Below are 57671 nucleotides of genomic sequence, written 5' to 3'. Positions count from 1 at the left end.
CCCGCAGGTCTGGGCGCTCTACAAAGAAGTGCAGGACTACTACGACCACGGCATGAACGTTCCGGACGACGTCACGCTGCTGTTCGCGGACGACAACTGGGGGCAGATCCGCCGCCTGCCGACCTCCAACCTCGATCGCAAGGGCGGCTATGGCGTTTATTATCACTTCGACTACGTAGGTGCGCCTCGCAACTACAAGTGGCTCAACACGGTCCAGATCGAAAAGACCTGGCAGCAGATGGATCTTGCGTACGCACGTGGCGCCAGAACGCTGTGGATCGTCAACGTGGGCGATATCAAGCCCATGGAATTCCCGCTCAGTTTCTTCATGGACCACGCGTGGAACCCTGAAGCGATGACGCTGGACGCACTGGAGCGCTATCCCAGGGATTGGGCCCGCGCAACGTTCGGCGCGTCACAAGCAGATGCGATCGCGGATCTGATCACACGTTACAGTAAATACGCTGCGCGCCGAAAACCCGAGTTCATCGACGCCAGTAGTTTCCGGCTCGGAGAAGGCGTTGGCGACACGCTGAACGGCGGCGAGTTTGGCGCACTGGTCGCCGAATTGCACGACCTCGAACTGGACATGATGAAAGTGAAGGCGGCGCTGCCAAAGGATCAACGAGCCGCGTATCTACAGCTGGTAGAGCACCCGATCGCGGCGCTGTCGAACCTGTATCAGCTCTATTACGCGGTTGCTTGGAACCGACGGCTGGCGGCGGCCGGAGACGCACGAGCCAACGCCTTCGCCGATCAAGCGCTCGAGAAATTTCATCGCGACCAAGCGCTGACGGATAACTATCATCGCGTCAACGGCGGCAAGTGGGACGGCATGATGTCGCAGACTCACATCGGCTACACCAACTGGCAGTCACCACCGACGCAAGTGATGCCCGAGGTGACGCGCATTCCGGCGCAGTCAGTGGCGAAGCCGATCGTTTTTGCATCCGGGCCTGTTCACGACGAAGCGAGCGACGTCATCGCTATCGAAGCGCCTCATTACACCAGGGCCGTCAACGGCAGCGGCCTTGAGTGGCGGACCATTCCGAATCTCGGTCGCACGCTTGGCGGTATCACGGCTTTTCCGCAAGGTCGCGGTCCGACGACGCAGCAGGATGCGGTTCGAGTCGAATTCGACATAGAGGTTCGTCGTGCGGGCGACCTGACGGTGCAGCTCTACTTGTCACCAACGCTGGACACGACCGACAGAGGCAGCCTTCGAATCGGCGTCTCGATCGATGATCGCCCCATGCAGACATTGATCGACAAGTTGCTTCCGTCTCCGACTGCAACCACGCTGCAAGAGCAGCGCGATTGGAACCGGGCGGTCGAAGACAACGCCCGGATCCTGCAGGCCGCATTTCCTGACATCGGTGCGGGAAAGCACACTTTGAAGATCTGGCGTCTGGATGACAATGTCGTGATCGAGAAAGTCGTCGCAAGCACCGGGCCGATTCCGTTGACCTACCTCGGTCCCTCACCCCGTGAACCGAGGCCTAGCGCGGCCCTTCGTCCTTAGTGGACGAAGACAGGCGCAGCAATCCTGCGGCGGCTTCGCTGCTGAGGCAGCACCTGCGTTGGCGTGAATGCGGCGCCGATCTTCGCGTCGCTCCTGGCCCGCCTCCTCACCAGTTGCGTGCGCCGTTGCTGCCGCTTCCCGCGAAGATGCACGGCGTTGGGCACGAAGCAGTGCCGAGAGGTTCTCCGTGGGAGTCCAGAGCAACTGACCGCGCCACGCGGGTTCGTGTGGCTGGTGTGGATCACAGCGATATGAAACAATCGTTGAAACGTTTCAATATCACACATCACGGCGCGATACTTCGCAAGTTGTAAGGGGAATGGAACTGTTGCATATAGTACGCCACGGTGAGCCATGATCCTGGTCGCAGGTTCCGCCAATCTGGACTTCGTGGTACGCGCGTCGCACATCCCAGCGGCGGGCGAAACCGTGCTTGGCTATGACTTCCAGACGTATTCAGGCGGCAAAGGCGCCAACCAGGCGGTCGCCTGCGCCCGTGCCGGCAACGCAGCCACATCCATGCTGCTCGCTCTCGGCGAAGATGCGTTTGCGGCGCCGATCGAAGCGTCGCTCAGCAATGCCGGCGTTCGCACGTACATTGTCCGTACTCGCGATCGCTCGACGGGTACGGCATTCATCTGTGTGTCAGCGGTCGCGGAGAACGCCATCACGGTGGCTCCTGGCGCGAACGAAATATTGGATGCGTCCCACCTTCCGCCATTGCATGGCTACACTCACCTGCTACTGCAGCTCGAGATTCCCCTGCAAACCGTCATTGCCTACGCCCGCGCCGCGAAGATGCAGGGACTCACAGTGGTGCTCAATGCCGCGCCCGCCCAGTCGTTGCCCCTCGATCTGCTCGCGGCAGTCGATGTTCTGATCGTCAATGAAGTGGAGCTCACGGCAATCTCCGGGCGCGATGGCGATATTGCGCACCGTCTCGAACGTATTGATGTGCCTTGCGTGATCGTCACGCTCGGTGCGCGAGGCTGCTGGGCCCGCCTGGCGGGCGAACTGATGATGCAGCAAGGCTTTCCGGTGACACCCGTCGACACGACGGGCGCGGGTGATACGTTTTGCGGCGTACTCACCGCAGCGCTCAGCAAAGGACTGCCCATGGCGGAAGCCTTGCGCATGGCGAATGCAGCGGGCGCCCTCGCCTGCACGCGACCTGGGGCGCAATCGAGCATTCCCACTCATGCGGAGCTGCAGGAGTTTATGCTCGCTCAGCGCGCGCATTCGGACAGTCCTCTCGGTCAATGACTGTGCTTCACGAGCGTGGCAGCGGTTGGCAATCCAGGCGCCAAAGGCTGGAAACGCGATTGGATCGAGGCGATTGCGCGCACTGATGTCTGCTAACGCTTTGCGGGCCGCTGTACCGAGCCACGCTGCACCAGAGCGGTATCGAACACGATCTTCCGGCGCAAGTCGGCTTGTTCATCGGTTCTGCGCAGCAGGGCGGCGACCGCCTCTGCCGCCATCTCCCCCAAGGGCATGTCGATCGTGGTCAGCGCGGGAGAGGTCATCTGCGCCCACGGCACATCGTCAAATCCGATGACCGACAGCTGGGCAGGCACTTTGAGCTTGATGGATTGCGCGTACTGCATGACGCCGAGCGCGATAAGGTCGGCGCCGACGAACACCGCCGTCGCCGCGCGAGAACGAATGGCCTCTTTGACCTTAGGTTCCAGATCCGTCGAAAACGCGTTCACGACCCGATACGCAAGTTTGCCATGCTGCTGGATGTAACTGGCGGCGGCATCGCACCGCTGACGCATGCTCAAGACGTCGGTCGGACCGGAGATGATGCCGATCGAGGTGTGGCCGGCCTGCACCAGATGCTCCGCCGCCAGCCGCCCGCCGCCCGCGTAATCGGCCTGTATCGACTCGAAACCGGGGATGGTGCGGTCGATCACCACCGTGGGGACGCCGCTCAGCAGGGTTCCTGCGGTATTTCTGTCACCCACGGGAAACCAGACGATGCCGTCGACGCCGTGCTCGACCAGCAGCCGGATCGAAGCGATCTCCAGTTCCTCCGAACCTTCGGTATCCGTGACGAAGACGCTGTAGGAGCGTTGCCGCGCGGTCTGAATGACTGATTGCGCAAGCGTGGGAAAGAACGGATTGGTAAGATCGGGCAGCACCAGGCCGAGAGCTCCGGTCTTACCGGTACGCATCGCGCGCGCGCTGAGATTCTGGCGGTAGCCGAGCTTGTCGGCCACCTGCAGGATGTGATCCCGCGTCGCCTCGCCCAGCGAGCCGGTGCCATTGAGCGCATAGGACGCGCTTGCCAGCGACACCCCGGCGGTCTTCGCCACTTCTTTGAGCGTCGCCCGCTTCTGAGCCGGCTTCTGCGGGGGGCCGAGTGAAGTTTTTTTCGAGCTACGCTGCATGGATTGGACTTCTTCCCTTGAAGGCACGCATGGTGCGGGGAGCGGCCGAGCCAATCAAGCCCGCGCGGCGCCATGAAGAGAGTGAAACGTTTAAGTTCGTCTGGTAGGATCATGGCACACACGGCGCCACTACACCACGGCGATTAATAGGAGACAGCAGCGCATGTTCCGCGTCGATCTGCATACGTCGCCGGGGCCTAGGGGGCGCCTTGGCTGGTACTGAAATCGCACGCGCGGCGCTTGGTATCGGCATATTCGTGGCAGTCGCCTGGCTGGCCTCCGAGCAACGGCGGCGCTTCCCGCTCAAACCGATCGTCATCGGCCTGGCGAGTCAATTCGTGCTGGCCCTGTTTCTGACACGGGTGCCGGCAGTCACGACCTTCTTCGGGTTCATCGCCAGAGCCGTGGATCGCATCCAGGCATCCTCGGTCGCCGGCGCCAAGTTCGTGTTCGGCTATCTGAGCGGCGGCCCACAGCCATTCGTGCTGGCCGAGCCGGCGGTCTCCAGCGCCGTGTTCGCGTTCCAGTCGCTGCCAGCGATCATATTCGTCAGCGCCTTGTCGGCGCTGCTGTGGCACTGGAAGGTGCTGCGCTGGTTCGTACGTGGCGCCGCCTGGCTGTTCGGCCGACTGTTCGGCGTGAGCGGTCCGGTGGGTGTTTCCACGTCGGCCTGCATCTTCGTAGGCATGATCGAGGCGCCGCTGCTGATCCGGCCGCTGCTGCCTCGGCTCAGTCGTGGCGAGATTTTCATCATCATGGTGGATGGCATGTCGGTGCTGGCCGGGTCCATGATGATCATGCTGGGCGCCATGCTGGCGCAGCGCGTTCCGGACGCGTTCAGTCACTTGCTGATCGCCTCCTTCATCAGCACTCCCATGGCGATCGGACTGGCGCGCGCAATCATTCCAACCGAGGCGCCCGCGGCCGATGAGCGGCTGACGCTCGAGAATCACTACCGCAGTAGTTTGGATGCACTCGCGCACGGCGCGCTCGTGGCCGTCAAGATGGCTGCAAGCATCGCGGCGCTGCTCATTGTATTCATCGGCCTGATCGCGCTGTTGGATCAGATTCTCGCGTTGTTCCCGCACGAGGGCGCACCCCTCACCCTGGCAGGGATTCTCGGCGAGTTGCTCGCCCCTGTCGCCTGGCTGATGGGCGTGCCGACCTCGGATCTGAATACCGTCGGAGCGTTGCTCGGAACCAAGGTCGCACTCAACGAAGTCGTCGCCTACGGGCAGTTGCTGGCGCTCGAGCCGGGCGCGTTGAGCGCCAAGGGTGAGCTGATCGCCACCTACGCACTTTCCAGCTTCGGCAACATCGGCAGCGTGGCGATCCTGATCGGCACGCTGAGCGCCATGGCGCCGGAAAAAAGCGGCGAGATCGTGCAACTGGGTTTCAAGGCCTTATTGGCCGCCACTCTGACCACCTGCCTCACGGGTACCACCGTGGGGATGCTCAGTTCCATATTTATCTAAGTGACCTCCGGAGCATTCGTGCCTTTAGAGTTGCCCGCCTTCATTGCATTCACCGGCGTCGATCGGCTCGACGTTCGCGACGCGCTCGGCGCCTTGTCGGCACGCTACCCGATCGAATGGGGCATCCTGGTCGATGACGAGCGCCAGGGGGATGCACTATTTCCCGATGCGAGGACACGCGCGTCGCTGCTCGCAGGATCTCCACTACGCTGGGCGGCACATGTCTGCGGAACACAAGCGCAACGGATCGCGAACACACCCGAACAAGCTCAGGTGGATCTGGCGGGGTTTCAGCGTGTACAGGTCAACCATAGCTTTTCCGGCAGCAGCGAGATCCACGTAGCAAGCAGTTGCAGCTTCGCACGTCGCCGAGGTCTCCGGCCCGTTTTGCAATGCTCGGGAACGTTTCCGATGGACTGTCGCGTCGACTGGTTGTTCGATACCTCTTTCGGCAAGGGTTCCCGTCCGAGCGCCTGGCCGATGCTGCCGATCGCGGGGCCGTTCTGCGGATTCTCCGGCGGCCTCAATCCGGACAACGTGCGCGATACCATCGAGAGGATCGCGGCGCCACCCGGAGCGCTCTATTGGATAGACATGGAGTCCGGTGTGCGCACCGACGGATGGCTGGATGTGAGCAAGTGCGAGGCCGTGTGCCGAGCGGTTTATGGATAAGCACCAGATCCTGATCGATACGGATCCGGGCGTCGACGACGCCATGGCGCTGCTCTTCCTGCGCGCGCTGCCGACGGTCCGGATTGCGGCGATCACCACGGTCTTCGGCAACGCTGACATCGGCACGACGACGCACAACGCTTGTTATCTGGCCGAACGATTCGCCATCGAGGCGCCGGTCATCGCGGGCGCCGCCCAACCTTTGTATGTGGATCGGAGCGCCGCTCCAGTGCACGTCCACGGGCGTAATGGACTGGGCGATGCCGATCTGCGCCTCGAAGGCCGACGCGCAATCGATCCGGGCCCTGCCCACGAACGGATTGTGGAGTTGATTCGCGCTCGTCCGCATGAGCTCACGATCCTGGCCATCGGCCCGCTTACCAACCTCGCGCTTGCGCTGCGCCTCGATCCGGGCATCGCCTCGCTCGTGTCACAGGTCGTGGTCATGGGCGGCGCGTTCGGTTGGAATGGCCGTCGCGGCAACGTCTCACCGGTTGCGGAAGCCAACATGCGTCATGATCCGCACGCGGCGGACGAAGTCCTGGCAGCATCGTGGCCGGTGACCATGGTCGGCCTCGATGTGACTTCACGCTGCGTTTTCACCACCGAGGAAGCGTGCCGGCTGGCGGCGCAAGGCGGTGAGGCCGGACAATTCCTATGGGACATTTCGCGAGGCTACGAAGCGATGTATCGCACCCATGATGGAGTCGAAGGTTTTTGTCTTCACGATGTGGCCGCCGCCGCCTACGTGATCGCTCCTGAGATCTTCGCAACAAGCCGCGGTCCCATCCGGGTCGTAACCGAAGGGATCGCGATCGGCCAGACCATTCAGCCCGCTCCGGGCCATTCGTTTCCGGCCGGCGCGTGGGATCACGTGCCCGCGCAACGAGCCTGCAAAGATGTGGACGCGCCCCGGCTGCTGGGACTCTATGCGGACACGCTGATTTCTCATGCGCACTCCGCCTCGCTCGATCGTCGTCCCAGCCCGGCAAGTCAAAGCGGCGCCTTGCCCTGAGGCGGCGCGTGCGCATCTTTCCCGGACTCATTGCCTGCTGCGCTCTCAGCGCCACCTTCGCAGCAGCCGGCGCCGAACAGTGTGCAGCGACTTTACGCTTGATCGACGTGTACTCCATCCCCGCCGGGACTCGGGTGAATGGCGATCTTCTCGGCGGCATCTCGGGCATCGACTACGACGCTCGTACACGCGAGTGGCTGCTGCTGAGCGACGATCGTTCCGAACACGGGCCGCCGCGGTTCTTCCGGGCGCAGCTGCAGTTCGATTCGCACCAACTCACGAACGTCGCCCTGCTGGGCGCGCAGCATTTGAAGCATGCCACGGCCTCCAACGAGGACTGGATCGATCCGGAGAGCATCCGCCTCGACCCGCGTCGTAACGAATTGCTCATCGCCTCCGAAGGCGACGCGCAGCGACGCACTGGACCGTGGGTACGTCGCGCCGATAGAACGGGCCGTTGGCTTGGAGAAATTCCGTTGCCGCCAACGCTCGATGCGCTGACAGCTTTCGGTGAACGCGGTCCGCGACCGAATCGCGCAATCGAAGGGCTCGCCTTCGCTCCGAACTATCGAACGCTTTGGATCGGGCTCGAAGCACCGCTCCTGCAGGATGGCGAGCCCCCCAATATGCATCATGGCGCCGATATTCGCTTTACCCGCATGGCATGGCCGAGGGGCGCAATCAAACAGTATGTGTACGCGGCGGAGCCAGCACGTCGTCATCAGCCAGACGAGTCGGCGGACAATGGCATCAGCGAGATCCTCGCATTGGAGCAAAACGAGTTGCTCGTGCTGGAGCGCTCAGGGATCAAACTCGCTGCCGGTGGATTCCGTTTTCACACTCGTCTGTACTGCGCCAGCGTGGCGGATGCGACCGACGTAGCCTCGTTCGATTCCCTCGCCGGCGGCACGTACACCAGGATGAACAAACGTCTGCTGCTCGATTTCGACGACCTGCCGGACGTGACCGCAGACAATCTGGAAGCGATGGGCTGGGGGCCGAAGCTTGCGAACGGCAGTCGCTCGCTGGTTCTCGCCAGCGACAACAACTTCTTCGCGAACGTTGCTACACAACTGTGGATCTTCGAGGTTCGTCCCTGAACACGCATGGCGCGGCCCGGGCGTTCCCGGGCCGCGACACGCTCAGAATCTCGCGCGCACCGAGAAGGTGACGGTCCGCGGCGCCCCGATGAAATAGCGATCGAGCGTGCGCACCGTCGGCCCGGTGAGCAATCCGAATTCCGGTTGGGTGGCCGTCGCGCTCGACACGGCGCCGAGGTATTCCTCGTCCAGTAGATTGTCGACGTTCAATTGCAGCCGCAACTCTGAGAGCCAGCCGACCGGAAGGTCGTAGCTCACATTGGCGCCGAGCAAGGTGTAGCTGGGCAGCTGTTCGACCCCGGCCGGTATGAAGGTGGTGGGCGCAATGATGTGACCGCCGACACGCTCGCCGACGTAGCGGCCGTTCAGCTGGAAGCTCACGCCCTTGAACGGTCCGATTCCAATCTGGCCGTAGAAGCTGTGCGTTGGAATGTCACGTACGCGCTCGCCGCCGATGACGCCAACGGCAGCAAGATTAGCGCGCGCCTGCGAGCCCGCCGGCGGATCGTCGTGCTTGGCATCCTGGTACGAGTAGGCGCCATAAACATCGAACCAGTCGAAATCGGCGATCGCCGTGAGCTCGAGGCCGAGCGTCTCCAGCCCATCGATGTTTGCTGCCCGAGTCGCGACGTTACCACGCACGATTTCGTCCGGATCGACCACTGTCGGGTCGCGCGGCACGATGCCGATGTTGTTCTTCAGCTCGACCGAGTAGCCCTGTAAAGACAAGACGTAGTTGCCGCCGGTGTAACGCACGCCCAGATCGAAGTTCTCGGTTTCGATCGGATCCAGGTCGCCAGGATTGATGACCGCGGTCGAGCCGAGGAAAGCATCTTCCGGAATGCCGGCAAAGTTCTGCGCATAGCCGCCAAAGATCTCCAGCCCCACCACGGGCTGCCAGCTCAACGCAACTTTGGGATTGAGGTTCGATTCCTGCGAGAAGCTCACCGCCGCCGCGTATTCCAGCGGCGACTTGGCACGATACTTCACATCGAACCAGGTCACCCCAAGGTCCGCGCGCAGCGTGTCGGGCAGCAACTCGATCGAGTCCTGAGCGTAGAACATCGTGGTCTCGAGCGTGGTCGAGCGCTGATACTCGACATAGTTCAGGCGGCCACGATCGAAATCGATGCTTCGTGCGGAATCGATCAGCGGATAGAAGTTGCGATCTTCAGTCGAGTCGCCGCCTTCCCACCAGAATCCCAGCCGCACGGTATGGCGTGAAGCGATCTCGCTGAAACGGGCCTCGCCGGTCACGCCGTAGCGCTCGCGGTCACGCGGCGTGACACGCATGTCCGCCGGCCCACCCAAGGCGTTGCTGTTGCGATTGACAATGACCGCTGGGCGAATCGCACCGCCGGTCGGAGTGTAGCCCGTCACCGCCCGAGGATCGCCACCGGCCAGTTGCCGAGATCGATCCTGATAGCGGAAGGATTCGCCGTCCAATGTTTGATAGTAAGGATTGAGGGTCAGCTGCGTGTTGTCGCCGACCTGCCAGAGCCCGTTGACGTACGCGAGAAAGTCCTCGCGCGTACCACCAAGGGCGCCGCCGAAATCGACATCTCGTGCCGGGATGCCGGCCAGCGTGTCGCTCGCTCGATCGTTGTCCGGATCGGCGCGAAACTCATCGAGCGTGATGATGTTGAAGTCATTGTCGCTCTGATCGTTGTAGCTGGCGCGTGCTTTCAGGAACGAGCCGTCCTGCCATCGCTTCACGACCTTGAGCTCGCCGTGATCGCGCTCCGAGGAACGATTTTTCGGACCCGCCCAGATGTCGTTCTCCTGATAGGAGTAGGAAGCCATGGCCGACCAGCCGTTGCTCGACTCGCCGGTATCGGCCCGCAAGTAGCCGCGGTAGAAATCATCCGAGCCCGTGCCGAGCTCCGTAGTAAGGCCTGCATCCCTCGCGGGATCGTCGGTCTTGAAGTCGACGAATCCGCCGAGCGCGAAACGTGACGGCGCGCCGATGTCGCCGGCGCTCTGCGAAACCTCGATCGAGGCGATATTGCTCGAGTCCATGAACCGCTGCGGCGGTGAGCCGCCGTTGAAACGCGCATCGCCGGTCGGAATGCCGTCGATGGTCAAGCCGATCTGTTCCTTGTTCAGTCCGCGCAGGTACAGCTCGAATGAAAAGCTGCCGCCACGCGCATCGCCCGTCGAAACCTGCACGCCCGGAACCTTCGCCAGGCTTTGCGTGACATCCGCACCGAGCGGACGCTCGGCGATGTCCTGCCCGGCGAGCACGAACGTGGCGCGGGTTTGACCCGAACCGATCTTCGTGGCCAGCACTTCGATGACCTCGATCTGCTGCGGGACCGGACCGGTGTCCGCCGCGTTGCCGACCCCCGCGGCCAGCGTGGCCAATGCCGTCAGGCCGGTTCTTGTTGGATACGCCTTCGTCATGCTCCCCTCACTCTCACTCGATGCCAGAGGACGCCAGTGTGCACCGATCGTGTTACTGAAACGTTTCAGTTATGATTCACGTTATACGGCCACGACTCGGTCGGAATCAAGCGGAGTGCATTTGCGCAAGCTGGCTGTCGTTTCTGGCTACGCCACGGTGGACTACCCGGTCCGGCTGGCTGCGCCACTCTCGGGCGCACAGACGGCCACCGTAGAAGCATTGGGGCGCGATGGCTGGCCACGTCCCGGTGGCGCCGCGTTGTACGCGTCACTCCGCCTTGCAGCTGCAGGGCACCGGGCGAAGGCGTTCGTCGGATTGGGAGATGACGCGAACGGTGCTTTGTATCTGAGTGCTTGCGGGGCGGGGAACGTGGAAGTCGAGGCTTTCGCATGCGATTCGCAGACACACACGCCGTGGTGCATGCTGCTCTATCACGATGATGGCAGCTACACGTGCCTGCTGGATCGAGGCGAGATGGATGGCGGCTCGCTTACACAGGCACAACGGCAAGTGCTGGCGCACACAGACCTTGTCTGCATCGCGGCCGGACCGGCGACGCGCACGGCCGCGCTCCTCGATAACATATCTGCCAGATCCATCGTTGCCTGGATCGCCAAGCGAGACTCCGTCTCCTATCCGCAGTGGCTCAATGAGCGGCTTGCCCAGCGCGCCGACCTGATTTTTTGCAACACCTCCGAGCGAGCCATGGTCGACTCGGCCCGGCTCGGCGATACGCGAGCCGGACAGTGGATCATCGAAACGCGCGGTGCCGATGGAGTGGTGCTAGAAGGAAACAGTAGCAGAATCGAGTTGTCATCCGCTGCGGTCCGCGTCCGAGACGCTACCGGCGCCGGCGATACATTCGCCGGAGAGGTGCTCGCGGCATTGCTGGCGGGGAGCTCGGACATCGAAGCCGCAGCTCGTCGTGGAATCGATGCCGCGCGAGCATTGCTCCTGACTCGCGCTTATTGATGAAGGCCAGTCTGCTCACAGTAGCGCTCGATGTCCTGCAGATGCAGGGCGACACTGGTCCTGCCGCGTTTTGAGCACGGACATGCCCTGGTAATAGATCGACAGGAAATCGTCCAGGCGCTTGAAGCGATACGCCGCTCGCACCTCCTCGACCGACCGAAGCGGCAACGCGACCGGTTGCGCGCCGCCAGCTCGAACAGCATCGCTGGCTCCAGCGAACCTTCCAGATGCAAGTGCAACTCCGCCTTGGGCAGGCCCCGAATCCAGGCGTGCCGCTCGCCGTGGCTGCTGGGCATGGCTAGTCCTCGCTGCAGATCCGTTTAACTCAGTGAAACGTTTAACGCACTGCGCTATATCGCGTCAACCTCCGCAACAGCCATGACTGTGGACAGCACGCAGGACGTGGACTATTTCAGTTATACCGCGCAATTCGGTCAGGACGTATTCGTGCGCATGGCCGATGCGTTCGGCCCCAACGAGTGGACGCTGGAGTAGTTCACAGGCAGTTTCTGGGCGCCGATCGGGGCGAACCCGGACTCCATGATCTCCAATCTGCCGACGCCCGCCACGATTTATCTGCGTGTTTCGCCGACTGCTTCGGCGCCGCTGAACACAGCGCACACATACCGGCTCGTGGTCGGCTTGTTTGTTCGCGCGTCGGACATGGTGAATGTGTCGAGACCGGAGAGTGTCGTGGCCGTGCCGCTCGGCGCCACGCCGCTCGGACTCTGCGCAAGCTTAGAACGGAAACTTTGGCACGGAGAAGCGCGCCGCAGCGTTCGCTTCGATCTGATCCATCATGGCCCATCCTCCCATGCCATAGAGTTTTCGGAGGTTCGAAGGGTCTTTAGCGTTGTTGTATTTTCCGCTGGGGCCGTGGTCGAGCAGATATTTGCGCAGGTCCACCACTTCGGCGAAATTCTTCGTGGGAACGTCGAAGCGGCCAATGCCGTTGCTGAAGCCATTGGTGCCGCGGTCCAGCGCGATCATGCGGCTGGTGGTCTCTGCCACGGCATTCGCGGCCGACGTGAGCTCGGCAAGCGCGAGTTGCAACGTGGCCCGTTCCTCATCGGAAAGCGCGTCGCTCCCCTCCAGAACAACGAGCTCACCGTTGGATACAGAAAATCCCCAGTCCTTCTGCAAAAGTTCGGGTGACAAGCCGGCAGTCGCAGTGTCGTACGCGCTGCGCAGCCCGGCGGACACCGCGGGCAGTTCCTTGAGCCGCAGTTGCAGCGATGCGATGAGCATCCGCTGGTCTTCATCCGGCTTCGAGTCCCAGCTGTAGGCCTTGATGTCTCCCCGCCCGGCGAGATCCGAGGTGCTACCCGGCTGCGAAGGATGGTAGATCGCGGCGGGACGGGGAGCGCTGGTGGCGGCTGTGGACTGTGCGACCTTTGTCTCCCGACTCAACCGGGAGCCCGCGGACTCGGCGGCGCCGAAATGAATAGTCGAGTTCGCCATACTGTTCAATCCGTGAATCGTCATCTCGGCCCGTCCTGAGAAACTGGCTTATTCCTCAGACGGCAGTCCGCACGATTTCTTGAGACCGTGCTCCACAATTCAGGTCAATCACACCATCCGGCGCGATCTGCTCGCTGCCGAATTCGCTCAAGGACTTGGTCACGAGCACACTCACTCGCGCCAGAACCGCTCCGACTTCCAGGATCCAGTGTGCCGGTTGAATCGATGACAGCTCCCACGGGTAGAGATACGGTTCCGCAGCTTCTCCAGGCACGAACCCGCGGACGCGTGACTCGAGGAGTGGGTCCGCCGATCCGAAGAATTGGCTCCGGCCTCAGAACATCATGCGGAAGCCGAAGTTCGCGCGCAGGCCATCCCTTTCTCCCTCGGTTGCCTTCTGATATCGCATATCGAGATGCAGTTCGACACCCGAGAGCACGTTGCCCGTGAAGCCGACGCTGACGTCGCCTGTAGTATCAGGGATCTCGTCGTTGAGCGTGGTACCACCGATCGTCACGGCGCTCGCGCGGCGGAAGTCGTGTTGGACGCCCAGGCCGATGTAGGGCGAGGCATTGCTCATGCCGAGCCAATCGCTTGGAGCGCGCAGCAAGCGCAGATCCGCACGCGCACGAACACCGTCGTCGTCTGCTCCGTCGACGCCGGAGACACCATCATGGAACGCATCGAGCTCGAGTCGTTGATAGGCAACTTGCGCTCCCGGCTCCAGCAACCAGCCCGTGGCACCGAGCGCATACGTATCACCGATCTCGGCTGCAACCGTTCCGCCCCACCCGCTTTGATCTGCATCCGTGAGCGTTTGATCACGGTAACGATTCGTGTAGTGCAGCGCCTGCGCCGATAGATCGATATAGGCGCCGTTAGCAGCGTAGTGCGTCCAATACATGCCGACGCCCTTCGCATCCGTCTCCATGTCGCCCGCGAGTGTGGAGAGTCCGGCGATGGCGCGCGCTCTATCAAGCAGCGTAGCGCGGCTTTCGCCCACGCTCGCCATCAAGCCGAAATGTGTGCTCGCATCACCCGAACCACTCGCGTAGATGTCCGTGCCGAACTGCACCGTCGTCATCTGCAGGTCCTGTGCTTCGAAGCGAGTACCGCCCACGTCAAGCTCATCCGCGTATACGCGCATCCAGGCATCTGATGTTCGCTCGCGAGCCTGGCCTTCTATCATGCGCCCTTGATCGCCAACGCGCCCCCGCAGATTGCCGAGCGCGGTGAAACCGTACTCGAGATTCGCTTGATGTCCGAGCACGTAGCCAGGCACGCCCGCACGGAACGCGGGCGTCGGTGGCTCCTCCCCATCATCAGGCGGATTGCTGGGATCGATCAGCTCGGAGCGCAGATACCAGTCGTTCGCATCGGAGCTGCCGCCCTGGTAGAGCAGATACTCGTATGCGCCGGCTTGCACCGCCTGGCCGAGCTGGAAACTGTCGGCCGAGCTCGTGCCGTCCACCTGGATGACTTCGATGCCGTCGCCTTGCGTCATCGCGCCATCGCCGCTCCAGCGGTTGACGAGCACCGTGCTCGTGCCGCTCACGTTGCCCTGGATGACCAGTCGACCGGTGTCGGAAGTCTCGTTGCCGAGTACGGTGTTGACACGTACTGTGCCGCCGCCGCTGTAGTCGCCCGCGATCGTGAGCGTGCCGAACGGCAGGTTGGCGGTGCCCGGTGCGACAACGCCACCCGCAGGCGCGTTCACGGAGCCGACAGTGCCGATGCCGGAAAGTGTCGCGCCCGGGTTGATCGCGATCGCGCTCGGCAGCAAGCCGTTCACTTCCAGCGTACCCGCCGCAATCTGTGTGTTGCCGCTGAACGTGTGCGTACCGCTCATGATGAGCGTGCCGGTGTTCTCTTTGATCAGCGTGCCGTTGCCGGAAATCACTCCAGCGTAGGTGCCTTCGGCGGCCTGATCGAAGACCACCGTCGCCGCGTTCTCTATGTTGCCGCCGAAGTTCTCGCTGTCTCCGATCAGGGTACCTTCCGCCACCGTCCAATCGTTGCTGCCCGCGCCGGTCAGCCGCCACGCCCCCGTGCCTTCCTTTCGGAACTCATCGAAGTTCTGGAACACCGTGCCGATCAGGCCCAAATCGAAGCTGTCCTCACCGGTGCCGGCGAGCACGAAGCGATCGTTGCTGGCCGCGTTCGCATCGAACACGCCGGTGAATGTCACATCGGCGCCCGTGTTCACGGTGAGCACATCATCACCTTCGAGCAGATCGACCGCACCGCTACCAGCGAGCGTGCCGGAGAGCGTAAACGAGTCTGCATCGGCGGTGCCGTGATAAGTCCCGTCGATGGTCATCGTCGCGCCCGCATCGACTGTCGTCGTCTGCGGATCAACGAGTGCGCCGGCCGTGATCTCGAGCTCGCCTTCGCGCACGTGCACGGTGTCGAACATGGAGTCGGCGGGGCCGGCGATAGTAAACACGCCGACACCTTGCTTGATCAGCGTCTCAAAGCCGGTGGCGCCGCCAAGCGTCGCTTGGCTGGCAATGTCCGCGGTCAGCGTGTCAGTGCCGGCGCCGCCGTCGAGCGCCGTGGCGAGCCCGCTCAGGTCAGCGCCGTCACGCAAGGTGAGCTCATCGTCGCCGTCGAGCATGTCGATTGCGCCGAGACCAGCAACAATGCCTGCCACCGTGAAGGAGTCGCCGCCGGCGGTGAACAGGAAGTCGCCCGCGAGGTTCAATGTCGCGCCCTCGCTCACCGACCCGGTGCTCGCTCCGATCGTGGCGCCGGAGGCGACATCGAGCACGCCCTCTTCAACGAGCACCGTATCGAACGTGGCGCTCGAACCGACATTCAGGGTTCCGAGGCCGGCTTTCGTGAGGTTCTCGAAGCTGTTCACGCCGCCCAGCGTGGCGCTCGTTGCGATGTTTGCGATCAGTGTATCGTTGCCCGTGCCGCCATCGAGCGGACTGGCCAGACCGCTCAGGTCCGCGCCGTCCGTTAGCGTCAGCTGATCATCACCGTCGAGCATGTTGATCGAGGTTGCCCCTGTGATCGTGCCTGCAACAGCAAACGTGTCACCGCCGGCGGTGAAGTCAAATGCACCGTCGACGTTCAAGATTGCACCGGCGCCCACGGTAGCGCTTGTGATGCCCGTGATGCCCCCACCCGCTGCGATATCGAGCGTGCCGCCGAGCACGTCCACCTCGGCCAGATCCGAGGTGCCGGGGCCGCTGATGTTCAGCACGCCGGAGCCCGTCTTCGTCAGGCCCTCAAAGTTCGTGAGCGCACCAAGCGTGGCGGTGGTATCGATGTCGTAGACGCGAGTGTCGAGACCGTCGCCGCCGTCAACCGTGCCGGTAACCACCGTGCCATCGTGCACGACGAACGTGTCGTCACCCGCGCCGAGGAAGAACGTACCGCTGCCCGTATCGAATGTGCCGGCCACGTCGAGCACATCATTGCCGTCGCCGAGGTCGCCGGTTGCACGCAGTATGCTGCCCGCGTTCACGAACACTGAGTTGACCCCGTTCGCGCCGGTGATCGCAGTTTGCGTGCCGCCGGACGCCTGTACCGTGCCATCGATGTTCAGCGTGCCATCGTCCGCGAGTGTCATCGTGGCGGTCTCGAGCGTGCCGTCCACATCGAGCGTGCCGCTACCGATCGCCGTGCTGTCATACGCGTGTGCGCCCGCGAGAGTTGCCGTGCCGGTGTTCTGCTTCACCAGCTGCTCGAATCCGGCGACGTTTGCACCATCGAAGGTGAAGTCGGAGGCGTTGTCGAGCACCACGCGATCGCCGCCAACCGCATTCCCGCCGTTCACCGCTATATTCAAGACAGCGCCATCCTGCAGGGTCAGCACGTCATCGCCGTCGGCAAGGTCGATGCTGCCCGCCCCGCCGACCGTACCTGCAACAGTGAAGGTGTCGTCGCCGGCGCTGCCAGCGTACGTGCCGTCGACGTTCAACGTCGCGCCCGCGTCGACAGTCGTCGTCCGCACCCCTGTCACGCTCGCCGCCAATGCGATGTTCAGCGTGCCACCTTCGACCGCGACTTCAAGCAGATCCGTTGGGGCCGGGCCGTTGATGTTGAGCGTGCCGGAATTGCGCTTGGTCAGGCCCTCGAACTCCTGCAACGCACCGACGTTCGCGACCGTCGTGATGTCGTACACGCGCGTGTCGTTACCCGCGCCGCCCACGACCGTGCCATTGACTGTCGTGTTATCGCGAATGATGAACGTGTCATCGCCCGCGCCCAGGTTGAAAGCACCGCCGCCCGCATCCAGCGTGCCGCCGACATCGAGCACGTCGCTGCCGTCACCGAGATCGCCCGTCGCCGCCACCATTGCACCCGCCGACACCGTCACCGTGTTCACGCCCGTGCTGCCGGTGATCACTGCTTGCGCGCCACTGGCACCTTGCATCGTGCCGTCAACATTCAGGATCGTGTTGTCGGCGAGCGCGGCTGTATCGGTTGCAAGCATGTCGATGACATCGAGCGTGCCGCCAGCGACGGTTGTGCTGTCGTAAGTATGTGTGCCCGTCAGAATCGCCGTGCCGGTGTTTTGCTTTTCCAGATGCTCGAATCCGGCCACGTTCGCTGCGTCGAAGTCGAGTGCAGCGGCGTTGTCGAGCACGACGCGATCGCCGCCCACGTCGTTCCCCGCATCGATCACCATGCCGAGCGAAGCGCCATCCCGAATCGTCAGAAGGTCATCTCCGTCGCCTAGATGGGTAGTACCTGCGCCGGTGAGCGTGCCCGCCAGAGTGAAGGTGTCATTCCCCGCGCTCCCGGCGTAGCTGCCGTCGACGTTCAATGTCGCACCAGCGGCCACCGTCGTCGCGGAAACGTCTGTGACGTTTGCACCGACGGCAACATCAACCGAGCCACTCTGCACGTCCACTGTTCCGAACGAAGTGCCAGCGGGACCTGCAATTGCGAGCGTGCCAGCGCCTTGCTTTGTCAGCGTCTCGAAGCCGACCACGCCACCGAGCGTGGCTGACGTCGTGATATTCGCGGTGAGCGTGTCGTTGCCCGCGCCGCCATCGAGCGAGGTGGTGAGTCCACTTAGATCTGCACCGTCGAGGACGGTTAGCTGATCGTCACCATCGAGCATGCTGATGGTGCCAGCGCCCGTTACGGTACCCGCAACGGTAAGCACATCGGCGCCTGTGGTGAACCCGAAGCCGCCATCGACGTTCAAGGTTGCGCCGGCGCTCACGGTCGCAGTCTGCGTCTGGATGCTGCCGCCCACGTTGATGTCGAGCAGGCCCGCCTGCACCTGCACGTCCACGAAGTCGGACGCGCCGTTGATCTCGAGCGCGCCGAGGCCCGATTTGCCGAGGGACTCGAAACCGGTAGTGCTGCCGAGCGGCACGAGGCTGCCCGAATCCACGTTCACGTTCAGCAGGTCGTTGCCGTCGCCCGCGTCCAGCGTGCCGATGACTTGCGTCGTGTTGTGTACGACGAACGTGTCATCGCCTGCGCCCAGCGAAAACGTGCCGCCGCCCGTGTCGAGCGTGCCTGCCACGTCAAGCACGTCATTGCCATCGCCGAGATTGCCCGAAGCGAGCAGCGTGGCGCCGTCATTCACTATGACCGTGTCGACCCCGCTGCTGCCAGTGATGGCGGTCTGTGCGCCGCCAGTCGCCTGGACGGTGCCGTCGACGTTCAGCGTCGTACCGTGAGCCAGGCTGATAGCGTCAGTGTTGAGGGTCCCGTCGACATCGAGCATGCCGCCGGAGATCGTTGTGCTGTCGTATGTGTGCGTACCTGCCAGCGTCGCGGTGCCTGAGTTCTGTTTTTCCAGGGCTTCAAAGCCTGTGACATTCGTGCCATCGAACGTGAGCGCCGACGCATTGTCGAGCACCACGCGATCGCCGGTCGTGGCAGCACCCGCATCGATGTCGATGTTGACGGCCGCACCGTCTTGCAGCGTCAGCACATCATCGCCTGCGCCGAGATCCACGCTGCCACCGCCGCTCACGGTACCTGCCACCGTGAAGGTGTCGTTGCCCGCGCTACCGTTGTAGACGCCTTGTACGTCCAGTGTTGCGCCGTTTGCGACGGTGGTCGAAACGGCATCGATGATCGACGCTCCGGAGGCCACATTCAGCCTGCCAGCCAGCACCTCGACCTCGGCGAGACTCGATCCCAGCCCATTCAGGTTGATCGTGCCGGTGCCAGTCTTCGTCAGTCCCTCGAAGCCAAGCAGCGAACCTACGTCCGCGGTGCCGTTGATGTTGTACTCGCGCGTGTCGAGCCCCGCTCCGCCATCGATCGTTCCGACGACGTTCGTACCGTCATGGACGATGAAAGTGTCGTCCCCATCGCCGAGCGACAGCGTACCTGCGCCTGTATCGAGCGTGCCGATGACATCGAGCACATCGGCGCCCGCGCCCAGATCGCCCGTTGCCAGCAACGTCGCGCCATCGTTCACCACGACGGTATTGGCGCCGGTGCTGCCGGAGATTGTGGTCTGTGTCGCGCCGGCAGCTTGCACGGTGCCATCGACATTCAGCGTCGTGCCGTCGGCCAGGGCAACTGTCGCTGTGCTCAACGTGCCGTCGATGTCCAGCGTACCGCTGTCGATGGCCGTGCCAACAAACGTTTGTGCGCCCGTCATGGTGGCGATGCCGGTGTTTTGCTTGATGAGCTGCTCGAAGCCGGTCGTGGCACCACCGCCGAACGTGAGCGCCGATGCGTTGTTGAGGACCAGCCGATCGTTGGTGCCGGCCGCCGCATCCACGCCGGCGCCAGCGATCGATGCACCGTCGTTCAACGTCAAGGTGTCATCGCCGGCGCCCAGGCTCAGTGAGCCGGCGCCCGTGCTCAGTGCGCCGCTCAACGTCACGATGTCGGTGCCGTCGCCGAGATCGCCTGTGGCGCGCAAGTTTGCGCCACTGTTGACGAGCAGCGTGTTCGCGCCTGCACTGCCGGTGATCGTGGTCTGCGTGGCGCCGGCCGCTTGCACAGTGCCGTCGACGTTGAGCGTCGTGGCATCGGCCATGGCGAGCGTCGCCGTGCTCAGCGTGCCGTCAATGTCGAGAACGCCGGCGTCGACTGCGGTAGCGGCAAACGTCTGCGTCCCCGTCATTGTGGCAGTGCCAACGTTCTGCTTGCGGAGCTGTTCGAAGCCGGACGTCATCGCACCGTTGAACGTCAATGCCCCCGCGTTGTCGAGGACGAGCACGTCGCTCGTGATCGCCGCGCCGCCATCGATGCCAGTGCCGCTGATGGTCGCGCCGTCTCTCAACGTGACCGTATCGTTTCCTGCGCCCAGGCTGAGTGGACCCGCGCCCGTATCGAGCGCACCAGCGATGGTCACGACGTCGCTGCCGTCGCCCAGATTGCCGTTCGCGCTCAAAGTCGCACCCGCGTTCACGAGCACGGTGTTCACACCCGCGCTGCCGGTGAGTGCGGCCGTCGCAGTCAGCGTGCCATCGACATTCAAGGTGGTGTTATCGCCAAGTGTGACCGCGCCGGTGTTGATCGTGCCGTCCACGTCGAGCGTGCCGGCTGTGACATTCGTGCCGAGGCTGTAGGTCTGTGTGCCCGTTAGCGTCAGCACGCCGGTGTTCTGCTTCGTGAGTTGCTCGAAGCCGCTGAAACCGGTGCCGTCGAAAGTGCGGTCGGCGACGTTGTTTACTTGGAGCGTATCGCCGCTGACGGCGCTGCCCGCATCGACGGTGCCAGTGATGGTCGCGCCGTCATTCAACGTGAATGTGTCGTCGCCCGCGCCGAGGCTCAGCGTCGAGCCGCCCGTATCGAGCGTGCCGACTACGTTGACATGATCGCTGCCGTCGCCGAGATCGCCGGCGGCGGTAAGCGTGCCGCCTGCATTGACGTTGACGATGTTGGACGAAGCGTCGCCAATGATCGTGGCAGCGACGCCGTTGCCGTGCACCGCGCCGTTGACGGTGAGCGTCGTCGCTTCGTCGTCGTCGAAAGTGATCGTGTCGGTCGTCAGGTCGCCGTCGATCTGCAGCGTGCCCTCGCTGATCCTCGTGGTGCCGGCGCTGTTGGTCGCCGTCAGCACCGTCGTACCCTCGCCCATTTGCTCGATGATGCCCGGGCCGCTGATCTGGCCGGCAAAGTTGAACGTATCGCTGCGGTTGAAGCCGAGCGTGCCGGTGTCGAACGCGAGGATCACCTGGCCGGTGCCGACATTGCCCGACATGCCGCCGTTGCCGATGATGAGCTTGCCATCGTTGATGACCGTGTTGCCGGTATAGGTATTGTTGGCGGTCAGAATCCAGGTGCCGGCGTCATTCTTGGCGAGGCTGGTCTGGGCGGAAGCGCTCTGATCGCGGATCGTCACGCCCATGATGTTGTCGCCGGTATAGGTGCCGCCGAGCGTGAACGTACGCGCGCCGGTGCCTGAGAAGCCCATCAAGCCGCCGCTGTTGGTGAAGTTGATCGCGCCGGTGCCGGATGACTCGATCAAGGTCGTGCCGGTACTGAGCGTGAACAGCCGGTTGGTGCTGTCGCCGCTGCCCACATAGCGCAGTCGCGCATTGGTGCCGATCCCCAGCCTGTTGGCGTCCGCAGTCGAGGCGCCGATGCTGCTTGCCTGCCCTCCGTCGGCCAGCTTCACCACCTCGAGCACACCGTCGCTGATCGAGGTGGCGCCGGTGTAGTCGCTGCTGGTGTTCGTCAGCCGCCAGGTACCGGCCTGCTCCTTGACCAGGGACGTAGCGGAAGCACCGTTGTCGCCGAGCTCGGCGGCCATGATGTTCGTGGCGGTGTTCGCGCCGCCGAGACGCAGCTGGCGAGTGCCTGTGCCCGAATAGGTTACCGGCGCGGTGTTGGTGAACGCGAGCGCGCCGGTGCCATCGTTGCGGACATAGTTCACGGCTGCTCCCAGCGTGAAGCGCCGGTTGGTGCTGTCACCGGAACCGGTGTAACGCAATCCAGCGTTGCCAGGACCGCCGATGACGAGATTGCTCGCGTCCGCGCTGGACGAGCCGATGGAGCTGTTCACACCGCCATCCCTCAGACAGTCGGCGTAGATCCAGCCGCCCTGGATGATGGTCGCGCCGCTGTAACTGTTGCCGCAGCCACCCAGTCCCTGTTCACCGCCGGTCTTTATCAGATCACCGGTGCCCTGAATGCTCCCGAAGAACCACTGCCCCGAGCCAGCGGTGAGTGTCAGATTCCCCGAACCCAGCAGCAGGGTGCCGGCACTCACGTCGGCGGCGTCATCCAGTGCGCCAACCGTGTTGGAATGGTTTGCCAGATCCACGGTGGCACCGCCATGAATCGTCAGCAGACCGGCTCCCAAGGCTTGCGTCGAGCCGGCGATCAGAGTGCCGCCTCTGACCAGTGTGGCGCCGAAAGTGTTGGTGCCAGAAAGTCTCAGCGTGCCGGCACCGTCTTTCACCAGGCCGCCGCCCGAAGCGTTGGTGATATTCCCGGTGAACTCGAGCGTGCTAGCGGCGTTCGTCACGTCGATACCACCCCAACCGTCGGCGAGATGGAAACCGCGATCGGTGATGACACTGCCACCGGTATATCTCAGAGTGCCGTTGTTCGCGAGGACCAGATTGCTGGCGGCCGCGCCGGATGCGCCGATGCCGCTGTCCACGTTGCCGTTGCGGATGCAATCGACGCTCAGCGTCCCGGAGCTGACTATCGTTGCGCCCGTATAGTCATGGTTGCAACCGTTGAGCGTCTGCACGGCACCGCCCGTAACGGCGAGCTCGCCAGCTCCCGTGATCGTGCCGGTGAACTCGGCGGTCCTGGTGTAGAGGGTGAGCCTCGTCCCAGACGCGCCGAGGTCGACGGTGCCGCTGCCGAGCAGCCCGCCCACTATGTTGCTGAACGTCGCAAGCTCCAGCCGCGCTCCTGACGCGACGGTCATGAGGCCGATATCCCGGCCGAAGGCGGTTCCGGAGCCGGCGCGCAGCGTGCCGGCTCTCACAGTGTTGCTGTTCTGGGTGTTGTTTCCGGCAAGCACCAGCGTGCCGGCACCTTCTTTGACAAAGTTGTTGGCGCCCACCGCGTTTCCGCTCAGCGTCAGCGTGGTATCGGAAGAGGTCACGCTGATTGTTGCGCCTGAGGTGCCGGTGCCGAGCGTGAAGCCACGGTCGCTTTCATCGGTGACGCCGTCATACTGCAGGCGCGCACCGTTGCCGATCACCAGATTGGACGAAGAGTTGCTCGAGGCTCCGATGCTGCTCACCTCGCCACCGTTGGCGAGCGTGGTTACGGCCAGCGTGCCTCCTCTGATAGTGGTAGCACCGGTGTAGCTGTTGTTGCCGTTGCTGAGTGTCAGCGTGCCAGCGCCCGACTTGGCAAGGCCGGCGCCGTCGGAGCTGACGACCTCGCCACCGAAAGTGAGGTTGGTTCCAGATTGCGTAACCTCGATCGTGCCATCGCTAACGGCGCCCGAGCGCATCAGCGTGAAGCCGCGATCCGTCGCGACGCTGCCGCCGGTATAGCTGAGCGTGCCGCCTTCGAGCACCAGATTGGATGAATGCGCCGAGGAGTCGCCGATGCTGCTTGCCACACCACCATTGGCGAGCGTTCCGACGGAGAGCTTGCCTCGTGTGATCCAGGTCGCTCCGCTGTACGTGTTGGCTGCGTTGCCGAGCACCACGCTGCCCGTGCCTGTGCCACCGATGGTGAGACCCGTCGCGCCGCCATTGTCGACGATGGTGGAGTTGATAGTGAAAGTGCCGGCGCTGTTCTGCTGGATGCCGAGCACGCCGCCTGCAGCACCCCTCACGGAGCCGCCTGAGATCGTCTGGCTAGTCGAGCCGACATCGTCGGCGATGATGATGGTGCCGTCGACGCCGAGCGTCTGGCCGGCCGCAACGTCGACCTGCGAATTGCGCTGAGCCGTATAGCGGAGCCCGCCGAGCTGCACGATGTTGTCACCGCCGGAGTCGCTCACAGTGCCTGTGAACGGCGAGTCCGTCGTGCCTCCCGTATCCGTGACGACGTCGTTATCGCCCCAGGTGCCGGCATCGTCCTCGAGATCGTAGTCAGTGAAGGCGATGATGTTGTTGTTCTCGTCCAAGTCGGCGTAGTCGGAGCCGTTCACCGTCGCCCAGCCGCCGAGCGTGGTGTCCGGCGCCACGCTCATCGTGACCCCGCTGCCGATGCCGAAGTCGATCTGGCCGCCGCTGCGCGAGACGTCTCCAAAATTGATCGTCATGCCCCCACTACCGGCCGTCGCCGTGATCCTGTTGCTGCCGGCTGTGATATTCAGGCCGTCGAACGTTTGGCTGTTCGCCTCGCTCGCCGCGCCGATGATCTGCACCGTGCCACCGGTCATGTTGAGGGTGGACGAGCTCGAAATGATGTTTTCCGTCGGCGCGCCGGCAACGCCGAAATTCAGCGCGAGCGTGCCACCGCCGACAATGGTGTCGCCGCTATAGGTGTTGGCGCCGGTCAGTGTCAGCGTTCCGTCGCCCAGTTTGCTGAAGCTGCCGGGACCGGTGATGGCGCCGCCATAGATCGGGCTTTCGCCCGTGGCGACGTCAACTGTCAGGTCGCCCGTGCCGAGTGCAACGGTGCCGCCCGTGCCGGAAAGGGTCCGCATCGTCACGTCGAAATTGTTGAGATCGAGAGTGCCGCCGTTGACGACATAAGAGGTCGAGGCGCCGAACGCACCGGCGGTGCCCGCGCGCAGCGTGCCGCTGTTCACCGTCGTCGCGCCAGAATAAGTGTTGGCGCCCGTCAGTTCCCACACGCCGTTGCCGGCGCTTGCGATGCCGCCCGCACCCGAGATGACACCGGAGGCAGTGTTGGTTCCGTTATGGGTGCCGCCGAGCGTCAGCGTCCCGGTGAGTGAGACGTCGCCGGTCATGCTGAGTGCACCGTCGCCGTCGTTGACGATCGACGCGGTGCCGCTGCTCGTCACGGGCCGGTCGGTGCTGTTACCCGTGCCCGTATAGCGCAGGGTGGTACCGGTTATCGTGACCAGCGATCCTTGTCCGAGTGAGCTGGCGAGCCCGGCGTTCGCGAGAACCGAAGCGTTGATGACGCCACCACCACTCAAGGTGACATTACCGGTGAACGTGTTGGCTTCGCCGAGCGTGACGCTGCGGCCCGAGCCGGCCATGAAGGTAACCCCGGGAGCGCCGCCGCTGAGTACGCCGAGCAGTTCGAAATCCGCGCTCGCGGCCTCGAACCGGGTGCTTTGCGCCAGGTTGAAAGCGCCGCTGAGGGACAGCGTTCCCGTCCCCTCATTGAGGAAACGGCGCAGCCCTCCGCCCTCCATCACCCAATCCCGGTTCGAAACGTCGCCATCGCCGATATAGCGTATGAGATCCTGACCATCTCCTCTGGTGAACGTGATGGTTCCGCCAGCGCCCAGCGAACTCGCCTCGCCGACGTTGCGCACCGAAGTGAAATAGATGCTCCCGGTGTTCCCGTACCACCCGCTGAGCGTGACCGTTCCGGTGAAATCGTTGTTGTCGTTGCTGAGCGTCGTGCCGAAGAAGGCGTTGAGGTTGCCCGAACCTGTGAGCAGCGCCGATCCTGCGCCGGCGCCGTTCAACGTGAGCGTTGTGCCTGCGCCAATCGTCACAGTTCGGGTCGTCGAGCCCGAATCGATGGTCAGCCCTGCGTCGGCCGTGGTCGTGATCGTGTTGCCGATCGCGCCGAGCGCAGCATCGTTGCTAGCGCGTAGTGTACCGCCACTCAGCGTGATGCCGCCGCTGAACGTATTCGGTCCGTTCAGGAATAACGTGCCCGCTCCTGTCTTGGTGAGCCCCGCCGAGCCGGCGACTACAGCGCTGATAGTGGAGGTGGTACTGGCGCTGCCATTGACCGTGATGGTCGGCGTCGTGCCGGCAAGCGTCAGAATGTTGCCGCCCGTTCCCGAGATCGTATAACCGGTGGTGTCGAAGGTCAGTGCGTTGACGGTGATCGGCGCGCCGAGGGTTATCTCACCAGCCGTGCCGCTGAAGATTGCGTGATCGAGCGCCGCATTGTTCCACGCTTGGTTGTAGGGGCCGAGCGTATCGCTGGCGTTCGGGCTCCAGTATAGATTGCTCAGATCCCAGAGGCCCGATCCGCCGCTGCCGGGCGCCGTTTGATTGACGTCCCAGTATCTATCCACGGCCCATGACGTCGAGGCAAGGAGCGCCGCGAAGCCGCCGACGAACAGCTTGCTAACGATTGGAGCCGCAACATCCACGCGCGAGCGGCTGCGCTTGCCATGCGACTTGGTCAGCTCCGAAGCAACCACCCACGCGCGCTGCGCCTCGGACCAGATGACACGATAGATGCGATTCATGCGGATTCTCGACTGGCGTTCTTGACCACTCCATTGCGAACGGCGAGGCGCTCCGATTGAATCATCGGCAAAGCCGCCAAAGGCCGCTGTGGCCGATGTGACGCGGCGAACCTGTGTTAGCCGCGCAGGCGCGCGCGCCGGCAATGAGAGTTGATCGAATGTGCCCGGAAATCGATGCTAGTGAGCTGTAATGAACTCAAGTGCGCAGTATGTCGCACTACGGCAGCGCGCTGACTCTGGAGGGAGGTCAGTTGCATTCAAATTGCATGGAGCCGAACCGGATTCTCACCAGATTGAATATATCTTGAAGGTCGCTCACCACGACCTCTGGGGACCGGGCCACTCAGGTGCGCGGCGCAAACGCTCGACGTGCTGGATGTAATCAGCGCCCATGATGATGTTGAACGACAGCGTGCTCCCGATCTGGATGGTGAGCGCGCTGCTGCCCGCCGCGGCGCCGCTCTCGAAGAACGGCCGGAAGTCCCATCGGGCAGGCGGAGATCCCCCCTTGGCTCGCGCGGCAGACGCAGCGCTCTTTGCCTTCATGGTTTGTTTGATCAGGTCGACGGCCGACATGATCGATGCCTCCATTCGCGAGCGAGCCAGCTTCGAAGTGCGCGCCACACCGGTCAGTGCGCGCCAGGCACATCCAATCGCAACTCGTATTCAGGCACCACTCGCGCACGGACCACTTCCGCAAGTTGACCGTCTAAGGCGGAGGACGAGCGCGCGCGATGCTCGATATAGATCGGAGCATCGTCCCGCAGCGGCAACACGGTGAGCGTCAACGGCTTGCGAATTTCCTCGTGGAATCGTTTCAGGCCGACGCGCCATGTGATGCCATTGTAGTAGTTGTCGTCGATCAACGTGGTGCCGGCGAACAGCCGCCCGACGTCGCCTTGATAGTCGATATCCAGATAGGCATCGCTCACGGCCTCAAGGGCGTTCGGCGCGACGGTGACGGTCCAGGCCGCCGAACGGCCGAACTGCTCGGGAGCTGGCTGAAGCGCAGCGTTGGCAGTACCTCCCACCATGATCTTGGGTGCTGCATCGGCGGCACGGATTTTCTGGACCGTCACTGCGACTTGCCTCGCCGCGGTGCGCGCCTCGAATGTCTGAAACAATCCATCGTTGCGTTCCCTGCGCAACGCCAGATTGCCGCTGGGCAACGGGTCCAGCGCCGGAAGCACTCCGATTCGGAATGTCGGCTCCTCCAGATTGCGCACGATCAGCCCCGAGTCGGAGCTCAGTAGCTGTCCCGAGGTGAGAATGCCCCGCCGACGGCCTCCCAGGTCAGTCACCCAGAATTGGCGTGATTGTTCCTCGCTCAACACCATGATCCGGATGGTGTTCCCCGCGGCGTCCACCACGCGCAGCGCCTCAGCGGTGCTCGGCTTGATCCCAGCAGCGACAACGACTCCCTTGTTCGCCAGGGCTGTCCGCTTTGCCGATCCACCGCTGACCTTGCGCACGGTCGCCTGGTCGAAAGCGAACTCTACTGGGATGCCCGGCTGCGCGAAGAAGACGTACAGCGGCGTCCCCTGATCGTCCAGACGAGTGACCGGCTGAGCAGTGGCATAGCGCAAGTTAACGCCAGAGAGCGACAGGTTGATGGGCCAAATGAAATAGGCGCCGGAAGGAATGTCGATCGGCTGCTGTGGAAACACCAGCTCGCCGCTCGGCAGCTTGACGGAGAATTGCACGTCTTCGCGAGCTGGCATCGGATATTGCCGAACGTAGTTGCTCGCGAACAAGAAGCCACGGTCGCCTTGGCCACGCACGGAGAAGCGCAGCGTGCCGAGATCCGATGGCGATGCCGGCAGTCTGGCTGGGGCATGCACATGCATGGGAGCGAGCGACGACCCGAATGCGTCCAGGAAATGATGCACACGGCGAATTCGCCCCAGCGACTCGTGCTGCGTACCGTATTGGCCAATGGGGGCCTGGAAATCGTAGCTGATGATCGGCGTGTCGTTGTAACCACCGATCAGCGTGCTTTCTTCCAGCGTCGTATGGCCCTGCGGGTTACTTCCGCCGTGAAACATATAATAGCCATAGAGATTCACGCCGGAACCCAACTGCACGGGCAACATCGCGCCGATGTCATCCGCGGTGATGTGGGGGCGGCGCCGATACATCGCTGGAACGCCGCCACCGAACTCCGCCCCGAGAAACGGAGTCTTATCCGCATCGAGTACCCAGCTGCCCTGCCCGGCCGCCGCCGTCAAGGTGCCCACGTTGCCGGCAACTCTGCTGTCGAAGCGAAAAGCGTACACTTCCTTCGGCGGCAACATGCTTGCACTGCGATCCCAGGGATCGTCGGGATAGCCGGCAAAGACCGGCAGCACTTCGCCCACCGGATAGAGCGCGCCATCCCATCCCGTCACATTGTAGTAAGGCACGTCGAAGCCGATCTCCAAAGCCAGTTTTTTCAGGGTCGAAATGTGCTCGGGGCCCCGTCCCTCGCCCGCCAGGTTGTACTCGTTCTCCAGTTGCACACCAATGATCGGTCCGCCGTCTTTCCACAAACGGCCTTGCAGTTGGTGGCCGACTTGCCTCCAGAAGCGCTCGGTGTATTGCAGATAAGCGGAGTCGTTGCGCCTCGTGGGCATCATCGTCACCACCCAGTCGGGGGTCCCGCCATATCGCGCTTCGCCGTGAGCCCACGGCCCAAGCCTCACGACTACATAGAGATCGAGCCTGCCGCAAAGATCGACGAACGCGCGCAAATCCCGGTCGTCGTTCCAATTGAATTCGCCGGCGCGCTCTTCATGATGGTTCCAGAAAACATACGAGGCCACGATCTGAACGCCGGCTGCCTTGATCTTCCGCAATTCCTCCTCCCAATACGCCCGTGGATAGCGCGTGTAGTGGAATTCGCCCATGACAGGAAACCAGGGTTTTCCGTTGCGAGTGAGATATCGGCTGTTGACTTCGAGCGTTTCGCCGCGAGGTGAGACTGCCGTCCCCATCTTCAGGTGGCCGGTTTGCACGGCTGGCCCGGGCCGACTGGCGTCGACCTCCAGCAGCGACGCCGCCTGCACCGGGCCAGCAAGCGAAATGCACAGGATCGCTGCGCAGCCGAGCATCAGGCGCGGTGAGATCCATCTGACGTTGAACATTAGCCCCCCGAACGATCACACCAGGATGCGCCGGGGTGGTTAGAACCCCGGACCGTTTGCTCTCAGCAGCTCATCGTTCGTACGCACCCAAATCGGGAGCGGCGCCCGAGTATGGGAGCCCCACGTTCGTGCCTCGATCGATCATCCGGCTGCCGGCTCGCAGCTTCAGGAAGTTCAGATTGGGCAGGCTGCCGTCGGTATTGCGCGGCCCCATGAAGCCCGAATCGGAGAGACTCTCGAAATCGCTGCTCGCAGGCGCTAGTCCGAGGTCCCAGGTGTTGAAGGAAGATTGCACTCCCTGCATGTTCCTGTTGCTGTTCGGATAGCCGATGTTGTTCCTCATGCGGTGGACTTTGTCGCCCGTCAGAATCACGCCGTCGGTCCGATTGCCGTTGGCATCCCAACTGCTGGCGAGCAGGTCGTACTGAACACCGTTGTTATAGGACGTGTTGTTGAACCAATCGTTGCCGCCCGCGGAATGATTGGCATAAAAGCCCTGGCTGCGGTTCCCCCACGCCAGATTGTTGCGAACCACGTGACGAATGCCTGTCTTGCTGCTGCCGATCTTGAAGCCGGCGCCGTTGCCGTCCTGCGCACGCGCGGTACCAGAGTTGATGTAACCGCTGCCCATGGCCCAGCTGTTCTCCACGATGACCGGCACTTCCTGTGAAATGAAATCCCAGCCATCATCCGAATTCCACCAGGCGCGGCAACCACGGAAAACAGTGACATCTCCCGCCGTCTGGTAGTGCACGCCAAATCCATCGCCGTTCTGGCCATCTCCCTGGTGAGAACGCGGATCGTAGTTGTCATGTGAATCGGAATTGAGGATCAGGTGTCCGCCGCGGGTGGTATGAATGAACATGCCGGTACCCTGGATATGATGGATGTCCAGCAACTCGAAGATGTTGCGATAAGCGTCGCCGCCCACTCTCACGCCCGTGTTCGAACGCGTGTTCATCGGGACATTGCGGATCTCGAAGCCCTTCAGATGCAGGTATGAGCCGCTGACGAGGACGCCGAAGGTGTACTCGGGATCCGGCTGGATGCGAAGATTCGAAAAATCCAGCACCGGACGCTCGCCCGGGTAGGCGAAATATCGGATCCGGTTGCCATCCGAGCTGCCGCTCTTCCAGAAATTGATGCCGGCCGAGGGTATCGCCGGATTGGTGATGTTGTAGACGCCACCGCGAACATACACCAGGTCGCCCGGTTGAGCGACGTCGATGGCTTTCTGCAAAGATGCAAATGGCCTGTCGATGGTGCCGGGGTTCGAGTTGCTGCCGCCGGGCGCCACGTAATAGTCGCCGTCGGTGCCGGCAGTACCACAATCGGCCGCCTGCGGGGCGCTGGCGCCCGTGATAGCCAACCAGTCGATATTCGCCAGCCCTGCACTGGTCGTCGCCTCCAGGCGGATGCTGTTTCGCCCCGCGCTCAGGCTGAGCATCGTATTCACGGTCGTCCAACTGTTCCACGCGCCCGTCGACGGAAATCCCACCGTGGTCACATTCGCGCCGTTGATCTTCAAGGTGCCGGGTCGATCACTCGCACCGTTGGCAAAGCGCCATTCCAATTGATAGACGCCGCTGGCCGGCGCATTGATACTCCAATCGACACCCGCGCCGCTAGCATTATTGGCGTTGGCAAACCCGGCGCCGGTGAACCCGCCGTGGTTGCTGTCGACGCTCCCTTCCACACGGCAAAAGCCCAGCGTGTTCTCCTGAATCGTCACGTACTGAGCTCGAGCGCTGAACGAAATGCCGAGTAGCAGGACTGCGGCAAACGTCGCACCCATCGTTTTGAATGGCTTCATGGGACCTCCTTGCCTGGCCAAGAAAGTGAAGGTCGAGCCCGCGTGTGCGGGCTCGACTGCGTCAGGCGCTGGTTATTGACACGTAGTGCCTGCAAGTTGCGATGCAGGTTTGGAAGGCACGGGCAGGCCGGCTTCCCGAGCAATGCGTGCGTACTGGTCCATGTCCGCGTTCGTGGAGTACACGTTGTTGCTGAAGTTGAACGGCTTGGTGTCGCCCCACGCCGTCGGCTCCCAGATGAATGTGCCCCAACCCATGTTGTTCGGCATGTTCCGGATGGTGCTGTTGACCAGATCCCGACGAACGTTGGTGTATTCGCAACTCATCACGGGTTTACGCCAGTTCGTGATGACGGAGGTGAACATATCCCGCCAGTCCGCGCCGTTGTTGGTGGTTCCATAGGTCGAGCCGCAGACGACGTCCGCGTCGATTGGCGGGTTGCTGGCAAACATCCTGTTCAGCCAGTTGGGAAAATCACCGTCGGGGCGCGGCCGACCATGATGCACCACCGTGATGATGTTGGGGTCGGTGTCCCGCACCGCTCTGAGACAGGAGTTCATCACACCGGAGAATCCCGCCCAGTTGTTATAAGAATAGCCCGAGATGTGAGTGTTGTTCTCGTTGCCGCATTGGACCATGTCCGGCTTCACACCCGCCGCCACCATCTGGTCGAGCACGCCCTTGCTGTAATTGTATGAGGCGGTGCGTATCTGCGAATCGCTCATCCCCTGCCACTGAGACGGCCGATACTGGTGACCGATGGATGCCCAGGTATCGCTCAGGTGAAAACTGAGGAAGACACCCATGCCGCAGGTCTTCACTCGCCTGGCCAGGCTGATCGTATGGGCGGTGTCGTTCCAGTTCTCAGTGGGGCCCGCACCGGAATAGAGATTGTCCAGGTAACCGCCAGGGCATTGCGGACAGACGAAGGTGCGGATCCGAATGTAGTTGAAGCCGTGGTCGACCAGGATCCGCTCGATGGACTTGAACTGCCCGTTGTCGCTGTAGCGCCGGCCGATGGACTCCTGCTCGTGAGTCCAGCTGATATCGGCGCCCAAGATGTAGCTGGGCCTGAAAACTCCTCCGCTGCCACAGGAATCGGCCTGCACCGTACCGCCTCCGGTAACAGTCAGCGAGTCGACATTCGCCAAGCCGGCGCTGGTGGTTGCCTCCAGTCGGATCCTGTTCCCACCCGCGTTGAGGTTGACCGTCGTATTGACGACCGTCCAGCTGTTCCACGCACCTGTCGATGGAAATCCCACCGTAGTTGCATTGACGCCGTTGATTCTCACGCTGCCCGGCCGGTCGCTTGCGCTGTTGGCATAGCGCCATTGCAACTGATAGACGCCGCTCGCTGACACGTTGACGCTCCAGTCGACGCCCGCGCCGACGGCATTATCGGCGTTGGCGAACCCGCTGCCGGTGAAGCCGCTGTGATTGCTGTCGACCGAGCCCTGCACGCTGCAGAAGCCCGCAGTGTTTTCCTGAATCGTCACGGCTTGCGCGCTCGCCACTGTACCCCAGAGTGCCGCGCTCACGGCGACAAGGGTGGACAAGAGAGCCACGTGCCGCCTTCGATGGATGAGATGTTTCCTGATTTGTTCCATGACTACGTTCCCTCGGTGATGGATTGTCCGCATGAATGCACGCGATCGCATTCGATCGCCGCCGGTATCTCGACGAAGCGCACTGCAACCTGGCGGGTCGTGCGCCAAGTCGCCTGGTGCGCGTCATTGATTTTCGAGTGCGTTCGTTTCACCTCCCTCCGAGCTTGCCATTCCGCTCGATGAAGTGAGTCACCATTCGAATTCGTTCAACGGTCCACTCGCGGCCACTTCGCGCCGCGTGTGCAGGTAATTCAGATGGATCGCGCTGCTTGCCGTGAAAGGAAAAGGCGGTGCCGCGGTTCTCGAAGTCAGTGATATCGGATAGTCGGCCGCGGCATTCGCCGCGCCCTCCAGCGATTGACGCGAGACCATCCGTGAATACTGGCGCATACGGTTCCCCCCGATGCTTTCGAGCCGTCGATCGCGCGCCCGGCTCGCCGATATGAGACACACCGTAGCGGATCTCGATAAGTAATACAATTGTCGCACCAGCCATAGCGTAGGAAATTCCGCGCGACGCGCCGGTGACCCCGATCCCGATTGACGTTAACCACTATTTATATTATTTACGACGAGGACCAGGGAAACGGCACCCGCTGCATCCGCATGCGTGCGACAACCACTACGGGGGGTCAAGATCATGGAAAGATGTAACTTTTTGCCCCGCCACCGCGACTCCTGGCGGAGATCCGGTCAACAACGCACCAATCGCCACGGTTTGTTTCCAATCCGCGAGTTCATGCACGGCTTCAGCAGCAGCCCGCAGAAATCGCTGGCGATGATCAGACCACTCGTCGCGGCGGGCTTCGTCGTTCCGTCGTTGTTATAGCTTCCAAAAAATAAAATAAATCAGTGAGTCGTACATAACGGATGAACGTCAACAAGGGGAGACTATGCTCACTAGAGAAGTAGAGTCGGATAACTGGGTCGGATTGTCCCTGTTCCGCCGCGCCGCTGCATTGGCCGCGCCAGCACTACTCGTCACCAGCGTTTCGGTGCTGGCGGCCGAGAAATCCGATTCTCTAGAAGAAGTCGTGGTGACAGGCATTCGCGCCAGCCTGAACGAGGCGGTGGACTTGAAACGCGATGCTGACGTGATTCAGGACAGCATAGTTGCGGAAGATATCGGCAAGTTCCCCGACCAGAACGTGGCGGAGTCTCTGCAGCGCATTACCGGCGTTTCCATCTCTCGCGTGAACGGCGAGGGTTCGCAGGTGAGCGTGCGCAGCTTCGGTCCCCAGTTCAACATGGTGAAGCTCAACAGCCGCTCACTGGCGACCACCACTGGACAGCGCAGCTTCGATTTCCAAGTGCTGCCCTCCGAGTTGATCGGCGGCGCCGATGTTATCAAATCGCCTACCGCGGACCTGGCGGCAGGCAGCATTGGCGCGTACGTCAATATCAGAACGCCGCGTCCATTGGACGACCCCGGCTTCAATGCCGTAGCCGCAGTGAACGGCAATTATCACGACCTGGCTCAAGACGTGAATCCCGAGATGAGCGGCCTCCTCAGCAATACCTTCGCCGGCAACACGGTCGGCGTGCTTTTGGGTGTCACCTATAAAGAATCCGAAGGACGAATCGACAGCTACCGCGGCAGCATCTGGAACGAGTACGCGCCCAACGGTACCGGTTACGGACTACCCATGGGAGATCAGACCCTGGGCGAGGACGGTCAGCCGACTACTTTGGAGGGCAGCCGCGGCCCCGGTCGAACGCGCTACAACATGGTCGATGAGAGGCGCGAGCGAGCTGGTGCCGTGGCAGTATTCCAGTGGGCGCCAAGCGATCACTTCGTCACCACCGTGGATCTGTTCCACACCCGGTTGGACCGTGACTTCCTGGGCTCGGGCTTGCAGGTTCCAAACCAGGTACTGTCCCGCTACACCCGAGCCGTGGTCAGCGACTCCGGCACGATTCTCCAATCGACCATTGCCAACACCGACGTGGAAATGAACGTGGTCTATGGTGATGAAAAGTCCACCACCGATGCGTTTGGCCTGAATAGCCTCTGGACTCGAGGCGCTCTCACGCTCGCGTTCGATGCCTCCTACTCCAAAGCGGAAAGAGATTTCGAGGGCGACGATTCGACGGCCCTGCACTACACACTGTTCAATGACGCCGGCGGCATCGACCCGGGCGAGATCAGTCTGGACTACAGCACGGACATCCCCTCCATGACCACCACAGGTGGCCTGGATGTGACAGATATCTCCAAAGTACGCGCCGCGTGGCAGCGTCATGCGGCCGAAGAGGTCGAGGATGAGGTCAGCGAGCTGAAGCTGGACGCGTTGTATGAAGTCGATGCCGGGATCCTCAGCTCCGTGAAGGTCGGCGTCGCTTACGAACAACGCACCATCGGTTTCGCGGATTTTGGTACCGAGTTCGATGCTGCCAGCGGCGGCCAAACCTGGAACGGCGCCGGCATGTGGATCGGCGACGGCAGCACCTGGGGAACCGACCCGAACATCGGTGTGTTGCCGAGCGGCGTGCTGGAGCTGAGTGACAGCAACTTCATGCGAGGCATCAGCGGCAACTTCCCGCGTCAGTGGGTGCAAATCCGGGACATCAAAGCGTATCGCGCGGCAACCCAAGCCTACCTGGAGCAGTTGGTGGCCAGCGACCCCACACAAGCATGGCGTGCCGACGTCGTCAACGCAGGTTGGGATACGGTCTACCCCGGCCCGGGAGGTACCTACGAGAACGACGAAGACACCCTCTCGCTCTATACGCAATTCAACCTGCGAGGCGACATCGGTCGTGTCGGCTGGGCCGGCAACGTCGGTGTTCGCTACGTCTCCATCACCAACACCAGCATCGGTACGGCCTCCACCATCGATCTGCTAAGGCTCGATCCGCAGGCGTCGAACTTGCCGGATCACGTGGTCAACACTGCCACGACTTCTCCCAAGGTCCTGGAAGTCGAAACCGACGAAGATCATTTTCTACCGAGCTTCAACCTGAGGCTGGATCTTGGTGGCGGCCACTACCTGCGCAGCGCCGCCGCCAAAACCATTACGCGCCCGGCGTTGGGCGACCAAGGCGTAAACCTGCAGGAGTCAGGCGGAGTGAATGCCCCCACGGTGGCCATCACTGGAGGCAATCCCTATCTGGAATCCTATGAGGTCAGCCAGTTCGACCTGTCTTATGAATTCTATTCTCAACAAGACAGCGCCTACTCGATCAGCTACTTCTACAAAGACATCAGCAAATTCATCTCGACCATCAACACCGTCGGCCCCTGGGACGGTCCGATCGAGCCGGCGCTCGCCGCCGCTTACGCGGCCAATGGCCAGGTCGTCAACTTCGTTTCGACGCGCAAAGAAAATCGCCCGGGCGGTGTGGTCCAGGGCGTCGAGCTGGGTGCGCTTCACTACTTCAGTTATCTTCCGGGGTTCTGGAATGGTTTCGGTGTGCAGGCGAACTACACCTTTGCCGATAGCGAAGATAAGGACGCCGCCCCGATCAACCAACCCGGGGTTCCAGAGCCCGGATCGAGTCTGGAAGGCTTTGCCGAGCACTCCTATAACGTCGTTGGGTTCTATGACAAAGGCAAATTCCAGGCGCGTCTGGCATATAACTGGCGCGACAACTTCATGAGCAGCCGCACCGGCGACGGCCTGCAGCCGGAGTACACCGAGGATTTCGGTCAGCTGGATTTGAGTATGTCTTACGACGTGACCGACAACCTGACGGCTGCTTTGGAGGCCATCAACCTGACCAACGAAACTCGCCTGATGTACCTGGGCCAGCGAGATCGCGTCAGCTTGGTGGAAATGTCGGGCGTGCGCTATCAGCTTGGGCTTCGAGCCACTTTCTAAGCGCCAAAGACCCTCCTGCGCCGCGAGACGGTGCAGGAGGGAGCCGATGCAAATCGATCACAGTTAAATCGAATCCTATCTCAAGCATGGGATATTTCCGCGCGACTACAGCGCGGCCGTGGTCGCGTCCGATTTCAACAAGAAGGTTTCCAAGCTGCTCCAGGATGTGGAGCATTCCCTCGAGCACTCTGTCAGCCAGCTGCACTCGCACCAGGATTACTTGCGAAAGTTTGCCGCACGTTGAAAACGCCGCGCGCCCCGCATGAAAGCGCTTGCAAACGCCTGATCATGCCTATAAATGTGTGCAATTCAGAGCGATCGATGGTGCATGTTGATGCCCGCAGCCCGCCGGAATTCCCCAGCACGAAATCAAGACAGCCCACATGCAATGCCAACGATGCGACGTTCGGTGCTTGGCGGACTCACCCAAGCCATCGTTCAGGACCTTGGGGTCGGCATCGTCACGGGCCGGTTCGGGCATACCTCTCTGCCCACCGAAAGCGAGTTGTGCGAAACGTACGGAGCGGCGCGCACCATTTTGCGCGAAGCCGTGAAAGTACTGGCTGCCAAGGGGCTCATCACTTCACGCCCCCGGCACGGTATCAGTATTGCACCCGAGGACAACTGGAACCTGCTCGATCCGGATGTGTTGCACTGGACGCTCGCGCGAAGATTTTCGCTGCCATTGCTGATCGAGTTCACACAGGTCCGCCTGACGGTCGAACCGGGAGCCGCCGCGCTGGCGGCCGTTGCGGCGTCGGAGGCCGATAAGGCCGCGATACGGCAAGCCATCGCCAGGATGTATGCAGCCGAGCGCGGCGACGACGATGCACTCGCTTCCGATATTGCGTTTCACGTGGCAGTTCTCCAGGCAAGCAACAACCGCTTCTATCGGCAGTTGCGCGAAATGGTCGCCACGGCTCTGCAGGTCAGCATCCATCGCACCAACCAGCTCAAAGGAGTCAAGATCGCGAGCGCCCGCGCTCACGAGAAAGTTGCCAAGCTTATATTGGCGGGTGACGCTGATGCAGCTGCCGAAGCCATGCGCAAACTGATTCAGGGAGCGCTGACTCTATTCCAGCGTGCCGCTCGCTAACGACGCAAGTCCGAGGTGTTGCGACAGGTCGGTATCATCGAGCTGCCCGTGTCAACCAGCCATGCGCTGATGAGCGGCGTCGACTACGTGGAATGGAAACATCACATCTACTGAAGTTCGCAAACGATACGAAGCTGGCAGCAGCCAGCGCTTCGCTAGTGTGACCGAGACGAAGGCGAGCTGCCCCCCTTATAAGTCACATTCAAGCTCTCGAGCCTCTGAGGTGAACCCGTCGCGACGAGATCCACGATCTGTGTATCGCGGAAATCTGCGACAACGTCGGTGCGCGCGCCCGGTTATCCCGCGAAGGGTTCAGATCCCTACTGTTCGCGAGGAGCGAACTTTCGGAGTGATCTCATTCCACGCAGCGTCGCGCTGATACGCCATAGCATGGGTCGGCACTGCAGCGCCACGGATCCTCGTCCCGCGCTCAGCGCGTCTTTTTCTCCCCAAGCGCAGCGGAAAATCCGCGCGTGTCCGTCGTAGCTGGATTGCCCGTAGGCCGTGACCGCGAGCAAAGATTGCCCGATCGCGCCGAGGCTGACGAACACGCCGCGGCCACCGCGAAACTGAACTCTCATGACAGCTCCCCGATTTTATTCTTCGCTCACGCGCAAAGGTGGAGCCGTGGCAAGGAATACGCTTGGCCGGACGCCGCGCACTTTTGACTTTTTTGAGCGCCGGCGTTGCGTGCTCGATGCCTTGATGTGATTGGCTAGACCAGTGCGTGCCCCTCGCTCGCTCAGTCATGGGCTCGCCGGGGTTGTCTCAACCCATGGCCGAGTGACACGTACCCAGTCCGAGAGATTTACACGATCATTTCTGCCGGTCGACCCACCGGAGTTGCCTTACCCGGATCCATGGCAAGGGGGCTAATCCTGATCTCAGCCCCAAGGTCAACGCTCACACTGTGACGCGTTTCGCCACCTCGTCCCAATTTACATTGGCAAAGAACGCATCGATGTACTTGGCTGCCGCCGCGCCGAAATCCATGTGATAGGCATGCTCATACATGTCCATCACCAACACCGGCCGTGTGTGTGGTGGATTGTGTGCATGGTCAGCCATCCAATAGTTCTCGAGCAGTTGCAAGTGCTCGTTGTAGCCCAGGACAACCCAGCCCGAACCGCCGCCGAGCCCCTGCCCGATCTTGCGAAACTCACTCTCCCAGGCATCGAACGTTCCGAACGATCTGGCGATCGCCGATCTGAGCTGTGCGGGCGCCTTGCCATCGCCGCCCAGATTGCCGAAATACAGCTCATGCAATACGACCGAGCCCGTGCGGATGAGGTGTTCCCGCTTCAGATCGTTATAGATGTAGGGCGGATCTTGAGACGCCAGCTGCGCGCGCAGCCTCTGCCGGACGATATTCAGCGCCTTGACGGCACCTCCATAGTTGTTCTCCCAGTGAGAGACGACCAGCTTCTCCGACAGACCGTTGAGATTCCTGGCATTGAACGGCAGAGGCTTCGGCTCGATCGTGCGCGACCACGCAGGCCCCGCAGCCCCCGAACTCTGTTGAGCTACAGCATCGGTAGTGGCAAGCACAGCGACTCCAAGCGCGGCTGTTTGAAGGACTTCTCGGCGGGTAAGGTCGGTCATGCATTCACTCCAGTTCGAGGACCTCAGCGGTTTCGCAATCGCGCCGCTGGCGCGGCCCCAGCCGCGGCTAGCGGCACGATAAGTTTGTGCCTCGAATAGCACAACAATGCCAGCGCGATGATGAACACCGCAGCCCCATACACATCCTTGACGCTCGGGACCGATAGCGCGACTGTAGTTCCCGCGATGAGGCCGACTACCGCCGGCGTCAGGCCGGCCAGTGGCGAGGCTCGATCAGCCGTCGAAGCTGCCCGGCTGTGGCATCGAAGCGAGAAGAGCCTCTATGGCCTCGAGCTCGACCGGCTTAGTCAAATGAAAGTCGAACCCCGCATCCAGTGCGAGCTGCTTGTCCTGCGGTTGACCCCATCCGGACACGGCTATCAGTACCATCCGTCTGCCACTGGCATTGCTGCGCAGTGCCCGCGCCACTTCAATACCGTTCATCTCAGGCATGCCGATATCGATCATGGCGACTTCTGGAGCGAACGTTTCGGCGATCTCCAACGCCTTGCGCCCATTGTGCGCGACGCGCACTGAATGCCCCACGAGCTCCAGCAAGGCAGCCCAGGTGATCGCCCCGTCCTCATTGTCGTCCGCAATGAGGATGCGGCGGGCACTTGTCCGCTTGGGCTCAGCGGAGTTTCGATGATCCGGGCCTGCCGTCGCAGCTTGATCGAGGGCGAGCGGAAGTCGCACAACGAATTCGCTGCCCTGGCCAATTCCGGCGCTGTGCGCGCGCACGCTTCCGCCGTGCATTTGCACGAGGCTTCGAACCAGCGACAGCCCGATGCCCAGCCCGCCGTCCGATCGGTGCATCGCAGGTCGGGTTTGAGAAAACATCTCGAAAACGCGATCCAGATCTTCCGGTGGAATGCCGATGCCCGTGTCCTGCACCGATATCACAACCTCACTGCCGACGGTTTCGACGCGCAATCGGACTCGCCCGACAGCATCGGTGTACTTGATGGCATTGGTGAGCAGGTTGACCAGGATCTGCGTTACGCGAACGCGATCGGCATGCACGCGTGGCGACACTTGCGGCAATTCCACCGAGAGTTCATGGGGCCTGGTCGCCAGCAATGGCTTGATCGTTTCCAGCGCCGCGTCGATGCAAGTCTGCAGAGGAATGTATTCCTTGGTTAGATGTACTCGTCCATGAGTGATGCGCGCGACGTCAAGCAGCGCGTCGAGCAAATGCGCCATGTGCGCCACCTGGCGCTGTAGGGCGTCTCTTGCAAGTTCCGCCAGGTGGGGTTTCTGTGAAGACTTGGCCAATAGGTGTGATGCGGCCGAAAGGGCAGCCAGTGGGTTGCGAAGCTCATGCGCAAGGGTCGCAAGGAATTCGTCCTTGCGGCGATCAGCCTCCCGCAGGGCTTCCGCTTGTCTGATCAGGTCCCGTTCCAGCCGGCGGCGTGCGGCCACTTCGTGAAACACCAGCACGACGCCGAGTAGTTCGCCATTGCTCACCTTGATGGGGGCTGCGGTGTCCTCGATGGGCAGTATCTCGCCCAGCCTGCTAACCAGCACGGTGTGATTCGCCAGCGCGACGATGCGACCTTCACGCAGGACGCGTCTTACCGGGTTGTCGACCGGCTTGCCGTGCTCCTCATCGCGGATGACGAACACCTCCTCGATAGGCCGTCCCAACGCTAGTCCGAGCGGGCACTGCGTGTGCGCCTCGGCGATGGGATTCATGAACGTGATGTTGCCGCGGATATCGGTCGTAATGACCGCGTCACCGATGCTGGCAAGCGTCACTCGCAGCAATTCACCTTGTTCGAGCGCGGCGCGCTGTGCTTGCCGCCTCAGCGCCACTTCGTTCGACAGCTGTGCGATGCGCTGATTGAGCGCCACGAAGTTGTTCACCGATGTGGCTTTGGATACGAACCGCAGCAGCACCAGTGGATTGCCGTCCGTATCGCGGGCTCGGAACGAGACGCCCGAGCAGCGGCATTCGATCATCGCGGCAGCGTGCCGGAATGTCAGCGAGCCCGGCAATGGATGGCTGCTGCGCGAACACAGCTTCAGGTAACTGAAGACCTTCTCTGGCGCGTTCTCCACCAGATCGGCAAGCATGTCCTCGCCAGCGGCGTGCCTGCCAGCCAGGAACTCGTGCTCGGCGACCTGATTCGCGGCCCAGACGCGTCCGCCACTGGAGACTAGCAGCATCGGTTCGGAAAGGAGGTTCGCAAAGCGCGCGAACTCTTCCGTGAACATCGCCTGCTCAGCTCTTGAAGTATTCGCGGCCGGCAGCCGCCCGGGCTTCCGGCGTCTCCTTCAGATAGACGACCACCCGGCAGCCCGCTGCGCCCGATGCGATGGTCTCTTCGAGTACTACCTTCGCCTGACCAAGATTTTCGGCGGCGATGACGCCAAAGACATTGGAGGTCATCATGCACATGGCGGGACGGCCGATCACCTTCTCGGCGAATGGGCACCGGCGATTGCCGAGAACGATTTTCTCGTCGGTGACCTCGATCAGATAAAAGTCGCCCTGGATCCGCCGCTTCAAATCGACGAGGACCTGGGCAACCTGGTGGCTATCGAGAGCCGCTGTGCCGAGAGCATCCCGGTATTGTTCGTTGATCTGATCGCCGATTCGTTGCCCCACCACGCTGATGTACCCGGCGGCCTCTTCCAGCCCGACGACCTCCTGAAGGGTGCCGGCCAGCTCCCGAATCAGGGTTCTCAGAAAAACGTCGCGTTCCAGCGGGACTGGCAACGAAGGGATGTTCTCGACAGGCGCCGGTATGTCACTCATAGGCTGATTCCCAATACTACTACTAAAACCCTGTAAGAATGACCCGTCTCGTCGGTGCAAGTGGGGCCCGGTTATGGCTTCTCACCTGAAGCGCATTCCACAAGCACTGTGGAGCGAGTTCCCCCGGGCGCCTGCGGCTGCAGCATTGTGCCGGTTCTCTGCGAACCCGTACACAGGGGTCGGAAAGATCAGTACTTGCGCCGAACTGGCTCATGCATTTTCGGGGCGCCGCCGCGTCATTCGTGACTTCGATGTCTCGCACGCGGCGCATGCCTTCACACGAGCGGCTGCTGGCAGCCCAGCTGCAAGCCACGTTGCTTGGAACCTCCTTGGCAGTATCGGGTTCAGTCAACACAGCCCTCAACCAGTACACATCTCCGGAAGGCACAATGACGAACACGCCACAGGACCATCCTGGACAGGCAGCGCCTCGTTGCTGGCGAAACGCATCATGAGAATCGGATCATCGATCTGAATCCGGCCGAGTTGGACCAGGCACTGAGGTTGCAACGCAAATGGACCGGCTTCGCGTCTGGTTGGAAAAGCTCAGAACCGGTCTGTGGCCAATACCACTGGGCATGGCTGCAGCTGCGCTGCTCTTGTTCAACGGCGCACTGGCACTGGACGGGCTGAATTGGAGCGAAGATGTCTTGAGACGGTGGCATCTTTTCAGCGGCAGCGGCGACGATGCTCGCAATCTCCTATCGACGCTGGTGGGAGCGATTATCACCATGTCCAGCGTCGTCTTCTCCATCACCATCGTGGTGCTATCGCTGGCCGCCAATCAATTCGGGACCCGATTGATTCGAACGTACATGGCTAGCCTGCGCACCAAGCTAACCCTTGGCTTGCTTGCCATGACGATCATCTACTGCCTTGTGGCCCTCCGGTCGGTGCAGAAAGACATGACCACGGATGCGGTGCCGCACGTTGTTGTGAGCGCAGCCTGGCTGTTGGGGGTTGCCTGCGTCCTCGTGCTGCTTTTCTTCCTCCACTTTGTCTCGCGGTCCATCATGGCCGATGAAGTCATTCGCTGTGTCGCCAACGAGCTGACCAGGATAGTGACGCAGCTTCCGCCGCTTGAAGCAGCCACCGACTCCTCAGAGCAAGCGACTCTGCCCGGCGACTTTGATGCCCGCAGTGAGATCGTGCGCTCTCGTCACGAAGGTTATGTCCAGGCCGTGAAGTACGAGCAGCTGTTGACGCTCGCCTCTAGACACGACGTCCATATCCAGCTGGGCTTTCGTGCAGGCGCATTCATGTGCAAGGACGGCTGGCTCGGACGCGTGTATCCGCGCGAGGCTCTGAATCAGGAACTAGCTACCGCTATCGACGAGCAGATCCTGATCGGCCGCCGCCGCACACCCACCCAGGACTTAGAGTTCATGATCCGGCACCTGGTCGACATCGCCCTGCGCGCGTTGTCCCCCGGCATCAATGACGCGAACACCAGCCTGGTCGTTATCGACCGTCTCAGGGGTGCACTCTGTCAGCTCGCCGGCAAGCACATCGCTTTACCTATCTATCGGGACCAGAACGGCGTGGTGCGAGTGGTCGGCAAGCCCAACAACTACGCCGGCGTTCTTGGCGCCGCGCTTAACCAGATAAGACAGGCGGCGGCCGAGCACCCTGCAGTGATCATCGAGCTGATCCGTGCGCTCTCACGCATCGGAGAACATGCACGCCTTGCCGCCCAGCGCGACGCTCTGGTTGAACACGCACGTCTCGCAAGAGACGCAGGAGTGCGCGCTACCCCGGACGCGTATGATCAGGCGGCAATCGAAAGGGCCTTTGATGACACCATCGAGAAGCTGAACAGTCTGTTTCCAAAGGCCTGAGTAGACGTGCCGGCAGGTGCGGCACCGGCTGCAAGGGATCGTGCTCATGCTCCGGAGCGATGCGAAGAAGAACGGCGCGGGTATTGTCAGGATCCAGGGGATGGAGCGATCCACAGGGCAGCGCCCAGCCAAGCTCGCCTGGCAACTCTTCGATCGACTTCAGCGACGTAACCCGCCTCGTTCGGTCGGCCGGAAACCTTCTACAAGTGGCAGGCCAAACACATCCATTCGCGGTGCACTCAGCCGTCCTCGAAACTAGAGCGGCCGTAGAGGCGTTCTCGGGACGTCAGGCTGAATCGAGTGTTTCTTGCATGGACATCCAATTCCTGTATGGAATCCTTAACCTGGGATTCTGGGGCTACGTCCTAGCCGCGTTCGCGATGGTCCAATTCACGTTCATGGCCGTCACGTTGTATCTGCATCGCGATGCGACCCATCGCAGCGTTGACTTGCATCCAGCGGTGCGCCACGTGTTCCGTTTCTGGTTGTGGATGAGTTCCGGCATTCTGACGAGGCAATGGGTCGCGGTCCATCGCAAGCATCATGCAGCCTGCGAGACCTCCGAGGATCCACACAGCCCGCTCGTCTATGGGCTGAGTAAGGTGTTGCTCGAAGGCGCCGAGCTGTACCGGGCCGCGGCCGGCAATCCGCACTTGGTGGAAAAGTATGGCCGAGGCGCGCCCGACGACTGGATAGAGCGCAATCTATATAGGCGCCACCGCCACCTCGGCATCGTGTTGATGGTGACGACCGATCTGCTGCTGTTCGGCGTTCCAGGGATCATCATCGTCGCGGTACAGATGTCGGCAAACCCGTTGTTTGCGGCGGGCATCGTCAATGGCTTGGGCCACCACACCGGCTACCGGAATTTCGAGGGCCCAGACGCCGCTCGCAACATTGTTCCATGGGGACTCCTGATCGCCGGCGAGGAGTTGCATAACAATCATCACGCATTCCCCAGCTCCGCTAAATTCTCGATTCGACGCTGGGAGCTCGACATCGGTTGGCTGTACATCCGTTTGCTACAGGCGGTCGGCCTGGCGAGGGTCATTCGCATCGCTCCACAACCCGTGAAGGTCGCACCGCGAAAGCACGTTGACTTGGAGGCGCTACGCGCAGTGATCATCAATCGTATGCACGTCTCGCGGGAGTACGCATGCAGCGTCATCTTGCCTGTGTTTCAGGAGCAAGTACAACGGACACGAGGCACACTGAACCGACGGTCTCGAAATCTGCTGATCCGGGATCCCATCCTGCTGACTGAGCAGGCCCGCGTGAGACTGCAGGATGTGCTCGCCGCCAATCAAGAGCTCAAAGCCGTTTACGAATTCCGGGAGCGCCTGCGCTTGCTGTGGAGTGCCGACCACGTCAGCAATGAACATCTCTTGCAGCATTTTCGAGAGTGTCTGGCACAAGCCGAAGCGAGCGGCATCCGAGCGCTGCAGGATTTCGCGCAAACCCTCCGCAGCTACGCGTTGGCACCGACGTCTACTTGAGAACGCGCACCTGGAAGGTCGAACTGTTGGCGTACCTTGAACCGGAATTGCTGGGCACGGTCATGGCCATCGCTGTTCGCGCCCGCAACGACCCTTGCTCAAATTACCTCTTGCGCCGATCAGTCTCTGACACAGCCCGAGCCGTGGCTATGAAATCCCCGGTCGCATTTCCACGTGTCGCCCGAGTAGCCCAAGTGAGCATTCGGCGGGACTTCCACCGGGACGCAAGTGGCTTGATCGCGGCGGAAGCCTCGGTCGCACTCCCAGCTGCGTCCGGAGCGCGACAGGAATGCATTCGCCGGTATCTCTATGGGAATGCACGCTGCCTGCGAGAGCTGGAAGCCGCGATCGCACTCCCATCCTTGACCATAGGAGGAGTCAACGGAGTGCGCGTCTTTGGGAATCTTTACAGCCACGCATCGACCCTGCGCCTCGCGATAGCCGCGATCGCACGTCCAGCCGCTGCCGAATGAATGATCCAGGTAGGCATGCTGCGGGACTTTCACCGGCGTGCATGCATCATTTGTTCTCACGTAACCCCGGTCGCATCGCCATTGATCCCCTGATGCATCCAAGTAGGCATTGGCCGGCACCACCACGCGCGCGCAGCGATTGGCGACTCGCCCGAAGCCCGTCATGCATTCAAAACCGGTTCCGTAGCGACTTGCAACGGCGTTGTCCGGCAAAGTGTCCGCTGCTTCTGTCAGTGACGATGAACCCAAGGGCGTGAGCACCATCAGCAGCATCGCCAGCAAGCTTCCAGCGACGCATCGCATACTCGTCGGTGTCCCCGAGACTGATCTGCAAATCATTTACTGCTCCTGGCAACCAAGCCGCAGTATGTGGCGAGTGCAAGAAAACATCCGTGCGCTGACGAACATAGTCCCGCCCAAAGCTCCCGCCAGCACGCACCAAGTTCGCTACCGCACCGACGATATAGTACTGCCCTGGCGCACAGTCGTGCTTCGACTCGTGGCTGGAGCGGTCCTTGTCCTCACTCGGTCATGACTTTCGAAGATTCGGCTACCGAGCCACAACCGGGTTCGACGCGTCGAGGTGATCATCGAAGATTCATTGACGTCGGTGCCACGGCCCGGTGTGACAACGCCCGTAGCAATTGGCAGCGCGAATCTCAGCCACTGCATCATCAACCTCGTTACGGAGGCACTCATGAGCCGCACTACGATCAGAAGCCGCTGGAGCACGCCGCGGCGGCAATACTCAGGAACTTGGCGTCAGAATCCGTGGATCAATGCCTGCCGCAATTCACGGGGTGGCAGCGAAGCCGCTAACGCAGCGGCAACGGTCGTCAGTGAGCCCGCCGCGCATCGCGAGCACGCCGGCTCACCGCTCTCGCCCTCCTCGCTGCACGACGGCGGTACCCAGGACGGGCTGCAGAAGGCCGCTATCAAAACCTGGGAGGATGAAGGCGGCAGCATCCGCACTGAAGGCGATGTGCGCCGCTAAGTGACCCGCGCCCGAGTGGAGCCTTACGTCGTCGCGATCGCAGTTTATTCGGCGGCGCCTTACTCACCCGACACTTATGCGCCAGTTTGCGCGCCCGCCTATGTGCGCCAGCGTACCGAGATCCTGGATACGAAAGCGCATCGTGTCTGCAATCAAAGCGGCCTCATCCGGGCCGCTGCACTCCAGACCGTGAGGCAGCAATGAAATCGTCCGTCCCAGCCCTCAGAAACCTGTTTTCCCCTCGCAGCGTCCTCGCACTGCCTCTGGGCATCGCCATGCTTGCCGTACTCAGCGCCTGCACTGGAGTATCGGCGATCACCAAAGAACGGGTCGCCCAAGGCGAAACCTCGGTTCAGCAAGCCCAACAGGCGCTTGGGCGGTCAGAGCAAGGCGCGCTCGAACTACAGCAGGCCAGAGACAAAATTGCCGGTGCAAAGAGCGCGCTGGCGAATGGCCAGCATGAGCAAGCAGAACGTATGGCTGCGCAAGCCCACCTTTACGCCGAGCTTGCGGTGGCCAAGTCGCAGAGCGACAACGCGCGCAAGGTCGCCGATGAAGTGCTCGCGAGTCTGGAGATGCTGCGGCTGGAATCCGAGCGCAACTCTCCGATGACACGCTGAGCGATAGGATCGAAGACATAACCGAGGAATATATGAGTTTGAACAAACAGATTGTCCTGACCGTGGCGGTCGCTGCAGTCCTGAGCGCGTGCTCCGCCACTCCCGAACGCAACGAAACTCTGGAGCGCGCCCGCACACTGGTGTCGCAGGTGGAATCGTCCCCTCGCGCCGGCATAGCGGCTGCCGATATCGCCAATGCGCGTACCTCCCTGGACGCGGCGGATCGCCTCGCCGAATCCAAAACACGGGTTTCGGATATGGAGTTCGAAGCGACTAATGCGGCGCTCAGCGCGCAAATCGCCAATGAAAAGATCCTGACCGCGGAGGCAAAGGAAGCGGTCGCGAACGGCACAGCGCAACGCCAGGCGGTTTTGATCAAGGCGCGTGAGCGTGACGTACAGAAAAGCACCGACCAAGCCGACGAGGCTCGTCGCCAGGCAACTGCGTCGCAGGCGCGCGCCGATTCTCTCGAAACGGAACTTGCCGATCTGAAACTGAAGAAGACCGAACGCGGCTTGGTCCTGACGCTCGGCGACGTCATGTTCGACACCGGGCAGTCAACGCTGAAACCTGGCGCCTATGCGACGCTGGATCGCCTCGCCACGGCATTGCAGCAGCAAACGCAGCGCAAGGTGCTCATCGAAGGTCACACCGACAACGTTGGTTCGAGCGACAACAACCAGGGACTGTCCGAGCGCCGCGCTCAGTCCGTGCAGATGGGCCTGACGCATCGGGGAGTCGAACGTAGCCAGATTACGGCACTTGGCAAGGGTGAGAACTTTCCCATCGCCGGCAACGATACCGCCGATGGCCGCCAATCGAATCGTCGGGTTGAATTGATCTTCACTGACGCGCCGGCGCGCATTGCGGCGGATCCGGGCCCGTAATCCTGCACCTGACGGGGCGGTCACCTTGCGACCTCCTTCCGAGAGATAGAAAGACATATGGCGCCAGCGACGAGTAACGCGAACTAAACACGCTCGACCTCGCGCCGTCGCGGAATCGACAACATGACGCTCGAGCAGTTCCTCGCCTTCGCGATCGTCACGGGCATGATGGCGCTGTTCGTATGGGGGCGCCTGAGATATGACGTCGTCGCTGGGCTCGCGCTACTGGCTGCGGTAGCGGTCGGCGTGGTGCCCTTCGACGCCGCTTTCAACGGCTTTGGCGACGACATCGTTATTATCGTAGGCAGTGCGTTGCTGGTCAGTGCGGCAGTGGCGCGCTCCGGCATCATCGAAGCGCTTTTGTATCCGCTCGCACCGAACATCACTTCGACACGTGCGCAGCTCGTCCTGCTAGTCACGACCGTGACCGTGCTTTCGGCATTCGTAAAGAACATCGGCGCGCTCGCGATGATGCTGCCGGTCGCTTTTCAGATGGCAAAGCGCTCCAAGACCTCACCGTCGGTGTTTCTGATGCCTATGGCGTTCGGCTCGCTGCTCGGCGGACTTTCAACGCTGATCGGCACGTCGCCGAACATCATCGTTTCGCGCTTGCGGGCCGAGATCACGGGGGCGCCGTTCGCCATGTTCGATTTCGCACCCGTGGGTATTGGGCTCGCGGCCGTTGGAATCGCATTTCTCGCGGTCGCATACCGTCTGGTGCCGCTCGACCGCAGGGGAGCGCAGACATTGGGCGAAGCCATGGACATTCATGACTATCTCACCGAAGGTCGCGTACGCGCGGGGTCCGCGATTGCCGGCAAGTCGATGGCCGACGTTCGCAAGTCGGCGGGCACGGAAGTCACCGTGACGGCGATCGTTCGCGACGGGCAGCAAACATCGCCACTGCCCGATCTGATAATGCGAGAGAACGATATCGTGCTGCTGCAGGGGCAACCGGCGGCTCTACAGCAAGCGGTCGCGCGGGCTGGACTCGAACTGGTGGGCGAGGATCGCAGCACGAGGAGCGATAAGGCCAGCGAGGAAATCGGCGTGGTCGAAGCCGTGATCGGTCCCGGCTCGCTGCTCATCGATCAGGCTGTCGGACACCTGGCTCTGCATGCTCGATTCAACGTGAATCTGCTCGCCGTGAGTCGCAGTGACCAGCGTTTTGCGGATCGACTGCGTGACATCCAGCTGCGTGCGGGAGACATCATCGTGTTGCAGGGATCGCTCGCAGCCATGCCCGCGCTCTTGCGAGATCTAGGCTGCCTGCCACTAGCAGCCCGCGAGATCATGCTCGGCAATGTACGACGGGGCGTGATCCCGATCGCAGTTCTTGCGGGCGCCATGTTGCTGGCGGGCACCGGTTTGGTGCCGGTGGGCTTAGCGTTCTTCGGCGCTGCATTGCTCGTAGTGCTGTTTGGTTCGCTGTCGTTGCGTGAGGCTTATGCGACGGTCGAGTGGCCGTTGCTCGTCATGCTCGGCGCTCTGATTCCGGTGAGTGAGTCGATTCGTACCACGGGTGGCGCGGATCTCATTGCGACCGGTCTGTCGAACCTCGCCCATTCACTGCCGCCGTACGGGGCGCTCGCGCTGATCATGATTGCAGCCATGGCGCTAACACCGTTCTTGAACAATGCGGCGACCGTGCTCGTGATGGCGCCAATCGCCGCGAGCTTCGCTGGCCGCCTCGGCTTTCAATCAGATGCATTCCTTATGGCTGTCGCGGTGGGGGCGGCCTGTGACTTCCTCACGCCGATCGGGCATCAATGCAACACGCTCGTGATGGGCCCGGGCGGATACAGGTTCAGTGACTATGCACGTCTCGGTGCGCCGCTGTCTCTACTCGTGATCGGGTTGGGCGTACCGCTGATCCTGATGACATGGCCACTGACGCGATGACGTGCGCCCAGCCGTCAGTGCGCCAGCGAACATTGCGAGCCGCTGCCTGGACAGACCTGATCACAGCCCGCATGTTGGCTGGCGCACGGACCGAAAGACTTCCCCGCTGTACCGTGTGTCATGGTTGTTGGTTCCGAAAATCGCTTGCTGGCTGCGCTGCCCCGCGAAGGGCGACGACGCTTCGTCGCGAGCTGCGATCACGTCGAACTGAAGCTCCACGATATTCTCGCCGAGGCAGGTGAACAGATCCACCATGTGTACTTTCCGACCGCCGGTTTCATCTCACTGATCGTCACGCTCGACAACGGCGCGCAACTGGAGGTCGGAATCATCGGTAACGAAGGCATGCTCGGCTCAGCCCTCACGCTGGATGTGAGCGTCTCGCCGCAACTGGCGATCGTGCAAGGCGTGGGGACTGCACTGCGGATGAGTGCGCCGGCGTTCCGGCGTCAATGCCAACAGAACGCCAAGCTTCGTGAGAGATTGGCGCGCTACGTCTATGTCTCGATGCGCCAGCTGGCACAAATGTCGGCATGTACCCGATACCACCAAGTGGAAGCGCGTCTCGCTCGCCGGCTGCTCATGAGTCGCGATTGCGCTGGCGCGAACGAGCTTCATCTCACGCATGAATTCCTCGCATCCACGCTGGGCGTACGGCGCGTCGGAATTACCCAAGCCGCGCGGGCACTGCAGGCGCGCGGGCTGATCCGCTACAGCCGCGGTGATATCACCATCACCGACGGAGCGGGTCTGGAGATCCGCTCATGCGAGTGTTACGGGCGAGGAAACCATATGTACGCGCAAGGGTTAGATTCACTTCGCACGCGCAGCAACAGTTGCATGCGACCCAGCGCTCGGGGCCCGCCGACCTAGCGCGTTTCGGTCCCACGCTCTGCCACCCCATCTCACCTATGTTCGCTAGCGAACGGAGATCCGAAGTACGCCGGCGCACCATCCTCGGCTCCACAAGCCAGCAGCGTTGCCGGGCGCTGGTTATACAAAGGCCACTCTGTGGAGGATCGCATGAAGCATAATGACAGCCAATACGACCACGACGCGTCGCTCGCTCGCATCGATGCGATAGCCGCTTCCGCGCTCTCGAGCAAGTTGCTGGTACGCTACCAAGCCGACAAGCAAGTGCTGTTCGCCCGTAAACGAGACGATGCGGCCATCAGCCCAACACTCGCGCCGTTCGTCTCAGATCCTGCCGAGAGAAGCGACCGAAGCGCTTCAATTTTTCGCTGCGGGAGCGGGCCGTGAAAGCGGCAACACCCGTCGCTGCAGGACCACCGCCGCGCGATCTCGTAACGATCGCTACGCATTTACCGCAGCGAAAAGAAAGACCGGATCTGCGAGCCGAGGCAGCTGCTTCCGCCAAGCTGACGAGTAAGCTTGCTTCCGATCCGTCCTCCGCTCTGCCCTGTGTGCTCGAAATCGCCCACGAACTGTGTCACGCGGGCACTGCTGGGTTTAGCTTGCTCCGACCGGATCGAGCCGACGGGACGACAGTACGATGGGAGTTGGTTCACGGAAGCCTGGCATCCTACCAGGGGATCGACGCGACGCGCACCAAAAGTCCTTGTGGCCTATGCCTGGATGCAGGTACGACGATTTTGGTGTCACGACCGACACGTGTATTCGCGTGGCTTGAAGGCACCCATCCCCCCATCATCGAAACATTGATCGTCCCGCTACTGGACGACACAGGATGCGCGCACGGCACACTCTGGATTGCTCATCACGAGCCCGACGCTCGTTGTACCTACGATGATGCGCGTATCGTAGAGCAGCTCGCACAGCAGATGATGCTGGCGCTGCGGCTCCAGGAGCATGCAAGAGACCGCGAGCGCGCCTTCATTGTGTTGCAATCACTTCAGGTGGCGCAGCGAGCTCTGCTCTCCCATGATGTGGAACAGGAGCGCATCCGGCGCGTGCGGGCCGAAGCTGCTGCACGGGAAAGCGCGCGCGCTCTGCTGTTCAAGGAAGCAATGGCCAATGAAGTAAACCATCGAACCAAGAATACGTTGCAGGCGGCGTCAGCCCTATTGACCATGCAAGCCAAAGCGACGTCCTCGGCGGAGGCGCGGCGAGCCCTGCTCGACGGCCACGCACGACTGCAACTGCTGGCCGAAGTGCACTCATTACTCTGCATCGAACCGAACGATACGCAGAGCGTTTTCATGCCGCGCCTGCTGCAAGCCGTGTGTGATGCGCTCGCAAGATCATTCGGCCAAACCTGCCCGGGCGTGCGACTGGAAGTCTCGTGCGATCCGATATCGCTGTCGGCGGACGATGCGATTGCGATCGCGCTGCTCTCCAACGAGGTAGTCACAAATGCCTATAAGCACGCGTTTGCAGATCAATCCTCGGGTGAGATCAGCGTGCAGCTGCACTGCTCCGCCGGGCAAGCACTGGTCCTGCGAATCTCCGACACCGGCACTGGAACTGGCGCGAACCCCATGAACAGCAAACACGGCATGGGCCTGAAGCTGATGCGCCTTCTCTCGGCACAAGTGGGCGGTGTGCTCGATGTTGCCTCACCCGCCACCGGAGGCGGGACTACGGTCACATTGAAACTCGATCGCGCTACAACTTTCGATCGAGTGGCGGAACCTGTCGTTCGACCGGCACCTGCAGCAGGAACGGCGGCGTGAGCGGCACGCGTGATCCGCTGGACATGACTGCGTGCAAGGACACGGTCGCGAGTTATCAGCATGCCTCGACGCCGTGTGCGCTTTGGCAGCTCACAAACACTTTCGCCCCGTACGCGCTCTTATGATGCGCAATGTACATCCGAGCCCGCGCATTCCTAACTATTATCTGCAGAGATGCCACGACAGCGTCCCGCTGTTCCGGCAGGTGCCGCCGATCACGCTCAAGGCAAGTCTGCAATCCCTGAGATTTTGTTTTTGGGATGAGCAAGGCAAATAGCTCGTTGGCTACGCGCATCTGCGCCAACTCGAAGCGGAACGCGTCAGGGCTCGATGGTTGCCGGCAGCAGCCGATCGAACTCCTTCTTGACGACGGCGTAGCACTCGCAAGTGCGAGCCTCGAGACCTGTGCGGTCGAGGACCGTAATGTGCCCACGGCTGTACTGGATCAAACCCGCGTCCTGCAGGTTGCCCGCTGCTTCCGTCACGCCTTCACGGCGCACGCCGAGCATATTTGCGATCAACTCCTGCGTCATGACGAGCTCGTTTCCCACCAGCCGATCGAGGCTCAGCAGCAGCCACCGGCATAGTTGCTGATCGAGCGAATGATGCCGATTGCACACCGCGGTCTGGGCCATTTGCGTAAGCAGGGCCTGCGTATAGCGCAGCAACAGGTGCTGCATGGCGCCGCCCCGAGTGAATTCATCCTTGAGGACCTTGCCGGACAGTTGATAGGCGTAGCCCGTGCTCTGCACGACGGCTCGACTCGGCGTCGTTTCCCCGCCCATGAATAGTGAGACGCCAATGATGCCCTCGTTGCCGACCACCGCGATTTCGGCCGAGGCGCCGTCTGCCAGCATGTACAGGAGCGAGACGATCGCAGTCGTCGGAAAATAGACCGCGCGCTGACGACTGCCGGATTCATAGAGCACTTCGCCAAGCGGCAACGGCACCAGAGTGAGCCTGGAGCTCACGCGCTCGAAATCGGCCGGCGACAGCGCGGCCAGCAGGTGATTCTGACGAGGACAATGAGCAGCCGACATCCAGTGTGTCCTTTCGACGTATGGGCTCCAGACTTGGCCGCGTGTGCGCCACCGTACCTAACGCTGGTCGGCAAACTAAGTTCGTCGCGCGAGGCGGCTTGGGACGCCCCCGCATAGTAGTCGCTTCGAATGCAGTCGTGTTGACCGGAGACGGAAACTGCAAGTTAGACGAGAGTTGAGATGCCGCGGGCTCCGTTGCCTCGTCCGGTGCGCAGAATCACCCGCGCTCCTCACATGCTTGCTGATCCACTTGCAGGCCCAGCGCGATCCACTTCTCCAAGAGTTCCGCCGTGCGCGGAACCGTCGAGAGCATCTGGGTCACATCCTCGCCCTCGTTGAATCCCGCCAGCTCTGTGAGCAACATCCCTGGTAGATTTTACACGCAACGACTGCGGCTGGACGGAATCGAAATGCGCGCGGATACTCGCGATGGGCGGGCCGTTAGGTTGCGGTTCCCGCCCGCGCCAACATGGCGACGATCCATTCAGAAAGCTTGACTACATCGTACGGCTTCTCCAGAAACGGCTCGCCTTTGCAGCGTTGGGCCGCCAGCTCGGCATTGTGGCCGCCCGAGGTCAGTATGACAGGCAGGCGCGGGGTCCGTGCGCGGATCCATTCCACCAGCCCGAAGCCGTCGAACTCGCCCGGCAAGGTGATGTCGGTGAACACCAGGTCGACGGCGTTGGCTTGCAACAGCGCGGTGGCTTCGTCCGTATCGCCGGACTCCAAGACAGTGAAGCCGAAGTCGCGTAGAGAATCGACGACGTGCATGCGAATCAGCACCTCATCTTCGACGACTAGAATGGTTGGCTGGTGAGCTGAGGGGCTGAGTTCTGTTGACATATTACAGCGAGATGATAGCGACTTGATCGACAGCGCGGACCCACTGCAGGCGCGCGCCCCAAGTTCAAGTCCTAGATCAGTATGGCTTTCGGAGGTCTCAATGGCCAATCTCATTTGGCTGCAGGGCGGAGCTTGTTCGGGCAACACGATGTCGTTCCTCAACGCCGAGGAGCCCAGCGTGTGCGATCTGGTGACGGATTTCGGAATCAATGTGCTGTGGCATCCGTCCCTCGGCATGGAGTTGGGCGACCGGCTGCGCGACCTGCTGCGAGCCCTGGTGGCTGAGGAGATTCCGCTGGACATCTTCGTCCTGGAAGGCACGGTGATCCGCGCACCCAACGGCACTGGCGAATGGAACCGCTTCGCCGGTCGTCCGATGATGCAATGGGTGCAAGAGCTGGCGGCCAAGGCAAACTACACCATGGCCATCGGCGATTGCGCCACGTGGGGTGGCATCCCAGCCACTGCGCCCAATCCAACAGACAGCATAGGGCTGCAGTTTCTGAAGCGCGAGCAAGGTGGATTTCTAGGCAAAGACTATCGCTCGCGCGCCGGCCTTCCGGTCATCAACGTCCCGGGCTGCCCGGCGCACCCGGACTGGATCACGCAGATGCTGGTCGCGCTCGCGACCGGCCGAGGCGCAGATCTGTCGCTCGACGATCTGCAACGGCCGAAGACGTTCTTCAGCACCTTCACGCAAACCGGCTGCACCCGAAGCATGCACTTCTCCTATAAAGTCTCGGCGACGGAGTTCGGCCAGCGCAAAGGTTGCCTGTTCTACGACCTGGGCTGCCGAGGTCCCATGACGCACTCGCCGTGCAATCGCATACTCTGGAACCGCCACTCCTCGAAGACCCGCGTCGGCATGCCTTGCCTGGGCTGTACTGAACCGGAGTTTCCATTCTTCGATCTCGCGCCGGGAACCGTCTTCAAGACCCAGACCGTCATGGGCGTTCCCCGCTCCCTCCCCACAGGCGTGGAGAAGGTGGGATACGTGAAGATGCTGGCCGTCTCGAAGGCCGCGGCGCCCCGCTGGGTTGAAGACGACATTTTCGTAGTTTGAGTTGCGCATGGCCGTGATCGAAACGTTGGATATCTCCCCTGTCGGCCGCGTCGAGGGCGATCTCGACGTTCGCGTCGACATCGAAGACGGGGTCGTCGTGAACGCCTGGACGCAAGCGGCGCTGTTTCGCGGCTTCGAAGTGATCCTGCGCGACAAGGACGCGCAAGCGGGCTTGATCGTCACGCCTCGCGCGTGCGGTATCTGCGGCGCCTCGCATCTGACCTGCGCCGCGTGGGCGCTCGATACGGCCTGGCAAACGGAAGTCCCACGTAACGCCATCCTGGCCCGTAATCTCGGACAGATCGCCGAGTCCTTGCAGAGTCTCGCGCGGCATCACTATGGGCTGTTCATCATCGACCTCACCAACCGTAAGTACGCCGGATCGAAGTTCTACGAGGAAGCGATGCGGCGTTACACGCCGTACACGGGCAAGCACTACGAGATCGGGATCTCGATCTCGGGCCGTCCGGTCGAGATCTATGCGTTGTTCGGGGGACAGTGGCCTCATTCCAGCTACATGGTGCCTGGCGGCGTCATGTGCACTCCCACGCTCACCGACGTGACCCGCGCCTGGTCGGTTCTCGAACACATCCGTCGCAGCTGGATCGAGCCGATCTGGCTCGGTTGCTCGATGGAGCGTTACGAGCAGATTCGCTCGTATGAGGACTTCATGGCATGGCTGGAAGAAAGCCCGGCGCACGCCGATTCGGATCTCGGACTGTTCTGGCGCATGGCAGAGGACGTGGGCCTCGGAAAATTCGGTCGCGGCGCCGGTCGATATTTTTCCTGGGGCTACCTGCCGCACGAAAACAAATACAACAAACCGACCATCGATAGCCGCGGCGCCTGCGTCATCATGAAGGGCGGCTTTTACGACAGCAGCACGGACCAGCACAAATCGATCTCGCAAGATCAAATCCGCGAGGACACGATGCATGCCTGGTATGACGAGACGAGCGGCCTGCATCCGTTCGACCGCGTGACGACGCCCACCGAGCGCAACTCGACCGATTTCGGGGGTCGTTATTCCTGGTCGACCGCGCCGAGGCACGCCGAGCTCGGGCGCCTCGAAACGGGACCGCTGGCGCGGCAGCTCATTGCCGGCGGCAAGCACGGCGACTCGTGGCAGCACCACGATCCGTTGATTCTGGATATGTACCGTAAGCTTGGCGGCGGAAGCGTCCTGCTCCGGCACTTCGCCCGCATGCACGAAGTTGTCACGTTGTATCGGCAGGCCGAGCGCATCTTGCGCGAATTCCGCCTGAAGGACCTGTGGTACATCAAACCTTTGGAGCGCGACGGCCGGGGCTGGGGCGCCACCGAGGCCATCCGCGGCGCGCTGTGCCACTGGATCGACGTGCAGGATGGCAAAATCAAGAACTATCAGATCATCTCGCCAACGACCTGGAACATCGGGCCGCGATCGGATACGGGCGAGCTGGGTCCCATCGAACAAGCGTTGATTGGTACGCCTGTGGCGAACGTGCACGACCCCGTGGAAGTCGGGCATGTGTGTCGCTCGTACGATTCGTGTTTGGTCTGCACCGTGCACGCACACGATAGCCGCACGGGTGTGGAGCTGGCCCGCTTTCGCACCGCTTGAAGCAGGAGCGTGTGATGAGCAACGACGATCACGGCGCGACACTCGATGCGATCACCAGGTTGCTGGCATCCGGCCTGGAAACGCAGGTCGAGCCGTTTCCTCCGACCGAGAAAGAGTTTGCCGAGATTCTGCGGGAGCTGCGCGGCCTCGCTCCGGATGATCTGAAGAGCAAGCTCATCATCAGTGGCTTCAAAGATCATCCGCACGGTCC

Annotated in this window: 36 protein-coding genes and 1 pseudogene (2 of these 37 running past the window's edge); 20 read left to right on the top strand and 17 right to left on the bottom strand. The window is 61.9% G+C overall.

Translation table 11 applies throughout. From position 1 onward, the window contains the following. Nucleotides 1–1522, top strand: partial view of a glycosyl hydrolase 115 family protein gene (locus JM946_RS09665; protein ID WP_407700511.1) — the 3' portion only. 1109 nt of this gene lie to the left of the window's left edge; the window shows 1522 of its 2631 coding nt (coding positions 1110–2631); its start codon lies beyond the left edge, outside the window; it ends in the stop codon at nucleotides 1520–1522. A gap of 354 nt (nucleotides 1523–1876) precedes the next feature. After that, nucleotides 1877–2785 (top strand): ribokinase, encoded by a 909-nt coding sequence (locus tag JM946_RS09660; RefSeq protein ID WP_203167084.1) that lies wholly within the window; start codon nucleotides 1877–1879, stop codon nucleotides 2783–2785. A 92-nt stretch (nucleotides 2786–2877) separates the two neighbouring features. Here the strand turns inward: JM946_RS09660 and JM946_RS09655 are convergent, their stop codons facing one another. After that, complete coding sequence (locus JM946_RS09655) at nucleotides 2878–3840, bottom strand: LacI family DNA-binding transcriptional regulator (RefSeq protein ID WP_203167083.1); 963 nt, start codon at nucleotides 3838–3840, stop codon at nucleotides 2878–2880. Nucleotides 3841–4124: 284 nt separating this feature from the next. On the opposite strand from JM946_RS09655, the gene JM946_RS09650 reads away from it, so the two are divergent. From JM946_RS09650 to JM946_RS09635, 4 genes are read left to right on the top strand one after another with little or no spacing between them, the layout of a single operon-like run. After that, complete coding sequence (locus tag JM946_RS09650; protein ID WP_203167082.1) at nucleotides 4125–5390, top strand: NupC/NupG family nucleoside CNT transporter; 1266 nt, start codon at nucleotides 4125–4127, stop codon at nucleotides 5388–5390. 18 nt (nucleotides 5391–5408) lie between these two features. Continuing rightward, nucleotides 5409–6062: a phosphoribosylanthranilate isomerase gene (gene trpF, locus JM946_RS31225; protein ID WP_203167081.1), complete on the top strand. Its 654-nt coding sequence runs from the start codon at nucleotides 5409–5411 to the stop codon at nucleotides 6060–6062. Continuing rightward, entirely contained in the window at nucleotides 6055–7077 is a 1023-nt protein-coding gene (locus tag JM946_RS09640; RefSeq protein ID WP_203167080.1) for a nucleoside hydrolase, read from the top strand. The genes trpF and JM946_RS09640 overlap by 8 nt, the downstream gene beginning before the upstream one ends. A gap of 8 nt (nucleotides 7078–7085) precedes the next feature. Continuing rightward, nucleotides 7086–8177: an esterase-like activity of phytase family protein gene (locus JM946_RS09635; RefSeq protein ID WP_203167079.1), complete on the top strand. Its 1092-nt coding sequence runs from the start codon at nucleotides 7086–7088 to the stop codon at nucleotides 8175–8177. 42 nt (nucleotides 8178–8219) lie between these two features. Here the strand turns inward: JM946_RS09635 and JM946_RS09630 are convergent, their stop codons facing one another. Then, the gene (locus JM946_RS09630) at nucleotides 8220–10580 is read right to left on the bottom strand and encodes a TonB-dependent receptor (protein WP_203167078.1); all 2361 of its coding nucleotides are present in this window, start codon (nucleotides 10578–10580) and stop codon (nucleotides 8220–8222) included. Between the two features lie 121 nt (nucleotides 10581–10701). Here JM946_RS09630 and JM946_RS09625 point away from each other — a divergent pair, with 121 nt between their 5' ends. Next, a complete protein-coding gene (locus tag JM946_RS09625; protein ID WP_203167077.1) occupies nucleotides 10702–11553 on the top strand; it encodes a carbohydrate kinase family protein in 852 nt (283 codons plus the stop codon). Between the two features lie 57 nt (nucleotides 11554–11610). Here the strand turns inward: JM946_RS09625 and JM946_RS31560 are convergent. From JM946_RS31560 to JM946_RS29980, 8 genes and pseudogenes are all read right to left on the bottom strand, one after another. Then, nucleotides 11611–11849 (bottom strand): annotated as a pseudogene (locus JM946_RS31560) (adenosine deaminase); the annotation flags it as partial. A 442-nt stretch (nucleotides 11850–12291) separates the two neighbouring features. Next, complete coding sequence (locus JM946_RS09615; RefSeq protein WP_203167076.1) at nucleotides 12292–13038, bottom strand: hypothetical protein; 747 nt, start codon at nucleotides 13036–13038, stop codon at nucleotides 12292–12294. A gap of 310 nt (nucleotides 13039–13348) precedes the next feature. Next, a complete protein-coding gene (locus tag JM946_RS09610; protein WP_203167075.1) occupies nucleotides 13349–26227 on the bottom strand; it encodes an autotransporter-associated beta strand repeat-containing protein in 12879 nt (4292 codons plus the stop codon). Nucleotides 26228–26542: 315 nt separating this feature from the next. Continuing rightward, complete coding sequence (locus JM946_RS09605; RefSeq protein ID WP_203167074.1) at nucleotides 26543–26803, bottom strand: hypothetical protein; 261 nt, start codon at nucleotides 26801–26803, stop codon at nucleotides 26543–26545. Nucleotides 26804–26856: 53 nt separating this feature from the next. Then, nucleotides 26857–29349, bottom strand: a complete 2493-nt coding sequence (locus tag JM946_RS09600) for a beta-galactosidase (protein WP_203167073.1) — start codon at nucleotides 29347–29349, stop codon at nucleotides 26857–26859. A 70-nt stretch (nucleotides 29350–29419) separates the two neighbouring features. Beyond that, a complete protein-coding gene (locus JM946_RS09595; RefSeq protein WP_203167072.1) occupies nucleotides 29420–31162 on the bottom strand; it encodes a right-handed parallel beta-helix repeat-containing protein in 1743 nt (580 codons plus the stop codon). A 72-nt stretch (nucleotides 31163–31234) separates the two neighbouring features. Further along, the gene (locus tag JM946_RS09590; protein WP_218042732.1) at nucleotides 31235–32698 is read right to left on the bottom strand and encodes a glycosyl hydrolase 53 family protein; all 1464 of its coding nucleotides are present in this window, start codon (nucleotides 32696–32698) and stop codon (nucleotides 31235–31237) included. A 258-nt stretch (nucleotides 32699–32956) separates the two neighbouring features. Continuing rightward, nucleotides 32957–33157 carry a hypothetical protein gene (locus tag JM946_RS29980; RefSeq protein WP_218042731.1) on the bottom strand — a complete coding sequence of 67 codons (201 nt, stop codon included), beginning with the start codon at nucleotides 33155–33157 and terminating at the stop codon, nucleotides 32957–32959. 503 nt (nucleotides 33158–33660) lie between these two features. Between JM946_RS29980 and JM946_RS09585 the strand changes: the two genes are divergently transcribed. Together JM946_RS09585 and JM946_RS09580 are read left to right on the top strand one after the other, a co-directional pair. Continuing rightward, nucleotides 33661–36588: a TonB-dependent receptor gene (locus JM946_RS09585; protein WP_203167070.1), complete on the top strand. Its 2928-nt coding sequence runs from the start codon at nucleotides 33661–33663 to the stop codon at nucleotides 36586–36588. Between the two features lie 397 nt (nucleotides 36589–36985). After that, nucleotides 36986–37684, top strand: a complete 699-nt coding sequence (locus JM946_RS09580; RefSeq protein WP_203167069.1) for a FadR/GntR family transcriptional regulator — start codon at nucleotides 36986–36988, stop codon at nucleotides 37682–37684. A 320-nt stretch (nucleotides 37685–38004) separates the two neighbouring features. Here the strand turns inward: JM946_RS09580 and JM946_RS29975 are convergent, their stop codons facing one another. The 4 genes from JM946_RS29975 to JM946_RS09565 all read right to left on the bottom strand — a co-directional run bounded on the left by JM946_RS29975 (nucleotide 38005) and on the right by JM946_RS09565 (nucleotide 42047). Further along, nucleotides 38005–38265 (bottom strand): hypothetical protein, encoded by a 261-nt coding sequence (locus JM946_RS29975; RefSeq protein ID WP_218042729.1) that lies wholly within the window; start codon nucleotides 38263–38265, stop codon nucleotides 38005–38007. Nucleotides 38266–38587: 322 nt separating this feature from the next. After that, nucleotides 38588–39286 carry a superoxide dismutase gene (locus tag JM946_RS09575; RefSeq protein ID WP_203167068.1) on the bottom strand — a complete coding sequence of 233 codons (699 nt, stop codon included), beginning with the start codon at nucleotides 39284–39286 and terminating at the stop codon, nucleotides 38588–38590. Nucleotides 39287–39520: 234 nt separating this feature from the next. After that, nucleotides 39521–41152 carry a hybrid sensor histidine kinase/response regulator gene (locus tag JM946_RS09570; protein WP_218042727.1) on the bottom strand — a complete coding sequence of 544 codons (1632 nt, stop codon included), beginning with the start codon at nucleotides 41150–41152 and terminating at the stop codon, nucleotides 39521–39523. A gap of 358 nt (nucleotides 41153–41510) precedes the next feature. After that, nucleotides 41511–42047, bottom strand: a complete 537-nt coding sequence (locus JM946_RS09565) for a methanogen output domain 1-containing protein (RefSeq protein ID WP_203167066.1) — start codon at nucleotides 42045–42047, stop codon at nucleotides 41511–41513. A gap of 515 nt (nucleotides 42048–42562) precedes the next feature. Here JM946_RS09565 and JM946_RS09560 point away from each other — a divergent pair. The 8 genes from JM946_RS09560 (at nucleotide 42563) to JM946_RS09515 (ending at nucleotide 52911) form a co-directional block, all read left to right on the top strand. Beyond that, nucleotides 42563–43885, top strand: a complete 1323-nt coding sequence (locus tag JM946_RS09560) for a DUF2254 domain-containing protein (protein ID WP_203167065.1) — start codon at nucleotides 42563–42565, stop codon at nucleotides 43883–43885. A 311-nt stretch (nucleotides 43886–44196) separates the two neighbouring features. Beyond that, entirely contained in the window at nucleotides 44197–45381 is a 1185-nt protein-coding gene (locus tag JM946_RS09555; protein ID WP_203167064.1) for a DesA family fatty acid desaturase, read from the top strand. Between the two features lie 1170 nt (nucleotides 45382–46551). Then, entirely contained in the window at nucleotides 46552–46848 is a 297-nt protein-coding gene (locus JM946_RS09550; protein WP_218042726.1) for a hypothetical protein, read from the top strand. 200 nt (nucleotides 46849–47048) lie between these two features. After that, nucleotides 47049–47468, top strand: a complete 420-nt coding sequence (locus tag JM946_RS09545) for a DUF4398 domain-containing protein (protein WP_203167062.1) — start codon at nucleotides 47049–47051, stop codon at nucleotides 47466–47468. 32 nt (nucleotides 47469–47500) lie between these two features. After that, nucleotides 47501–48355, top strand: coding sequence for an OmpA family protein (locus JM946_RS09540; RefSeq protein ID WP_203167061.1), 855 nt, complete (start codon nucleotides 47501–47503; stop codon nucleotides 48353–48355). Nucleotides 48356–48478: 123 nt separating this feature from the next. Then, a complete protein-coding gene (locus JM946_RS09535; protein WP_203167060.1) occupies nucleotides 48479–50257 on the top strand; it encodes an SLC13 family permease in 1779 nt (592 codons plus the stop codon). A gap of 120 nt (nucleotides 50258–50377) precedes the next feature. Beyond that, nucleotides 50378–51130 (top strand): Crp/Fnr family transcriptional regulator, encoded by a 753-nt coding sequence (locus JM946_RS09525; protein WP_218042725.1) that lies wholly within the window; start codon nucleotides 50378–50380, stop codon nucleotides 51128–51130. 383 nt (nucleotides 51131–51513) lie between these two features. Further along, nucleotides 51514–52911, top strand: coding sequence for an ATP-binding protein (locus JM946_RS09515; RefSeq protein ID WP_203167056.1), 1398 nt, complete (start codon nucleotides 51514–51516; stop codon nucleotides 52909–52911). Between the two features lie 320 nt (nucleotides 52912–53231). Here JM946_RS09515 and JM946_RS09510 read toward each other — a convergent pair whose 3' ends face one another. From JM946_RS09510 to JM946_RS09500, 3 genes are all read right to left on the bottom strand, one after another. Next, a complete protein-coding gene (locus tag JM946_RS09510; protein WP_203167055.1) occupies nucleotides 53232–53951 on the bottom strand; it encodes a Crp/Fnr family transcriptional regulator in 720 nt (239 codons plus the stop codon). Nucleotides 53952–54168: 217 nt separating this feature from the next. Then, nucleotides 54169–54315, bottom strand: coding sequence for a hypothetical protein (locus JM946_RS09505; protein ID WP_203167054.1), 147 nt, complete (start codon nucleotides 54313–54315; stop codon nucleotides 54169–54171). A 77-nt stretch (nucleotides 54316–54392) separates the two neighbouring features. After that, a complete protein-coding gene (locus JM946_RS09500; RefSeq protein ID WP_203167053.1) occupies nucleotides 54393–54794 on the bottom strand; it encodes a response regulator in 402 nt (133 codons plus the stop codon). A 100-nt stretch (nucleotides 54795–54894) separates the two neighbouring features. On the opposite strand from JM946_RS09500, the gene JM946_RS09495 reads away from it, so the two are divergent. The 3 genes in view from JM946_RS09495 to JM946_RS09485 are tightly spaced (at most 14 nt apart) and all read left to right on the top strand, a layout consistent with a single transcriptional unit that may run on beyond the window. Continuing rightward, nucleotides 54895–55857, top strand: a complete 963-nt coding sequence (locus tag JM946_RS09495) for an NADH-quinone oxidoreductase subunit B family protein (RefSeq protein ID WP_203167052.1) — start codon at nucleotides 54895–54897, stop codon at nucleotides 55855–55857. A 7-nt stretch (nucleotides 55858–55864) separates the two neighbouring features. Continuing rightward, nucleotides 55865–57460 carry a nickel-dependent hydrogenase large subunit gene (locus tag JM946_RS09490; RefSeq protein WP_203167051.1) on the top strand — a complete coding sequence of 532 codons (1596 nt, stop codon included), beginning with the start codon at nucleotides 55865–55867 and terminating at the stop codon, nucleotides 57458–57460. Nucleotides 57461–57474: 14 nt separating this feature from the next. Next, nucleotides 57475–57671 carry the 5' portion of a hypothetical protein gene (locus JM946_RS09485; protein ID WP_203167050.1) on the top strand. 118 nt of this gene lie beyond the right edge of the window, so 197 of the gene's 315 nt are visible here — the first part of the coding sequence; its start codon is at nucleotides 57475–57477; the stop codon falls past the right edge of the window.

The organism is Steroidobacter gossypii, assembly GCF_016801985.1.
Lineage (GTDB): Bacteria > Pseudomonadota > Gammaproteobacteria > Steroidobacterales > Steroidobacteraceae > Steroidobacter > Steroidobacter gossypii.
This window is presented reverse-complemented; position numbering and strand designations above follow the sequence as displayed.

Bases quoted from the DNA above. Each gene is read 5' to 3' on its own strand.
- JM946_RS09660 (WP_203167084.1), top strand. From the start codon at position 1,877: ATGATCCTGGTCGCAGGTTCCGCCAATCTGGACTTCGTGGTACGCGCG.
- JM946_RS09640 (WP_203167080.1), top strand. From the start codon at position 6,055: ATGGATAAGCACCAGATCCTGATCGATACGGATCCGGGCGTCGACGAC.
- JM946_RS09630 (WP_203167078.1), bottom strand. From the start codon at position 10,580: ATGACGAAGGCGTATCCAACAAGAACCGGCCTGACGGCATTGGCCACG.
- JM946_RS09615 (WP_203167076.1), bottom strand. From the start codon at position 13,038: ATGACGATTCACGGATTGAACAGTATGGCGAACTCGACTATTCATTTC.
- JM946_RS09610 (WP_203167075.1), bottom strand. From the start codon at position 26,227: ATGAATCGCATCTATCGTGTCATCTGGTCCGAGGCGCAGCGCGCGTGG.
- JM946_RS09605 (WP_203167074.1), bottom strand. From the start codon at position 26,803: ATGTCGGCCGTCGACCTGATCAAACAAACCATGAAGGCAAAGAGCGCT.
- JM946_RS09600 (WP_203167073.1), bottom strand. From the start codon at position 29,349: ATGTTCAACGTCAGATGGATCTCACCGCGCCTGATGCTCGGCTGCGCA.
- JM946_RS09595 (WP_203167072.1), bottom strand. From the start codon at position 31,162: ATGAAGCCATTCAAAACGATGGGTGCGACGTTTGCCGCAGTCCTGCTA.
- JM946_RS29980 (WP_218042731.1), bottom strand. From the start codon at position 33,157: ATGCGCCAGTATTCACGGATGGTCTCGCGTCAATCGCTGGAGGGCGCG.
- JM946_RS09585 (WP_203167070.1), top strand. From the start codon at position 33,661: ATGCTCACTAGAGAAGTAGAGTCGGATAACTGGGTCGGATTGTCCCTG.
- JM946_RS09580 (WP_203167069.1), top strand. From the start codon at position 36,986: ATGCGACGTTCGGTGCTTGGCGGACTCACCCAAGCCATCGTTCAGGAC.
- JM946_RS29975 (WP_218042729.1), bottom strand. From the start codon at position 38,265: ATGAGAGTTCAGTTTCGCGGTGGCCGCGGCGTGTTCGTCAGCCTCGGC.
- JM946_RS09575 (WP_203167068.1), bottom strand. From the start codon at position 39,286: ATGACCGACCTTACCCGCCGAGAAGTCCTTCAAACAGCCGCGCTTGGA.
- JM946_RS09565 (WP_203167066.1), bottom strand. From the start codon at position 42,047: ATGAGTGACATACCGGCGCCTGTCGAGAACATCCCTTCGTTGCCAGTC.
- JM946_RS09560 (WP_203167065.1), top strand. From the start codon at position 42,563: ATGGACCGGCTTCGCGTCTGGTTGGAAAAGCTCAGAACCGGTCTGTGG.
- JM946_RS09555 (WP_203167064.1), top strand. From the start codon at position 44,197: ATGGACATCCAATTCCTGTATGGAATCCTTAACCTGGGATTCTGGGGC.
- JM946_RS09550 (WP_218042726.1), top strand. From the start codon at position 46,552: ATGAGCCGCACTACGATCAGAAGCCGCTGGAGCACGCCGCGGCGGCAA.
- JM946_RS09545 (WP_203167062.1), top strand. From the start codon at position 47,049: ATGAAATCGTCCGTCCCAGCCCTCAGAAACCTGTTTTCCCCTCGCAGC.
- JM946_RS09540 (WP_203167061.1), top strand. From the start codon at position 47,501: ATGAGTTTGAACAAACAGATTGTCCTGACCGTGGCGGTCGCTGCAGTC.
- JM946_RS09535 (WP_203167060.1), top strand. From the start codon at position 48,479: ATGACGCTCGAGCAGTTCCTCGCCTTCGCGATCGTCACGGGCATGATG.
- JM946_RS09525 (WP_218042725.1), top strand. From the start codon at position 50,378: ATGGTTGTTGGTTCCGAAAATCGCTTGCTGGCTGCGCTGCCCCGCGAA.
- JM946_RS09510 (WP_203167055.1), bottom strand. From the start codon at position 53,951: ATGTCGGCTGCTCATTGTCCTCGTCAGAATCACCTGCTGGCCGCGCTG.
- JM946_RS09505 (WP_203167054.1), bottom strand. From the start codon at position 54,315: ATGTTGCTCACAGAGCTGGCGGGATTCAACGAGGGCGAGGATGTGACC.
- JM946_RS09500 (WP_203167053.1), bottom strand. From the start codon at position 54,794: ATGTCAACAGAACTCAGCCCCTCAGCTCACCAGCCAACCATTCTAGTC.
- JM946_RS09495 (WP_203167052.1), top strand. From the start codon at position 54,895: ATGGCCAATCTCATTTGGCTGCAGGGCGGAGCTTGTTCGGGCAACACG.
- JM946_RS09490 (WP_203167051.1), top strand. From the start codon at position 55,865: ATGGCCGTGATCGAAACGTTGGATATCTCCCCTGTCGGCCGCGTCGAG.